Genomic DNA, 57,671 nt, shown 5'->3' with positions numbered 1-57,671 from the left:
GTGTCGGCGCGCACCGGTGCCGGCATCGCCGACCTGATGGCGGTGATCGAGCGGGAGCTGCCCCGCCCGGACCACGAGATCCGCATGCTGGTGCCGTACGACCGGGGCGACCTGGTCGCCCGCGCCCACGACGAGGGCGAGGTGCTGTCGCTGGAGCACACCGGCGAGGGGACGATCCTGCACGCGAGGATCCCCGCCGGTCTGTTCGCCGAGCTGGACCGGGTGGCCAAGCCCGTCGAGACGGTCTGATCGCGCCGAGTCGCTTTGCGACCCTGCCGCCGCCGGACGTTATGTGAGGCTGACCGGCGGGTTCACCATCCGCATGCGTGTGGGTGATGGCCCCGCCGGGGTTGCCTTGCTAACATCGTCTGAGCCTATGGTGACCGTATGGTACGGGTAACGAAATGACAGCAGGCAGTGCTTTATCGGTCGCGGGATGTCCGTGGGACATCCGTGGCGGCTGAGGCAGAGCGTGTTCTTCCCACAACCCTGTACATCAAGCCCCTTTGTGAAATACCGTAACTGAACTGAATCGCGCGGGTTGTGCATCCCGGCGGTAGGGTCGTCGCACGAACACCAAGTGCGCGATGAGGCAGGAGACCCCCCAATGATGTCCGGACACGGAGCGGACCCGGTGGGCGCGAAGCCCGCGCGGCGGGCCGTTTCGATGTCCGGCCGTGCCGGGCAGGTGGTCGGATGACCGTGCGGCTTCTCACCAACATCGGCCGCCTGTGGACAGGTCACGAGGTGTGCAGCAATGCCGCCATCCTGGTCCACAACGACCGGATCGCCTGGGTCGGCCGCGCCGCCGACCTCCCCCAGAGCGTCCCCGGTGTCGTCAACGACATCGTCGACGTGGACCATGTCGAGAACCTGGGCGGCGCTCTCGTCACGCCCGGCCTGATCGACGCGCACACCCATCCCGTGTACGCCGGAAACCGGTACGCCGAGATGGCGATGCGGTCCGGCGGCTCCACCGCCTCGGCCATCGCCGCGGCCGGCGGCGGCATCGGCTCGACGGTCACCGTCACCCGTGGCACCGACCCGTGGACGTTGTGCAACGGCGTGCGCGAGCGGCTGCACGAGTGGCTGGTGGGCGGCACGACGACGGTCGAGGCCAAGACCGGCTATCACCTCACCAGGGACGGCGAACTGGCCGACGTGCGGCTGCTGCGCGAGCTCGAGAAAGAGCCGATGATGCCGCGGGTGCACGTCACGTTCCTCGCCGCGCACGTGGTCCCGCCCGAGTTCTTCGGCCGCCAGCGCGACTACATCGAGGCGGTCTCCTCCTGGTGCGCCGACGCCGCTGCCGCCGGGGCCGACAGCGTCGACGTCTACTGCGACGACGGTCACTTCACCGCCGACGAGGCCCGCTGGGTGCTCGCCTCCGGCCGCAACGTCGGGCTCATGCCCCGCATCCACGCGGGCGCCTACAACCGGCGCGGCGCCGTACAGCTCGCCGCCGAGCTGGGCTGCGCCTCGGCCGACCTGCTGCACCACGCCTCCGATGAGGACATCTCCGTGATGGCACGCTACGGCGTGCCCGCGGTCGTCTGCCCGAGCACCGCGCTGCAGGTGGGACACCTCCCGCCGGTACGGCGGATGCTGGCCCAGGGCATCCCCATCGCGCTCGGCAGCGACCACAACCCCGGCCACTGCGGCATCACCTCGATGTCGCTGGTGATCAGCCTGGCCGTCGCGGCGTTCGGTATGAGCGTGAACGACGCGCTGCGTGCGGCCACGATGGGCGGCGCCCAGGTCCTCGGCACCACCGACCGGGGCGTTCTCGCGCCGGGACGGATGGCCGACATCGTCCAGTGGGACGCCGATCACGAGGGCGCCTTCGCCTGGTCGTTCGGTCTCAAGGCCCGCCGTGTCTGGCGCGGCGGCATCCCCGTCCAGTGATCACCGTCCGGTAAGCACGGTCAACGCTGCCGGAAGAAAAACATGGTGTGCCGACACGCACCTTCACGGGCGGCGTGATCGTTTGCCTGTTTTGCCTTTCAACGCGTCGTCGCAGGCGGCACATTCGTAGCGGAGGTCCGGCTGGCCTCGCCGGCCCTGCTCGTAGCGGATCAACATCCGCTGGCAGCGTCCGCAGTCGTCCCCGAGTTGGCCGCTGCCGGGAGCGACGCCAGGGCGCCGCCGCTGCGCACGCCGTACGGCGTCGGCAAACGCCCGGTGCTCGGTCCGTAGCACGACCCCGGGATTCGGGCCGAGCAGCGACTCGCTGGAGGACCAGACCACGTCACCGATCACCGCACATGATTCCAGGATCGGCAGGCAGGGGCGGATGTTGACTCCCTTGCCTCGAGCGTTCAGAGCTTCGATGGGCAGATGCCCGTCCGCCTCCGGCTCGACCCAGATCGTCACCGGCTCCGACTCGGGATCGTCGTTGCGGATCGACTGCAGGGCGGGTAGAAGTGCGGTCAGCCCGAGCAGCGGTGCGCCGGGCAGCCACATCTCGACGGCGGCTGCCCGGCTGATGTCCTCGCTCAGCCGCTCCACGATCGCGCCCTCGATACGCTTGGTGGCGCCGTTCGAGAAGGTGAGCGCGTCACCCCAGGTCAGCCGCAGTGCCCCGTCCAGCAGATGCGCGAAGAATGTCCACACGGGGCTGCGTGTGGAGCCAGACGGGCGGAGGCGATCGAGGGCACCGATCACCACCAGGTGGTCGCGCGCGCGACTGGCGGCCACGTTGAGCAGGCGCGCGCCCTCGCTCCCGGTGCCTCCCTCCGTGAACCAAGGGTGCAGTGGCGAGACGCCACGACCGGTGTCCACGGTGTCGTACACGACGATGTCGCGCTCGCCTCCCTGAAACCGGTGCACTGTGGAGGCCGCCCATGCCTCGAAATGGGCTTCGGGAAGGAGCGCCTCCAACAGCCGTGCCTGCGGGGCGAACGGGCTGATCAGGGCGAGGTCGCGGGTCTGGCTGGTCGCGCCGGCGACCAGTGCGGCTGCCAGTTGTGCATGTACGAGGTTGTAGCGCGAGAAGGCGCCCTGTCTGCGGGTGGTGCGGGCCCTCATCGCCGAGGTGTCGATCACCACGAGCTGGGTGCTCGCCCAGGGGGCCCGGCTTCTGATGGCTCTGCTCGCCACGCTCCGCGCCGTGACAAGCGGGCTCTCCGGATAGAAGGCCATGCTGACGGTCTGGCCGATGTCCTCCCGCATGCGGTACTGCTCCGTGAGGGCGGCCAGCCGAACCGGGGTACGCCCCAGGGACACCGCGCCCGCGATTCCAGCCTTCTCGAACGGGCTGCGCCGTAACCATTCCTGGGCCGCTGGGGTGTCGGAGACGGCGACCGGCGGGAGCTGCCGGAAGTCGCCGGCGATGACGGTGTGCCCGCGCCCGGCGCCGGCGACGAGCATCGCCAGGGCGGCGCTGGTCATGCTCGCCTCGTCCAGGATGACCACGTCGAAGGTGATCTCCTTGAGCGTCTCGAGGACGACCTGGTGGGCGGTGGCGGCCACCACAGTGGCCTCCTGGCAGATCTGCCGCCGGACAGCGCGCAGTTCCCTGTCCAGTTCCTGCACGAGGGCCTGAAGTTCGGCTATCTCGGTCTCCGCGCGAAGCCGCCTGGTCTCCTCCCTTTGCGTCAGCTGCCCCTGGTGTCGCTTCAGCGCTGCCAGGGTCTCGCGGAGTTCGCGCAGTCGTCGGCCGGCCTCAACCCGCCGCTGGGCGAGCGGGGCGCCGCGATCGGCCGCGATCTCGTCGATGAGAATTAGACCGTCCGCCCGGTCGGCCAGCGACGGGTCCGCCGGCTGACCGAGACGTACCAGAGCGCCCTTTCCAAGCTCCGGTGCGCGTTTCAACAGCGAATTGATCGCGACGTCCAGCGCCGCGTTCGTGGGGGCGGCGAGCAGCACTCGGCTTCCGCGTTCGCATAATTCGCCGACCAGAGTGGAGATCGTCGTCGTCTTCCCCGTTCCCGGTGGACCCCACAGCCAGGTGAGGGCGGGCGTGAGTGCGAGCTCGACGGCTTTACGCTGCCCGGCGTTGAGTCCGTTCAGCTCGTTGTCGGGCAGTTCGACGCGTGTGGCAGGCAGTGAGGCATGCTCCGGGGTGACGACGGCCAGGGCAGCGGCGGCATCGAAACCCGGCCCCCCGTCGGCCAACTCGTCCAGCCGCTTGCTCTGCGCCGCCAGCAGCCACGACAGGTCCAGGCGCAGCGTCGCCTCCCGTACGGCGGGGGCCTCCGGAGGCATCGAGAGGGTGACGATGTTGCCGAACACCGAGACCACCTCGACCGGGAGGGGCTCCTCTTTGATGATCAAGGTCGCCTGCGTGCCCTCGGCCACGCCCAACTCGCCCTGGGCTTCGAAACGCATCAGCTTCCGGCGGCTCGTCGCCTTGCCCACTTCGCCGCCGGCTGTCAGCGGAACATCGGTCTGTGTCCGGCGGTTGGTCACCGCCTTCAACTCGTCGCGGAAAGCTTGCGACGCGCCCGTCGCCACCTCGGACCAGCCGAAAGGTACGGGCCCGGCAGGCGACACCGGCAGGGCCGCGGGGAGCCCGAGCGAGGCCGCGAGCCGCCGGACCTCGGCGGCCGCGCGCTCCTCGAAGGACTGCTGCGCGCCGATCTTCGGTACAGACTGTTCTGTCGAAGGCCCTGGCGACGCAGCGTCGTCCTTAGTCGGCGAGGCCCAACCTCGAGGCACCCACAGGTCGTCTCGAAGATCCGCGAGTCCGTGCGTGGCGCAGGTCTCCCACAGCATCCCGGCGTCGATCCGCCGCAAGCCTGCCTGGTGCACCGCCTCCAAGAGGGCATCTCGCGGTACCGGTCCGGCGGACAACGCCTGCTGGACGATCTTCACTAGCGAGGGCTTCCGAGGTACCGCCATCAGGACTCCGATCAGTGGAGGAGCGAGCTGAGGACGCCGATCTGTGACGCACGCACGAGCGACGATGCGGCCGGGGGATACCTGCAAACTAGGCGGGGGTGATCTCGTTCGTGAATCAAAATCACAAACATATGGACAAGTGGCGGTGTCTACCGTAAGTTCCATCGCGTGCATCCGAGAGGGATCTTCGGGGTGGCGAACCTGGACGGTTCTCGCCGGTTGTCAGGAAGATGCCCTTACTGTGTCTTGGTGTAGCGGAGGCTGGCGAACGCTGGCAAGGGCGTCGGCGAGGAGCGGAATGTGACGATCACGACATCGCAGGAGCCGTCCATCGGGGAACTGGTCACCGTGCGCGGCCAGCGCTGGGTGGTGAGCGACGTCGACGGCTCGGGCACCAGCACGCTGGTCACGCTGCAGAGCGTGGAGGACGGCAGGTACGGCGACACGCTCGACGTCGTGTGGGAGATCGAACCGGGCCGCCGCGTGCTGCCGAGCGGTTCGCTGCCCGAGGTGACGCCTGACGGGTTCGACTCGCCCGAGCGGCTTGCCGCGTTCCTCGACGCCATCCGCTGGTCGGCCGTCACCAGCGCGGATGTGAAGACGCTGCAGGCGCCGTACCGCTCGGGTGTGGCCATCGAGGACTACCAGCTCGAACCGGTCTCGCGGGCCCTTGACGCGCCCAGGGTGAACCTCTTGCTCGCCGACGACGTCGGCCTCGGCAAGACCATCGAAGCCGGACTCGTCGCACAGGAGCTGCTTCTTCGTCACAGAGCACGAAAAATCATGATTGTCTGTCCGGCCGGGCTCACGCTCAAGTGGAAGGACGAGATGGCCGAGAAGTTCGGCCTCGACTTCACGATCATCGACACTGAGCGGTGTGCGCTGGTCCGCCGCACCCACGGCAGCGCGGCCAACCCGTTCACCGTCTACCCGCTGAGCATCGTGAGCCTGCCCTGGCTGCGCGGCCCGAAGGCCCAGCGGCTGCTCGACGAGGTCCTCGACCCCGCCGCCGTGGAGCGCCGCTTCGACCTGTTGATCCTCGACGAGGCGCACCACGTGGCCCCGTCCGCGCCCAAGCAGGTCTACGCCGTCGACTCCCAGCAGACCAAGCTGATCCGCCGCCTCGCCCCGCACTTCACCCACCGGCTGTTCCTGTCGGCGACGCCGCACAACGGCTACCAGGCGTCGTTCACGGCGCTGCTGGAGATCCTCGACGACCAGCGGTTCGCCCGGGGCGTCGACCCTGATGCGGCCGCGGTGAAGGAGACGGTGATCCGCCGACTCAAGCGGCACATTGTCAACGCCGACGGCACCAAGCGGTTCATCGACCGGGAGGCCCGAGCGATCCCGGTGGCCTACCCGGCCGACGAGCGCGAGGTGCACGAGCTGCTCAAGCGGTTCGCCCAGGCCCGCCGCGCCATGCTCAACGCCGGCACGAAGGGCCGCAAGGCCGCCGACCTGGTCACGCTGCTGCTGAAGAAGCGCCTGTTCTCCAGCCCCGCAGCGTTCGCGCACACCCTCGACGTGTACCTCGACACGGTACGGGAGCCCATGCCGGCCACCGCCATCCCCGTCATGGGCGATGACGATGACGACGGCGATGAGTGGCTGGACGACTTCTGGGACGACACCGCGACCCTCGATGACGATCCCCTCGCCGAGGCCGAGGACGACGCGATCTCCATGGCGACGCCGCTGCAGGGCATCACCGGCGTCGACGAGGTCATGCTGCTGAACCGGATGCGGGACTGGGCCCGCGACTACGAGTCGGCCCCCGAGGCCAAGGCCCGGCAGCTCATCGACTATCTGCGGGCGGTCTGCCGCCCCGACGGCACGCACTGGACCAACGAGCGGGTCGTGGTGTTCACCGAATACCGCGACACGCAGAAGTGGCTGGTAGAGCTGCTGCGGCAGGAGGATCTCGGCGGGGACCGCCTGGCCGTACTGCACGGCGGCATGTCGGCCATCGAACGCGAACAGCTCCGGGTGGCCTTCCAGAAGGACCCGGCCGAGCATCCGGTGCGGATCCTCGTCGCCACCGACGCCGCCAGCGAGGGCATCGACCTGCAGAACCACTGCCACCGGCTGGTCAACTACGACATCCCGTTCAACCCGAACAAGCTGGAGCAGCGGATCGGCCGCATCGACCGCTGGGGCCAGAAGCGCACCCCGGACATCCGCCACTTCATCGGCACCGGCTGGAACGGCGTCGTCGACTCCTACGAGGCCGACCTGGAGTTCCTGTCCCGGGTGGCGAACAAGGTCGCGCAGATGGAGGAGGACCTCGGCTCGGTCAACGCCGTGCTGGCCCGGGCCGTACAGCGCCGGATGCTCGGCGAGATCGACGACTACGACGTCGAGCAGGCCGGATCGGCAGCAGGCGCGGCCACAGCCGGGAGCGCCATCGGGCGTGCCGGAGGCGGCGCTGGCGCCGTACCGGCCGAGGCGAACGTCGGCGAGCAGGTACGCAAGCTGCGCGCCAACCTCGACGACACGGTCGCCGAGCTTCGCATCACCCCCGCCAACGTCAAGCGGGTGGTGGACACCGCGCTGGAGCTGGCCCGGCAGCAGCCGCTCAAGCCGCACCTCGACGACAAGCACCTCACCGAGGGCCTGTGGGACGTGCCGCCGCTCACCGGGTCGTGGGCGCGGGCCGCGGCCGGCCTGCTGGCCAAGCCCGCCACCAAGGACGAGCAGCCGCGCCAGCGGCCGGTGACGTTCGACCCCGAGGGCACGCTCGACCCCGAGGGCCGGGTGCGCGACGACGTCGTGCTCGCTCACCTGGGCCACCCGCTGGTCGCCATGTCCACCCGGCTGCTGCGCGCCGCCGTCTCCAACGCGGAGATCGGCCTGCACCGGGTCGCGGCCGTGGTCAGCGACGACCCGGCGCTGGAGACCACGCTGGTCGGCGCGTTCAGCCGATTCGTCCTGGTCGGCGGTGACGGCGTGCGGCTGCACGAGGAGGTGCTGTACGCGGGCGGCTGGGTGCCGGAGAACGGCCGCTTCCGCCGCCTGGAGAACCTCACCGTGCTCGGCGGCATCCTCGACCGCGCCCTCACGCAGGGGAAACCGGCGTCCGAGCCGGTACGGCACCGCCTCGCCGAGGTGTGGCCGAAGATCGGCGACTCGGTCCTGCAGTCCATCGACTGGCGTATCGACGGCAAGGACCAGAAGCGCGACCAACTGCGGCGCAAGCTCGCCCAGCGCATGGCGGCCGAGCAGGACCGGGTCGTCGCCGGCCTGGAGCGGTTCGAGGCCACCCTGCGGGCCAAGCTCGCCGAGGGAGACCAGGGCGACGCGCTGTTCGGCCGACACGAGGCGGTGTCCAAGGAGGAACGCGAGCAGTACCGCAGAGACCGCAGATCCTGGGAGGAACGCCTGGCCGGCCTCGGCCGGGAGCGCGACCGGGAACTCACCGCGATCGCGGCGCGCTACCGCGACCCCCGGCCGCACCGGTTCCCGGTGGCCGTTGTCTTCGTCGTGCCGAGGCGGGAGGCCACCCGATGAGGAGATTCAGTCGAGAATTCGATCACCATGGCTGGCTGAGCCTGGTCGAGGTGACCGGGCCGTTCCTCAGCCTCCCGGTGCTGCGGTCCACCTGGCCGGCCCTCGATGCGGTCGACAGGCAGCAGCTCGAACGGCTCCGCCTCGCCCACGCCGTCTGGCAGAAGGGCCGCGACCGCCGCGCCTGGATCGAGCACGTGCTGCGCGGGCTGCTGCGCTGGGGCGACGCCGTACACATCGCGCCGACCGACGGCAGCCTCGACCACCTCGCGATCGAGGTGCCCGAGCACGACACGACGATCACGCCGAGCTTCGCGCTGGCCGTGCCCGGTCACGGCCCCAAGCCCGACACCGTGCGGCTGCTCGGCATGGTCAGCAGCGGCCACCCGACGGCCCGTGTGAAGTCGTCGGCGTGGGCCGCCACGCCTGCCGACCGCATGGCCATGCTCTGCCGTCACCACGGCGTCGAGCTCGGCCTGGTCACCGACGGCCGCTGGTGGACGCTGGTCTGGGCCCCGAAGGGCGGGGTGACCACCACGGCGGTGTTCGACGCGATCCCCTGGCCGGAGGCGGCCGAGCGCGACGTGCTCCGCGCCTTCGTCTCGCTGCTCTGCGTCGACCGGTTCTTCGCGTTCCCCGAGCCGCAGCGGCTGCCCGCGCTGCTCAAGGCCAGCCTGGACAACCAGGAGGACATCACCGAGGCCCTCGGCGTCCAGGTGCGCCAGGCCGTGGAGCTGCTGGTCGCCGCGATCGGCCGGGCCGGCGTGCCGGGTGACGTCACGGCGCACGAGGTCTACCGCGGCGCGGTGTCGGTGATGATGCGCGTCGTCTTCCTGCTGTTCGCCGAGGAACGCGGCCTGCTGCCGTCGGACAACAAGGTGTACGCCACGGCCTACTCGGCGGGGCGCCTGTGCGCCGAGCTGGAGCAGCGGGCGATCGATGGCAGCGAGGAGGAGCTCGAGAACAGCCATGCCGCCTGGCACCGCCTGCTCGCGCTGTTCCGCGCCGTGCACAGCGGCGTACGGCACCCGCGGCTGACCATGCACGCCCACGACGGGTCGCTGTTCGACCCCGAAGCGCACCCCTGGATGCCGCTGACCATCGACGACCGGACCGTGCTGCACATGCTGCGGGCCGTGCAGTACGTCGAGGTCGGCACCGGGAAGAACCGCGAACGCCGCACGCTCAGCTTCCGCTCGCTCGACGTCGAGCAGATCGGGTACGTCTACGAGGGCCTGCTGTCCTTTGACGGCTTCCGCGCCGCCGACACGGTCGTCGGCCTGGTCGGCAAGCCGGGCCGGGAGGAGGAGGTCGATCTCGCCGACCTTGAGGCCCTCTCCCGGGAGGCCGCCGGCGACACGGAGGCGCTGGCCCGTCGGCTCGCGGAGAAGTACAAGGACTCCGGCATCGGCAGCGTGGCCGCGCTGCGCAAGCGGCTCGCGCCGTTGGATGAGACCGACAGCCTGGAGGCCACCCGGCGGCTGCTGGCCGTCACGCGCGGCGACGCCGAGCTGGCCGCGCGGCTGCTGCCGTACATCGGCCTGCTGCGCGACGACCTGCGCGGCCTGCCGGTCGTCATCCTGCCCGGCGCGCTGTACGTCACGGAGTCGGCGCTGCGCAAGAACACCGGGACGCACTACACGCCGAAGTTCCTGGCAGAGGATGTGGTCAAGAACGCGCTGGAGCCGCTGGTCTACGCCCCAGGGCCGTTGCAGACTGCGGACAGGTCGCAGTGGAGGCTGCGCTCGTCGGCCGAGATCCTGGGCCGGGACGGGCACCGCGGGCTGAAGATCGCCGACATCGCGATGGGCTCGGCGGCCTTCCTGGTCGCGGCGGCACGATATCTGGGGGACCGGCTGGTCGAGGCCTGGTCGAAGGAGGGCCGAGAGGAGGCGATCGCCTACCTGGAGGGTGCCGAGGAGCGTACGGCCGACGCCGACGCCGACCCGGTCGTAATCGAGGCACGGCGGCAGGTCATCGAGCACTGCCTCTATGGGGTGGACATCAACCCGATGGCCGTGGAGATGGCCAAGCTGTCGCTCTGGCTCGTGTCGATGGACCCGTCGCGGCCGTTCACGTTCGTCGACGACCGGCTCGCGGTGGGCGATGCCCTGCTGGGCATCACCTCGCTGGAGCAGCTCGAATACATGCACCTCGTGCCGTCGCGCGGCCGAAAGCTGTTCGAGGAGTCGGCGCTCGACTTCACGAAGGACGTTCAGCGACTCGTCCGCGGTACGGCCGAGAAGCGGCGGCGCCTTGTCGACATCTCGGTGGACGAGGACGGCATCGAAGCGCTGAACCAGAAACGCGGCATCCTCGCCGAAATCGACAGCGAGACCCGCCAGGCCCGGCTGTTCGCCGATCTGCTGGTAGGGGCGTCCCTGAAGTACGCGGTGGAGCAGGGAAAGGTCCGCGACCCCGAGGCCGCTCCGGAGGTAGGCAAGCTCCGCGGTTTCGACCGGGCTTCCCTGAGCGCCGCGCACCTCGCCAGCGGTGTAGTGAACGGCGAGCCCGGCATCCTCCCGAGGGCAGAGGAGTCCCGCACGGATTGGCTGGCCACCGACCAGGTCCCCGGCACCTTCAACCGCCACCCCATCCACTGGCCGTTGGTCTTCCCTGAAGTCTTCACGGAGAAGCCTGACCGTTCCAGCGAATCGAGCGACGCCCTGGCCCATTCGGACTCGGCCAACCCCGGCTTCGACGCCATAATCGGAAACCCCCCATTCCTGGGAGGCCCAAAGCTGCGACCAGCCCTTGGGCTCGCATACAGAGAGCTGCTCAGCTCACACATCGCGAACAACGTTCGTGCAACGAATACAGACCTAGTCGCTTATTTCGTGCTCCGGGCCCATATCCTGCTGAATGCGCGTGGTCAAACAGGATTGATTGCCACTAACACCCTGGCACAGGGCGATACCCGTCAAGTTGGGCTCGACCAACTCATTGTGAATGGGGTTACGCTTCGTCAAGCAGTAAAGGGGAAGCCGTGGCCATCGAAGAGTGCTGCTCTAGAGTACTGTGCTATCTGGACTAGCAAGAAAGCCTTAGATGAAACTATCGAGCGAATGCTTGATGGTATGGTTGTCTCCGGTATAACTGCATCGCTGGATTCAGCTTCCCATGGGGCGGGAAGCCCTGAAGGTCTTGCGGTAAACGTTGGAATCGCCTTCAACGGTTCTGATGTGTTCGGGATCGGGTTTACGATTTCGCCCCACGAGGCGAAAAGATTGATTGATCGGGATCCCAAGAATGAGGATGCTCTCTTCAGTTTTATAAATGGTCAGGATTTAAATTCACGACCGGACTGTTCGGCTAGTCGTTGGGTTATAAATTTCCATGATTGGCCAGAGGAGAGGGCAAGGACGTATCCGGAGCTGTACAATCATGTTCTGGTGCATGTGAAACCAGAGAGAGCGACGAAGAGCGAAGCTGTTCGTCAAGCTCCTTGGTGGCAGCACTGGAGGCGCCGCCCTGGACTGTACGCCGCATTAAATGGTCTTAGCCGCACAATTGCATTGACGCGCGTGAGTAGGACGCTCGTGCCTGTACTTGTGCCAAGCGACCAGGTCTTTAGTGATGCTTTGATTGTTTTCGCCACGGACGACACGGCGATGCTGGCGCTGCTGTCAAGTGCGCCGCATTACTGGTGGGCACGTGCTCGGGCGTCATCGATGAAGGCGGACCTTCGCTACACGCCTTCGGATGTGTTCGAGACGTTGCCGCTGCCGGAGTTGACGGATGAGATGCGCGAGCTGGGGGAGCGGCTCGACACCTACCGGCGGAGCGTAATGCTCGCCCGCCAGGCCGGGCTGACCTCGACGTACAACCTGGTCAACGACCCGTCGTGCCAGGACGACGACATTGTCGAGCTGCGCAGTATCCACCGGAAGATCGACGAGGCGGTCTGTCGAGCCTACGGCTGGGATGACCTGCTCGACCGGCTCGATCACGGCCATCACCTGGTCGCCGGCCGGGAGACTCGATACACGGTCGGCCCTTTCGCCCAGCGCGAGTTCGTGGATCGACTCCTTGAGCTCAACCACGCCCGCTACGCCGAAGAGGTAGCTCAAGGCCTCCACGACAAGAAGAAAAAGCCCACCAAGCCCAAGGTGGCCAAAGCGCCTCGCACCTCGAAAGAGCCTGAAGCCGCTCCGCCCGGCCTTTTCTGAACCGGTAGCGGCTGGTTTCAGGAGCGGTCATAGTTCGAGTGACGGCCGATACGTTTCGACGCGTTCGGCCCGCGAGGAGGCTGACCAGCGGCCAGTGCGGCGATAACCCGAGCACCGACAGCTCTCGCTAACGTCGCTGGTCGTTCGGTTGCTGCTCAAGCCCCGAGAAATCCCAGAGTTCAGGCGAACTGAAGGCTCCTTCGGGTGTTGGCCGGTGGGTTGGTGATCAGAGGGTGGGGGCGTCGACCAGCTCGATCTCGATGGCCAGGACGCCGAGGGCTTCTTTCTCGGGGCCGTAGATGCGGCGGATGTTGGCGAGTTGCTGGTCGCGGGGGCTGGTCGGGTTGACCTTCTCGGGGCCTTCGGCGTCCAGCATCTCTTCGAAGGTGCGGTAGCGGGTGACGCGTTTGACCCGGGTGAGGGCGTCGTCGCGGCCGCAGACGAACCGGATATGGTCGCCGGCGGTGAGGTTGCGCAGGTTGGGGTATTGGACGCGGACTTCGATGGTCTTGCGGCCGTCGGCGACCAGGTCGAAGTAGCGGCGGTAGAGGTTCATCTCGCGGGCGCGTACGCCCGTCTTTGTGGCATCCGTACAGATCAGGTGCACCTTCTTCATTTCAACGATCTTGCTCGACCAGGCTGAGGGAGTAAGGACAGAAAACTGCCAATGAAGCAGTGGAAAGCGGGTCGTCTAGCGGAGATGTCCCTTAGTTAAGGGGTGGTGGGGTTTACGCCTCATCATCCAGCCGCCGGAGTTGGGATCGAGTAAATCCGTATACTCTCGATAGCTCTTCTACGTCGACAACATAAGCGACCTCGTCGCTTTCGGCCGCTATTCCCACGATCTTGCCCTCCATTCCAATCGTCCAGGAAAGCTCGCTGGGTGTGCCTATGATTCTTACGTGATTGCCAAAGCTCAGCGGCACTTCTCCCGGGCCTTCTTTAGCTGACATGGGTAATTCTCCCCTTCAGGGACACGTTGAGATGAGTCACGTTACCCTAGCCCGGGTGAGATTCCCTGGGCGACCCGGCGGCGTCCGGTGGTGATGCCTGCGATGGTATCCGGAGTTAGAGGCTGCTCATCAATACATGAATACAGCTCTCCGGGTTGGAAGGTAAAGCGAAACCAGATCTCATGGAGCGTTCAGGCGAGGTCGCCGAATTACGCTCAAGGTTGTATCTCCGGCCGCAGAACTTCGCTCCGTAGAATCCGTGCTAGATCCTGGATGTCGGCATTGTGGCTTGTCTGGCGGCGGACTTCCTTTCGTATGGCTTCGAGTACCGTCTCAGACGTCACCACTTGTGCTAGGGCTTTGGGGGATGTGGCCGCACGGGCTTTCCAGAGATCATCTATAAGGCGTCGCTTGAATGCTTCCTTAGTCAGGTAGAAAAAGGTGCCAGACTTGGCTGCCAGGGAGTCGTCGCCAAGGAGGTCGACCTCGAAAGCAAGGTCGACCACAGCGGGGAGTCCACCGGTCAGGTGGTAGACCTGCCACACTTGAGCGTTGGTGAGGATCATCCATTCGACACCCTCGTTCACTGCGTACATCTGCACCTGTCGCAAATGCTTCTCGCCAAGTTTTTGGGTGCAGCGCTTTACCTCGATGAAGGCGGCGAGTTGTTTTTCAATTCGGATTCCGTAATCCGCGAACTCGCCCTTCACCTGGTATTCCGTGGTTAGCTCTTCGTATTTATCGTACCCCAGTCCATCGCATAAAAAGTCGGTGACGAGTAGACGTGTGTCCCCTTCGTTCGCATCTCTTGCGATAAGATCAGCGAGCGGCTTGGAGTAGCGGCGAATCGCTGTCCGAACACGGTCCCTTGCGTCGGTCTCCCATTTTGGCATTGTTCGGGCGGATGTAAACTTTTTCGCAGGTGTCGCCTCGGAGTTTTCGATCTTCACTGCTGCCTGTGAGTCGCTTGCCTGATCTGCGGAAGATCCGGTCCTCGTTACCTGCTCGCCCATGTCTCGCCTCATCTTCATGTGGGTGAGAGAGCAGGATAAGGGTAGGAATGGCGTTCGCGCAGGAGATCTCCTTACTGTTTTACCTACAAGATTAAGGGTCATCCGTATTATATATTTAAGGTTATGTATGGTGGTGCATCAGCTCCCGTACCTGCGGCACGTCCCGATACGGCGCGAGCCGGTCGAGGTGGCGGATCTTCGATCTGTCTAACGACGTGGCCAGCGACAGAACAACCCGCCTCATCTTGTCGAGGCGGCGCGGCCGCCTCCTCCGACGTAACGGGCCAGCACATCGGTGAGGATAGGTACTTGCGCGAAGCGGGCGTCGCAGTTCGGTGTAGGCGTGTGGTTCCATGATCTGCAATTCGTTTGCATCCACCCGATAGAGGTATGCGGGCTCGTCCTCGCTACCGTGCTGTTCAAGGCGGCACTGGCCTCGCCGAGCGCTCGTATAGTAGGCTCAGCTTCCTCGACCTGAACATGAGCCCAGGCCACGCGATCCCAGACGAGGGCACGTGCCCGCGCTGGCGCTGTGGCCCGGTCGCATCGAGTGCCGCGTGGGCAAGCGTCACACCAGTCGTGTGATCGCGTCGTGGGAGGCATCCGAGATCAGTTGTTCCATGAGTATGGCGGCCTTGGCTTCCGCGGTTGCATAGCTCACGCCGTACGAGACTGGATGGCGCCTGTGTCCTGAGGAAGACCACCTGGCCGAAGTGCTGCGGATTGGGCCCAGGACGGCGCGAACCAGGGTCAGGGGCTGTCAGTTCCCAGCGCCCATGACGTACGGCATGAATGAGGTCGGCTATCCCGGTGCCCCGGGAAGAAGTCCCCTGGACCTCTTGTCACCGACCACTGCAAGTACAGGGTCTGTAGGCGGCGGCGGTCAAGCGCTTTAGTGTAATAACCAGCGCGGTTTCCTCCTGCGGAGGATTTGACCTCAGCCGCTCTCAGTCTGGAATGGCAAAGGTGTACGACCACATGAACCGGCTGGCGGTGTGTACTCCTCGGGCGTACTCGATCACCTGGCCTCCGGCGGTTCGGGTGGTGCGGCGCACCTCGACGACGGGTTCGCCTGGCTGCAGTTCGAGAACCAGAGTCTCGTCGGCGGTGGGCATCCTGGCGTTGAGGTCTTCAGTGATCTCGTGCGGGGCAAGGCCTCTGTCGGTCAGCACGCGGAAGCCGCCGCCCGGGCCGGCGATTCCCGGTGAGGAATCGACCAGGGATGTGCCCTCGACGTCTTCAACGCGGTAGTAGCTGGTCATGGTGTGTGTGGGGACGCCGTCGCGGGTCATCACGCGTGCGCGCTCGTAGACCATGGTGCCGGGTGCGAGGCAGAGCGCGGCCGCGACGTGCTCATCGGCCTCGACAAGGCTCACCTCTTGCGTCTGGTGGCCCTGCTGACGGGTGCCCGCAGCGCCTCCGTGCTCGTTTTCGTACGCCTCGACTGTGGTGTCCTGCCAGCGGCTGCGCGCGTACCGGTCCGGGCCGAGACGTCGGATGGGGTACGGCTCGCGCACGTAGGCGCCGGAGCCGTGGCGAGTGTCCACCAAGCCCTCGGTCTTGAGCAGGATCAGTGCCTTGCTTGCCGTGCTGCGTGACACGCTGTAGCGGTCGGCGAGGTCTCGGACCGAGGGCAGTTTCGCCCCTGCGGGCAGGCGGCCAGCGGTGATGTCGTCTCTCAAGTCGGCCGCGATGCGGCGGGCCGGTGATTGCGGGTCTACATGCACGCGTATCACTGTATCGAAGTGTCGTAGGCCATTTTCTGGTCTGACGGCTGGAACTTCTGTAGAGTCGAGTGTCGTAGGACACTTGATGGACGCTGTCCAACGCATCCCCCTTCTGGACGGAACCCTGAGCGTGAGTAGGTCCAGAAATGACAGAAGTTGTAACGACGATCACCTCCAGCTCTACGGCGTTCGATGGGTGGAGGATCATGCGGAGCGACGCCGGGCGGTTGTGGGCGTCGCGGGTGCGGCCGTTCCCCGCGGCCGCCGAGCGGGCGGGGGCGTGCCGTACGGTCGACGCCGACGATCTGCGCGAGCTGGGCCTGGCCATCGCGCAGCAGGAGAGCATCGCCGAGCAGGCGGCCCAGGTGCTGGAGAACGGCACAGCGCAAGGGGACGCCACCGGGCGGGTCACTGAGCAGGTGAGGGCGGCCCGGTCGGCGGTGACGGCGTGAGCGGTCGGCGGCCGGACGGTCCGGGCAAGCTTCCGCCGTCGTGTCTTGGCCTGCATCTTCCTCCGGAGCAGCCGGATTGTGTGCGGTTGCGGTGGCTGCCGGACACGCGGCGGACGTCGTACGCGCGGGTCGTCCAGCACACGTGTGATCAGTGCCGGACTGTGTCGTACGAGCTGTGCAGCGCGGGCGGGTTGCGGTTCATCCGCCGGACCGACCGCACCCGCGCTGCCAGACCCGAGGTGCGGGAGACCGAACGGCTGATCACCTGCCGTGCCCAGGAGATGTGGCGAGACCTGCTGCTGGGTCTCGTCCGCTGAGAGCTGCACCGTTGAGCTGCCCCGCTGGTCGCAGTTGGCCGCGATCGGCGGGGCTCGGGGGCGGCCTCCTTCTGGCTGAGGGGCCTTCCCGGGAGGCCGCCCCCTCTTGGTAAAACCTGCCCGGCATTCCGCCCGGGCGGGAGTCGATCCGATGGAGAGTAACGCGATGAACGACCTGTACGACCGCGACCTGGCCGGGGCGCGGTTCCGGCGCCTGTGCGGCGGCAACCAGCAGGAGGAGGAGATGGAGAGCTGCGTGGAGGTCGCCCCGATCCCTGGGGCGGCCGACGCCTACGCGCTGCGTGACAGCAAGAACCCGACCGCGGGGACGCTGCGGTTCACCGGTGCGGAACTGCGCGCGGCCGGCATCGCCACCGCCGCGCTGTAGCACCCGCCGGTGATCGAGCGTGCGGTCCCTGCCCGGCGCAATCAGGCAGGGGCCGCACCCATCCAATGTAGGGAGAGCGCCGTTGCACCTGCACTGCTACTCCTGGACCGGCGTGGGCGACGACCGCCGCCGCGAGGCCGAGCGTCGTCCTCCGCTGCCCCCGGCCGACCCTGGACCGTTCCTGGCCTCGCTGCTGCCGCCGATGCGTACCTGTGACTGGCTGCTGAAACCGGCCCGCCGCATCGACGCCTCTCCGGCCGGCGTGGACGAGGCGATGGTGTGGCTGGCCGAGCGTTATCGGGCCGCCGAGTCGTCCTTCCTCCACCCCGAAGACGAGGCTCGGATCGGCCTGGACTTACGGCTGGGTCTCGTACGGGAATCCCTGCGCGCGGGCGTGGACGTGCAGTGGGGGATCTGGCTGCACGCCGGACGTTTCGTCTCCTGCGCCGTCGTCTGCTGCTCGCCGAACCGGGACGCCGACTACCGCTGCCCGGCCACCTGAGCTACCTGAGCCACCTGAGACCCCTGGGCCGCCCGCCTGCCGTACTTCCCCCGTGGCGGCAGGCGGGCCAAGGATGCGCAGAGCCCCCGACCGGCGCCTGTCCCACGAGTAACAGTTCGGCGATCTGGACATCATCCACCCTGGTCAGCAAGGGACGGCACAATGGCTGGCATGACGACAGATCTTGCAGACCTGCTGGGAGACCGGGAGAGCACCGTCCTGGAGTTCAAGCAGTCCGCCTCCAGCCGGGACAAGATCGGACAGGCGATCTGCGCCTTTGCCAACGATCTCTGTGGTCGGGGCGGCGGCGACCTTCTGATCGGCGTTGACGACAAGGGCGAGCCTGTGATCAACGTCAAAGCCGGCGACGAGGATCTACGAAAGCTGACCGAGTTCCGGGACAGCGGGCAGATCTTGGACCGGCCGTCGATGACCGTTGAGACGGGCACATTCAAGGGCAGGACCGTGATCCGGATTCATGTCGAGGCCTCGTCGACTCCGCCGGTACGGTACGACGGCATCGTCTGGGTGCGACCCGGGCCGACCACCCGCAAGGCGACCCGCGAAGATGAGCGGGTGCTGGCGGAGCGCCGCCGCGCATTCGACGGTCCCTTCGACGGACGTAGCGTTCCCGGCAGCATGCTGAGGGATCTCGACCTGCCCCTTTTCCGGTCGACCTATCTGCCGTCCGTGGTGTCGCTCGAGGTCATCGAGGAGAACGGACGGCCGGAGGAGCTCAAGCTGGCGAGCCTCCGCATCACCGACCTCGCGGGCACCCCTACGGTCCTCGGTCTTCTGGTCCTGGGCCTGGCCCCGAGCGCCTTCATTCCCGGGGCGTACGTACAGTTCGTACGGTATGACGGCACCGGCCACGACGCTCCGATCGCAGATGATCAGGAACTGCGCGTCAACATCGTCGATCTGGCCGCACGGCTTGATGCGTTGCTACGCGGCCACCTGCACACACACGTGGTCGAGGAGGAAGGCTTCCGGGAACGGCAGCAGCCCGACTATCCGTTCGCCGCCCTGCGTGAGGTCTGTATGAACGCTGTCATGCACCGAAACTACGAGACTTCCCATGCGCCGATTCGCATTGCATGGTTCGCGGATCGGATCGAGGTGACCAATCCGGGAGGGCCCTATGGCCAGGTGCGCCGGGACAACTTCGACCGGGTCTGCGACTACCGGAATCCCTCACTCGCCGCCGCGATGAAGTCGCTCGGTTACGTGAACAGGTTCGGGCGAGGGATCAGCCGAATTCAAGCGACACTGGCGGAGAACGGCAATCCTCCTGCGGACTTCCTCATCGACGACCTGTCGTGGTCCGTGACGTTGAGGAGGGCGACATGATTTCCGTGGCCCTTTTCAACAACAAGGGTGGGGTCGGCAAGACGACGCTCACCTTCCACCTGGCCCACATGTTTCAGCGGCTCGGCCGCCGGGTGCTCGCGGTCGATCTAGACCCTCAGGCCAATCTGACGTCGGCCTTCCTTGATGAGGACGATCTCGCGATCCTATGGGCGGAGCCGGAGAGCCCGGCGTGGGGAGCGACACAACTCAGCCTCCTCGGCCCGATGCCCAGAAAGATCACCGCTGAGTCCGGCACGGTCGCCGCCTCGGTCCGGCCGATCATGGAAGGCCTCGGCGATGTCAGGTTCTACCCTCCCACGGAGATCGTCGACGGGCTTTGGCTCGTCCCAGGAGATCTCGAGTTGAGCGCGTTCGAGGACAAACTCTCCGAGGCATGGCCCCGATGCCTGATGGGGGCACCGGACGCACTCCGTACCACCACAGCCTTCTACCGGATCATCCTGGACGCGGCGCGGCGCGTGGAGGCCGATGTCATCCTCATAGATGTCGGCCCGAATCTCGGTGCCATCAATCGGGCGGCGCTGCTGGCCGCGGATACGGTGCTCATGCCGCTCGCGGCTGACCTGTTCTCGCTCCGCGGCCTCAGAAACCTCGGGCCGACGCTGCGTGAATGGCGGCGTATCTGGCAGAGCGGGGTTGTCGCCAAGGTGCCCGCCGCGATTCCGGCCCCTCCCGGAACGATGATTCCTCTGGGCTATGTGATCATGCAGCCGATCATGCGCCTGGATCGACCCGTCAAGGCATACGAGCGCTGGCTGGAGCGCATCCCTAACGTTTTCGCCGACTCGGTGCTGGGCGAATCTCGAAAACCGGGGGACCGATCATACGAGATCGCGACGCTGCGCAACTATCAGAGCCTGATGCCGCTCGCGCACGATGCGCGTAAGCCGATGTTCGATCTGAAGGCCGCCGATGGCGCACTCGGCAGTACGCAGACTTTCGTCCAAAGATGTCGGGCCGACTTCCAGCACCTCGCGGAGAAGGTGCTGGAACGGCTGGATGGGGTGCGAGCCGAACAGGCCGTGCCGGATGATGGAAGTGCTTCGTGAGGGAATCTGCCGGTCAGGTCACGTGACAGTCGGCGCCCACTCAGTCTTCTTCGTCGCGTTCCTCATCGTCCCCGCGGCGGCGGAGTGCGGTCGGCGATTGAGGCAGCGGAGCAGGTGCTTGTGGTTCAGGAGACTAGATCCTTCTTTACGATCGTGCCGCAGTTGGAGCACCTCAACTGGTTGGTGGTGTATGGCTGAAGCGTGTTCTTGTCACACGTCGGGCACTTGTGACCCTTCGCCACAGTATTTCCTTTCGCTGGGTGCGCTCACCCCTGAAGCGAGCAGCCGACGCTTCAGGGTGGTCCAATTTTTTGATTGCGTCAATATTATGGCTCTGACCTGCGGTTTCATAACTAATGTGTTGACATCGCTGATCCCCGGCAGGTACTGGATGGATCATTGCTGCGCACGGACTGGAATGACTGGCCGAGGGGTACCACGCCGCAGAGCCGTCCTTCCTCCACCCTGTGGATGAGGCGCGGATCGGGCTGGACTTCCGGCGGGGTCTCGTACGGGAATCCCTGAACGGCGGGGTGGACGTGCAGTGGGGGATCTGGCTGCACGCCGGACGTTTCATCTCCTGCGCTGTCGTCTGCTGTTCGCCGAACCGGGACGCCGACTACCGCTGCCCGGCCACCTGACCGCCCGCCTGTCGCGCTGCCTCTTGCTGACGGCTCGGCTGGCGGGAATCCGGAACGTCGGCCCGAGGCCTGTGGTGCGCACATGGAGGCCGAGTCGTCGCACCTCGGTGGGCAGCGCTGGCGACCCCGATCTGTTGCGCATGGATCAGCAGCTTCAGTTCGTGTTATCGTGTACTCCATTCACGAGCATATGCGTCTGGACCCCCTCTCGGCGAGCTGTTCGTCGCCGAAACTCATGAGGATCGGCATGAGTGAGGACCGGCTTTCGGGTCCGGCACCGGAGGTCTGCCGGCGTGGATTACGCCGAGCCGCGTCCTGGTTTGGACTCGAAAGCCCCGTTGAGCAGAGCCGGATATATCACGACAAGCAAACGACTGATAGCTCTGTGAATTTGGTTATGGACAACCTCACGATGCGGCCACGCGTCGTACGCATGCTCCCCAGGAATGACTAACGTTGCGGCAAAGGCGAGGCGAGGAAGGACACCCCCCACGTGTTCGATCGGCAGGAAGAGCTGTTCAAGGCGGGAGCCGCGCAGGACGATCTGTTCGGCTCCGAGGCCGAGGCGGAGGAAGGGCAGGCCGCGCCTCCCGGGCTCTCGCCGAGTGATCCCGCCTCGGCGGCAAGGCCGTCGCATCCGCTCGATGCGCCGCAGGACTTCGAGCCGGCCACGTCCTTCGAGGTCCGGGACGAGTTCCAGGAGCTGGTCGAGCGCGACCTGCTCGGGCCGTACGACGGCGACTTCGAGGAGCTGCCGCCGCGCTCGATGGGGCCGCGTGAGCGCTACCTGGTCGGCATGCTCGGTCCCAAGCCGTCCCCGAAGCAGGTCAGGGAGGACGCCGATGAGCTGCCGGAGACCGAGATCGGCGCGGAGGGCGACGGGTTCGAGGGCGAGCTGCCCGACGTGCTCACCCCGCAGAACCTCGGCCGGCTCTGGGCGTCCTCGATGGGACTGTCGTTCGCGGTCCCGGCCGACGTCGACGCGCTTTCGGTCACCGCGTCCTGGGGGGAGTACGGCAAGGCCGAGACCGAGGTCGAGGACGCCAAGGGCAATTCCAGGACCACCCGGATCTGGTCGCGTCGACCGGTGAGTCACGACATCGAGGTCCGGCTCGACGCCGGGCCGACGCAGCGCATCCCCCTCACGATGGAGCGTGCGGACGCCCCCGGCGTCCTGCTCGCGGTGGCCGTACGGCCCCGGCCGGAGGGGCGGCGCGTCGTCGAGCTGACGCTGATCAACCAGCAGATCGAGCCGGAGACCGCCGCCGACACCGCCTGGCTGTTCCAGACGCAGCTCACCGTGACCGCCCTGCCCGACGAGTCGATGGGGGCCAAGCCCGTCTTCCTCCCGATCGACGATCCGCTGGACGGCGCCCATGGAGGCGGCGCCGATGACCGCGGCATGGGCGACCTGGAGGAGAAGCACCTGCGGCTGCTCTACCGCGACGAGCGCAGGTATGCGATCGGCCGCAACGTGGCCGTGCACGCCCGGGTGTCGCCCGGCGAGCGCCGCGCGGAGTTGCTCCGTACGACCTGGCTGCCGTTCTACGACGTGCCCGCGACTGTCGCGCCGGTGGGCGAGGGCACGGCTCTCGCCGAAGTCGAGCTGTCCATGGACGCCCTGGCGAAGGCCACCCCCGAGGTGCTGGCCGCCGGGCTGGCACCGCTGGCCGACGGGTATGCGGCGTGGCTCGACGAACAGGAGCGGAAGATCCCCGACCTGCCCGAGCCGCTGCGTGACGCCGCGGTCGTCGCCGTCCAGCGGGCCCGGCAGGCCGCCGCGCGGATTCGGGCCGGGATCGCACTGCTGTGCGGCGCGTCGCCGTACGGCGAGGCAGGGTTCGACGCCGAGCGACACGAGCAGGCGCTCGCGGCGTTCCGGTTCGCCAACCGGGCGATGGCACTGCAGCGCCGCCGCACCGCGGTGGCGAAGCTCCGCGACGAGCTCGGCCTCGGCTACGCGCAGGCCATGGCGCAGGTCAAAGCCGACGGAGCCAAGGCGGCGTCGTGGCGGCCCTTCCAGCTCGCGTTCATCCTGCTCAACCTGCCCTCGCTGACCGACCCGGCGCATCCGGAACGGGCCGCCGACCACACCGGCACCGTCGATCTGCTGTTCTTCCCGACCGGTGGCGGCAAGACCGAGGCGTATCTCGGCCTCACCGCGTACGCCTTCGCGATCCGCCGCCTGCAGAAGGTCGTCGGCTCGGAAGCCGACGCGCGCAGCGGGCTGGACGGCGTGGCGGTGCTGATGCGCTACACGCTGCGGCTGCTGACCGCCCAGCAGTTCCAGCGGGCGGCGGCGCTGGTCTGCGCGTGCGAAGTGCTGCGCCGCGAGGACCCCGGGACCTGGGGCGAGGAGCCGTTCCGCATCGGCCTGTGGGTGGGTGGCTCGGTCTCGCCGAACTGGTTCAAGGAGGCCAAGGACCAGATCGAGGAGGCCAAGGAGGCGCCCGACAGCCGCAAGGCCAACGTGCTGCAGACGCTGACCTGCCCCTGGTGTGGCGAGAAGCTGAACGCCGGCCGGAACGTCGACATCGACGAGGACCGCCGCCGCGTCCTGCTCTACTGTGGCCGCGGCATCGAGGGCCGTGGCAGCGAGGGGCGCGACATCGAGGGCGACGCCGACCAGTGCCCCTTCTCCCGTCTCGGCGAGGAACGCTTCCTGCGCCGGACGTGCGGAGAGGGCGAGGTGTACGCCCGGCGGGAGGGCCTGCCGATCCTCACCGTGGACGAGGAAATCTACCGACTCGTCCCGAGCCTGGTCATCGCGACCGTCGACAAGCTGGCGCAACTGCCCTGGCGCGGTTTTGCCGGGCATCTGTTCGGGCGGGTGAGCCGCCGCTGCCCCCGGCACGGCTACCGGCACGACGACATGGACGAGCAGATCGGCTGCGCGGGCCGGCACAACGCCAAGGGCAGACTGCCCAAGGTGGAGAGCCGGCCGGTGATCAGGCTCCGGCCGCCGGATTTGATCATCCAGGACGAGCTGCACCTCATCTCGGGTGCGCTCGGCACCACGGTCGGCCTGTTCGAGGCGGCCGTGAACGAGCTGTGCACCTGGACCATCGAGGGTGAGCCCACCGGACCGAAGATCATCGCTTCGACGGCGACGACCAAGCGGGCCGGCCAGCAGGTCCTCCGCATCTTCGGCCGCGATCTCGCGATCTTCCCGCCGCAGGTCCTCGACGTGGGCGACACGTTCTTCTCCCGCCAGGTCCGGGTCACGCCGCAGGACCCCGGGCGGCGCTACCTCGGGGTGTGCGCGCACGGCGTGCGCCTGAAGTCGGCCGAGATCCGGCTCGCCGAGATCCTGCTGCTGGCCGGGCAGACCCTGTTCGACCGGTACGGCGAGGCCGCCGACCCGTACATGACCCTCGTCGGCTACTTCAACGCCACCCGCGAGCTCGCCGGCATGCGGCGCTATCTCGACGACGACGTCACCACCAGGATCAGGACCCACGGCAGGCGCAAGAATCTGTCCGAGCGGCTGCTGAGCCGCACCGACCTGCTGAACATCGCCGAGCTCACCTCGCGGATCTCCTCGGGCGACATCAGCGAGGTGCTCAAGCGGCTCGAAATCGGGTTCGATCCGGAGCTGGACACCTCGCGCCGCACGACGGAGTGCCGGGCCGAGATCGCCGACGTCATGAGGGAGAAGGACGCGGCGAAGCGTCGGCGGGCGCACCGGCTCGCCGAACGCTACCGCATGCTGCGCAGCAGCCGTCAGCAGACCGCACGGCCGCCGGTCGACGTCGTGCTCGCCACGTCGATGCTCCAGGTCGGCGTCGACGTGTCGCGGTTCGGGCTGATGATGGTGGTCGGCCAGCCGAAGAACACCGCCGAGTACATCCAGGCGTCCTCCCGAGTCGGCCGTGACCAGGCCCGGCCGGGCCTGGTGATCACGCTGTACAACTGGTCCCGCCCGCGTGATCTGGCCCACTACGAGGACTTCGAGCACTACCACGCCACGTTCTACCGCCAGGTCGAGGCCCTGTCGGTCACGCCGTACACGGCTCGCGCCCTGGATCGAGGCACCACCGCGACGTTCGCCGCCGCCGTACGGAACGTCGAGGAGTCCTACTCGCGCAACCGCGACGCCGAGGAGGTGCCGCTCGCCGGCGAGATGGTCAAGCTGATCATTAAGAGGTTCCTCGACCGGGCGGAGGCCGCCGGCGGGCCGCGCGGCCGGCAGGCCCTGGACGAACGGCTCAAGGCCCTGATCGACCGGTGGAACGCGGAAAAGGACGGTCCGGCGCGGCTCGGTTACGAGCGGCGCAGGGGCACCGCCGAGGAGGTGGTGAAGGGCCTGCTGAAACGGGCCGGGAACGGCACGTGGGACGAACTCACCGTCGGCAACTCGATGCGGGAGACCGAGAACGAGGTGAACCTGCTGCTGCCGGGAGGCGGGAAGATCTTCCTCAGTCCTGTCGGTGAGCCGGAGTGGACCTTCCAGGCGGGCGCCGGCGACGATCCGGACGGCGACGATCCGGTGGGCGATGAGATGGGCTTGTCTGCGCTGAACGAAGCGCCCACCAAAAAAGGCGCGCTGGACGGAAGGGGCAAGTGATGGCCGATTTCTCCACCTACCGGTCCCGGGTCGGCGCCGTACGGCCCAGCCACCTGATGTTCACCTCCGGCGTCGGGTCGATCGTCGACCTGCCGAACTTCTCCGTGCTGGTGAAGGGCCTCGACGACTGGGATTATCGAGGCCTCGGCGGTGGCGGCATCGACGATGAGGCGAGGGATCCCACGCTCATCACCGAACCCCGGCTGCTCGCGGCCGTGCAGGCGCTGCTGAGCAAGACGGTCGCCGAGTTGCGGCCCGCCCCCTGGATGCCGGGTACCGACACCAACCCGAACGGCCAGGCCGCCAGGACCGGTGTGCCCGTCATGCCGTTCCCCGGATGGATGCGCTGCACCGCCTGCAATCTGCTGGCACGGATCGACTCGACGGCGTTCGGGTTCGAAAACGACAGACCGAACAAGCCGCACGAGGCCCGGTTCTTCCATGAGTGCGGAAAGGGCAACAAGAAGCGACTCGTGGTCGGCGCCCGCTTCGTCCTGGCCTGTACGGCCGGGCACCTGGACGATTTTCCGTACCTGGAGTTCGTCCATCACGGCGGGCAGTGTCCGGCCGCGGCGAAGCCGAACCTGTTCATGGAGGACCGGGGCGGCAACATCGGGGCCAACGTCCGGATCTTCTGTAAGCGCTGCGGAGCCGACCGCAACATCCGCGAGGCGATGGGTAAACGAGGCAGAGAGCGGCTGCCGTACTGCCGGGGGCGGAACCCGCACCTCGGCACGTTCACGGCCTGTGAGAACAAGCCGCACGTGCTCGTCGTCGGCGCGTCCAACCAGTGGTTCCCCCAGACCCTGTCGGCCCTGGCCGTACCGCAGGGCGGTGGCGGCGAACTCGACGCCCAGGTGGCGAAGTTCTGGGCCAACCTGGAGAACCTTCCCGGCCCGCAGATGCTTCCGTTCATGCGAACGGTTCCGCCGTTCTCGTTCGAGTTCGAGAAATGGACCGACGAGGAGGTCTGGGCGGCGATCGAACGGCACCGCGGCGAGGAGGAGGCCGCAGGCGGGGAGCAGCAGGGGCCCCAGGGTTACCCCGACCTGCTGACCCCGGAATGGGAGATCTTCTCCAGCCCGCATCTGCCCGAGCCGACCGACGACTTCACCGCCTACCGTGACGACGAGCCGGTGCCGCCCCTGCTCAAGGGCTACTTCTCGGATGTCGTGCAGGTGGAGCGGCTGCGGGAGGTGCGCGCGGTGATCGGCTTCACCCGGCTCGACGCGCCCGACCCGGAGGATCCGCAGCTCGTGCAGCGGGTGCCGCTCGCCAGGTCCCGGCCCACCTGGGTGCCGGCGAGCGAGGTGCGGGGTGAGGGCATCTTCCTCCGGCTGCCCGAGGAACTGCTCACCCGCTGGGAGGGGCAGGTGGCCGACTCGGAGGCCATGCGGCGGCACCGGGAGGCGTTCGGCCGCTTCCGGGAGTACCGCTACTCGGCCAGGACCGGTCAGCCGTTCGACGAAGAGCATCGCTACAGCGGCTGGCCCGGCCCGCGCTACTACGTCCTGCACACCCTGTCGCACCTGTTGATTCGTACGATCGCGCTCGAATGCGGCTATAACTCCGCCAGCCTGGCCGAGCGGATCTACGCCGGGGACGAGGACGACCCGCGCGGCGGCATCCTGATCTACACGGCAGTCCCCGATGCCGAGGGCACACTCGGCGGGCTGGTGTCGCTCGCCCGGCCCGAGGAACTGGTCCGGCTGACCCGCCGTGCCCTCGCCGAGGCGATGACCTGCTCCTCAGATCCGCTGTGTTCCGAGCGGCTGCCGCGCAAGCCCGAGGACTTCCTGCACGGCGCGGCCTGCCATGTGTGCCTGTTCGTCTCCGAGACCACGTGCGAGCGGGGTAACCGCTTCCTCGACCGGCGGTTCGTCGTGCCGATCGACGACCCCGCCCTGGCCGTCTATCCCGAGCTGCCGTGACCTGCCCCGGGTTGAGATGAGCGCGGTCCACCCGCGGTTCGAGGCGGCCGCGGCGCGGGCTGTCGAGCGGATCGGGCCCGCGCATCTGCGGACCCTGGCCGACCGGATCGCCGAGGGCGGGCCCGCCCTCGGCATCGTCCACGCGGTGCCGGTGCCGGACTTCCCGGAGGTCGCGCATCGGGTGCTGACCGAGCAGCGCTCGGTGCGCATGCCGAATCAGGAGGCCGCGTTCTACCTGCGCGGGGTGGCCGCGGGCTATGAGCGACACCGGGCCGGCACGACCGTGGAGTCGGTGTGGACCGGGCCGGCTACGCACGCCGTGCCCGTCCGCTCCACCGCGCAGGTGCTCGTCGACGTGGCCGGCGAGGCCGTGAACGAACTGGTCCTCATGACCTACTCGGCCATGCCGTACGAACCACTGCTCGGCGCGCTGGCGGGGGCCGTCGAGCGCGGCGTGTCGGTGATGGTGGTCGTCGAGACTCTGCACGGCGCCGGCTCGGCGTTGGGCGGAGCGGAGCCCGCGCATGCGTTCGCCACCGTCGACGGGATCGAGCTGTGGCACTGGCCGGTGGGCGAACGAGCCGAGCAGGGCGCGAAGATGCACGCGAAGCTCGCGGTGGCGGACCATCGGCTGCTGCTGGTGTCGAGTGCGAACCTGACTCAGTCGGGCGTCACCAGGAACATCGAGGCCGGCTTGCTGGTCCGCGGTGGTACGGCGCCGCGGCGGGCGGCCGAGCACGTGGCCCGGCTGCGTGCCCGCGGCGTACTGCGACGCCTGCGGTGAGGTGACGGGTGAAGGAGGGCGAGGGCGCCGTGGCGAGGAGCAGGATCATCGGCGGGCGGTACGAGCTGGACCCGAACTCCCGCAGACAGGGTGGGATGGGCGAGGTCTGGTTCGGCTACGACAAGCGGCTGGACCGGCCCGTCGCGGTCAAGTTCATCCGGGTGGACCGGCTGCCGGACGGCAGGCCCGATGAGGAGCTGACCCGGCGCTTCGTCCGCGAGTCGCGGATCACCGCGAGGCTGGAGCACCCGGGAGTTCCTGCGGTCTACGACTGCGGCACGGAGGGCGACGACCTGTACCTGGTCATGCAGCTCGTCAAGGGTCAGCCGGTGAGCGTCCTGCTCGATGAGCTCGAAGAGCTCCCGGTCGGCTGGGCTGCGGCGATCGTCGCCCAGGTGTGCTCGGTCCTTGCGGTCGCCCATGCCAACTCGCTGGTGCACCGGGATCTCAAGCCGGGAAACTTGATGATCTGTCCCGACGGGACCGTCAAGGTGCTGGATTTCGGGGTGGTCGCCACTCTGTCCCCATCGGCGACCAAGCTGACCGCGACCGGCGTCGTGATCGGCACGGCCGACTACATGGCGCCGGAGCAGGCGATGAGCGGCACCACGAGCCCGCAGAGCGACCTCTACTCCCTTGGTGTGATCATGCACGAGCTGCTCACCGGGCGGAACCAGTTCGCCGGGGAGACCCCGTTGGCCTCGATGCGCAGGCACACCGACATCGCGCCCCGGCCGCTGCGGGAGGTGCGGGCCGACGTGCCGGAAGGGCTCGAACGGCTGGTGCTGTGGCTGCTGGCGAAGAAACCCGACGAACGGCCGGCCGACGCCACCGTGGTCTACGAGCGGCTGTTGCCGTACTCCCGTGACCTGCCGCCCGTCCCGGATTTCGTGGAGTCCGGGCCTTTCCATCCCGTGCAGATGTACGCCACCGTCGTCGGCCGTGTCGGCAGGCCGAGTCCGAGGACCGAGAAGCCGGAGGAGACATCGGCGGCACGGCAGGTCGAGCGGGCGACGCCGCTGTTCGCGTCGCGGCAGTCCCGGCGACCCCGGCTTTCCGGACGGCCTCACGCTTCCGCGTCGTCCCGGCCGATCCGGCATGGTGACGTCTCTCTCACTCGCCAGGACGTCAGCGTGCTCAAGGCCGAATCCCGCTTCAAACAGGCGGCGGAGGTGCTGGCGGAGGAGGTGGAGGCGGCCGTGCGCGCGTACGGCCAGGACCACAGTGATGTGCTCGACCTCCGGATCGAGCTGGCCGACGTCCTGTTCCTCGGCGGTGACTACCGTGGCGCGGCGCCGCAGTTCCGGCGTCTGGCGGCCGATCTTGCCGGTTCGCGGGGCGAGGACGACGATCTCGTGCTGCGGTTCCGCGTCATGGAGGCCAACTGCCACGCCGCGCTGGGCGACACGGCCTGCGCGCTCGACCAGCTCGGCCGGCTGCTCGCGGACGAGGAGCGGTTCGGCGTCGACGAAGACCGCATCCTGGAGCTGCGCCATCGCATCGGCCTGCTGGAGCTCGGCTCGGGCGACCGCACGCGCGCGACCAGGACCCTGCGCGCCCTGCTTCCCGACCTGGAACGGCGGTACGGCCCCCGGCACCCCAACGTCATCAAGGTGCGCGAGATCCTCGATGGTCTCGGCGACCGGTCTCAGCTTCGCGGCGGTGACCACACGTAGGGGGTCGTGGTGCTCACAGCGTGGAAGCCCAGGCGGCGCAGGATGGGGGCGCTGTCGTCGGAGGCGTCCACCTGCAGGAACTTGACTCCGCGGGCGACGGCGAGCGCGGCGCGGGCGGCGACCAGTGCGCGGTAGACGCCCCGGCCTCGCCACTTCGGCAAGGTCGAGCCACCCCAGAGTCCGGCGAACTCGGTGCCGGGATGGAAGTCCACCCATGCCGCGGAGACGACCTCGCCGTCCGCCTCGGCGGCCATGACGACGATCTCGTCGGGGGTGGCGCCGATTCGTGCGATCAGTTCGTCGGCCAGCCGGCTCCAGTCCTCGTCCCAGACGGCCGATTCCATGGCCGCGATGCGGCGGATGTCGGCATCCGTGCTGACCTGGCGCAGGACGACGCCGTCCGGCGGCGTCGGCTCGGCGGCCAGCTCAGCGGCGAGACCGATGAGGAGGGTTTCCCGATCTTCCGGGACGAAGCCCGCGGCGCGCAGCCGGTCGGTGAGATCGAGCGGCAGGTCGTGGCCATAGGTCTTCCATTCAACCGCCTTTCCCCGCGCGGCGAAGAAGTCGCGCTGCCGGGCGATCAGCCGGTCGAGCTCGGTGCCTCGTACGCCGATGTCGCGCGGAGTGCCGATGAAGCCGCGGGATAGGTAGTCGACGCGCAGCACCGGCCCGTCGTACTCGTACGTCACCCCGTCCGGGGGATCTGCAGGGGCTCTCATCCGCATCTGCTCGTCGAAGGCCGCGAGCAGGCCGTCCATGTCGGTCACACCAAGAACGGTACGACCCCCGGCAACCGGTTTTCCGAGCCCGGTGGATGCCTGACATTCGGGGCCGAGTCCCGCCGTCCCCTTCCGGTCAGGCCAGGTGGGATGGCGGACTCGCGCGAGGGGTGGGGCCCGCTTCGCCTTCCGCGGCGGGAGGCGTCGAGCGCAGCAGTCGCAGGACCGCCGCGCAGACGAGGTAGATGATCAGTACGGCCGCCGGCATTCCGGACACGGTCGGGGCGGTGCTCGGCCACAGGCTGTTGGAGAGCAGGGCGCAGGCGACTCCTGCGAAACCCGCCATGGCCAGCCACAGCCGGAGAACCCGACGGGACGCCATGCGGGCCAGGCCGACCGGTGTCGGGAGCAGGAGCCTTCGGGGCCGTCGGAGGCCGCGCACCTCGATCGGGCCGAAGATCGCGACCAGCAGGGTGAGGACGACGCCGAACATGAGCAGCAGCGGGGTCCGCCAGGCCAGCCACGCGGCCGATCCGGCCTCCGGCGTCGGAAGCACGCCCGCCACGTGCAGCGCGGCGACGAGCAGGATCGCGGCGGAGATGTGCCAGAGGAAGATCGTCATGATCACCGAGTTGACGGCGACCACGGCCGTCCACCGGCGGGTGCGCCGCAACCATCGCTCGGCCCGATCCCGCAGCAGCAACGCCACCCCGAACTGGGTGGTGGCGACCGCCAGCAGAGCCAGGCTCGGTGGGGACATGTTGTGCAGCCGCTCGCCGGGCACGTCGATCATGCTGATCGGGTAGGGGCCGGCGAGGGTGAGCAGGAGCAGCGCGCCGATCCCGGCGAGCAGCAGCGGCACGGCGACACGGGGGCGGGCCGGCAGCAGCCCGTCCCGCCAGGCGAACCCCATCTGGTGAACGGCCAGCCAGCCGAACAGGAAGTTGCCGTTACCCCAGAGGCCATGGCCGAGGAGGCGGGCCACGTCACCGGCGGCGACGAGCCCCACCAGCACCAGCGGGACGGTGAGTCCGTACCGGCGGTGGAGGGCGTACATGGGCGGGGTCAGCGCGACCACGATCAGGTAGACCACGAGGAACCACAGCGGGATCGAGGCGAGCCAGACCACCGTGCGTACCCGGGCGGGGTCGGCGTCGAACAGGCCGGCCGCCAACGCTCCGCCTCCCATCACCAGCACCAGGGCCGTGGTCGGCGGGATCAGCCGTCCGCCCCGCTTGATCAGCCACTCGGTGGCGTTCCCTCCGCGACGTCGCTCCGCGGCCAGGGAGACGGCGTTCGCGTACCCGCCGACGAAGAAGAACACGGGCATCACCTGGACCACCCAGGTGAGCGGCTGCGCCCACGGCAGGTCCGGCAGCGCCGACCGGCCGAACAGCTCGCCGTGCTCGTCGTAGCCGACCACCGTCGCCAGCCAGTGCCCGAGGACCACCGCGACGATCGACACCGCTCGCAGCAGGTCGATGAACCGCTCCCGCGACGGCGGCGTCTGCTCCGCGAGCAACCTGACTCCTCGCGACGCGGCGCCCATGTCCTGTCTGTTCCCCCAACGGGCGCGCGAAAAGGCATCCTGTCCGCAGGGATGGGCCCCGGAAGGGCCACGTTGTCCACAGAACGGCGTTCTGCCTCCTTGGGCGGGCCGGCGGCGACCTAATGTCCTGCGCGTGCGAAGCAGAGAACGGCGGGACCGGCGGGCCGTCGAGAGCCGCGCGGCCGAGACACGGCTGCGCTGCCTGATTCACCGGGTGGCGGCCGAGCCGCCCGCCGCCCGCATCCGCTCGTCGCCCATGAAGCCGGTGGCGACGCTCACACCGCCACCGTCGTTCGGCTCGCCGGGTCCGGTCGAAAGGGCCGATCCGTACGGGGAGCCCGAGCCGTTCGGCGGGTCCGAGGCGTGGCGTGAGCCTGAGCCTGGGCCGTTCCGTGAGTTCGGGTCCGGAGAGCCTCGGCGGCTCGGCGGGTCCGAATCGCCGGTCACAGAGGAGCTGATCGACACGCCGTCCTCACGGAGAAACCGCATCGTCGAAATCTTGAGATCTCGTAGCGGAAGGTTCGGTGACGAGGTGCCGATGCTGGATCCGGGTGGGCCGGGACTGCGGATCCTGGTGCTTTTCGGGGTGCTCGCGGCGGCGATCGCCGGATTCGTGGTGTGGCGGACCCGGCCGGTGGCCGAACCCGTCACCGCGCCCGTGCCCATGAGCGCGGCCATGGCGAGCGCGGGGCCGGAGAGCGCGGCATCGGGCGGTGTGAGATCGGACAGCGTGCGATCGGGCAGTGTGAGAACGGCCGCTTCGCCGACGCCCACGGCGAGCGTGATCGTCTATGTGACCGGCAAGGTCCGCAGACCGGGCGTGCTCGCGCTGCCGACCGGTTCGAGGGTGGTCGACGCCGTCGAGGCCGCCGGGGGAGTGAAGAAGGGGGCTGACCCGGGCGGGGTCAACCTCGCACGCCGGCTGGTGGACGGCGAGCACATCATCGTGGGGGCGGACGCGCCGGCCGGGGGTGGGGCCCAGCCGTCCTCACAACCGGACGGCGGCGGCGTGGTGAACCTCAACACGGCCACCGTCGAGCAGCTCAACACGCTTCCGGGCGTGGGCGAGGTGCTGGCCCGGCGCATCATCGATTTCCGCGACGCCCATGGCGGGTTCGGCAGCGTCGAGCAACTACGTCAGGTCTCCGGGATCGGGGAGAAGAAGTTCGCGGAGCTGCGCGACAAGGTCACCGTATGACCGGGCTCGGGCAGGTACGGCCGACGCGCGTGGCCGGGGCCTCCGGCGATGTCCCCGATGACGATCGCCGGGCCGACGCCGGCGCGGACGGGACCGATGTTCAGGACGGCTCCGGCGGCGGCCCGGTCCGTAGGTTGTCGGTGGTGCTGGTCGCCCCCGCCGCGGCCGCCTGGCTGACCGCTCTCGTGCTCCTGGGCCACGCGGTGGCCGTAGGGGCGGGTGTGGCGATCGCCTCGGCTCTCGCGGCACCGGCGGCGTGGGCGATCTGCCGGAGATGGGCCCGCTCGGGTGTGGGACGGTTCGCCACCGGTACGGCACTCGCCAGGGTGACCGCAGGAGTGCTGGTCTGCGTGGCGGCCACGGCGGCGGTGGTCGCGTTCAAGGTGCATTCCGTACGAACCGGGCCGGTGCCCGACCTGGCGGCGCGCGGGGTCACCGTCATGGCGGAGGCCGTCATCGCCGACGACCCGCGGATCCGGCAGCGTCGTGGGGGCGTGACCCGGAGAGTCAGCGTGGTCGTCGAGGCGCGGCTGGTCCTGGTCGACGCCCCGCAGGCGCGGTTCCGGGTGGACGTGCCGGTCGTCCTGTTCGGTTCCGGCGCGGGATGGACCGACCTGCTGCCGAGTCAGCGGATCCGGGTGCGGGGACGCCTGGCGCCGGCCGATGCCGGTGAGCTGACCTCCGCGGTGATGCTCGTACGCGGCCCGCCGCAACCGCCTGAATCGCCAGAGGCGGGGCCGTCCGTCCTTCAGCGGGTCGCGGGGGCGCTGCGCGCGGGATTGCGGGAGGCGAGCGACGTGCTGCCACCCGACCAGCGTGGTCTGCTGCCCGGACTGGTCGTGGGCGATGTGTCCCGGATGGACGACCAGGTCGAACGCGACCTCAAGGCGGCCGGGCTGAGCCACCTTACGGCGGTCTCGGGTTCCAATTTGGCGATCATCGCCGGTGCCGCGCTTCTGGTCGCCAGAGGGGCCGGACTTCCACTCCCTGTGCGGGCGGCTGTCGCGATCGCCGTGATGATCGGTTTCGCGGTGGTGGCGCGGCCGTCACCGAGCGTGCTCAGGGCCCTCGTCATGGGGTCGGTCGCCGCCGTCGCCCTCGGCACGGGCCGTTCCCGGGACGGCGTGGCCGCCCTGTCCGCGACCGTTCTCGGGCTGATCCTGTTCAATCCCGGGCTTGCCAGAGAGTACGGCTTCGCCCTGTCGGCGTTCGCGACCGGCGGCATCCTGGTGTTCGCACCACGCTGGCGTGACCGGCTGGCCCGCCGGATGCCCATGCTCCTCGCCGAGGCGCTGGCCGTGCCGACGGCGGCCCAGGCAGCGGTGACGCCGGTGCTGGTGCTGATGTCCGGCACCCTCGATCTGGTCGCGATCCCGGCCAACCTGCTGGCGGAACCGGCCGTGGCGCCGGCCACCGTGCTGGGCTTCGCCGCCGCGGTCGTGGCTCCGATCGGCATGCCGCTGGCGCAGCTCCTGGTCCGCCCGGCCGGACTCGCGGTCGGCTGGATCATCGCCGTCGCGGAGCGGGCGGCGGCCCTGCCGTTCGCGTCGGCCGCGTGGCCGGGTGGCCTGCCCGGGGTCGCCCTGCTGGCGGTCGCGGGGGTTCTGGGATGGTTGGTGCTGCGGCGGCGGACGGGCAGGCGCCTCGCCGTCGCGCTGGTGATCGGCGCCTTGGTCACCGTCCTCGTGGTCCGGCGGATCGCCGCGCCGTGGCCCCCGCCGGGATGGCTGCTGGTGGCCTGCGATGTCGGGCAGGGCGACGCCCTTGCCATGTCGGCCGGGCCCGGCGAGGCGGTCGTGGTCGACACCGGCCCGGAGCCGGCCCTGGCGGATCGCTGCCTGCGCGACCTCGGGGTACGGAAGGTCCCCCTGATGGTGCTCACCCATCCGCACCTCGATCATGTCGGCGGCCTCACCGGCGTCCTGCGCGGCCGGGCCGTCGGGGCCGCCGTGGTCAGCCCCGGACGGGTCCCCGAGGGCGAGGCCGCCCGCGTTTCCCGGGACCTCCGGGTGAGGAGGATCCCCGAGTGGGTGATGTCCACCGGCACCCGGTGGCGGTTCGCCGGCCCGGCGGGCACGCTCGAGCTCACCGTGCTCGCTCCCCTCGACGGAGAGGCGCGGCAGGGAGCGGGGGAGGGGGCCATCGCGAACAACGCCAGCGTCGTACTCCTGGCGCGCTGGTCCGGAGCGGAGGGAGACGTCATCGGGTCGGCGCTGCTCGCCGGCGACCTGGAGACCGAGGCCCAGGACGCCCTGCTACGGCAGGGTGTGCCACGGGTGGACATCCTGAAGATCCCACACCACGGATCGTCCAGACAGGACCCGGCCTTCCTCGCCGGCACCGGGGCTCGGGCCGCCCTGATCAGCGTGGGCACGGCGAACGACTACGGTCACCCCGCGCCGCTGACCATGCGCCGCCTGGCCTGGCTGGGCATGCGGACCTACCGCACCGACGTCTCCGGTGACCTCGCTGTCGTCGAGAGCGGCGGCCGCCTCGCCGTCGTCCCCCGCCGCCGATGAGGACTGCCTTCCGTCCTCGCTCACCTGGCACGGCGAGCATGAAAAGGCTTCCCCACCGTCACCCCGACCCCTGCGCCTGATCACGATCAGCACCGAGCTCCGCGCCTTGAGCAGCGCTCCGATGAACTCGGCGCCCGGGAACAGCGCCGGGAACTCCGCCACGAGGGCGCCTCGACCGGCCGGTGCACGGAGCCGGTGATGATCAGGAGAAACGGGATGCAGGACAGGCGACGGTCAGGCGCACCCTTCGGTGGAGACCGGGACGGTCGCGTGCCGCCCCCTCTTCGCGGCCGCCGAAAGCTGCCGGGCGGTCAATGCGTACCCCTTGTCCTCCTGATCCACGTCAGCGGCGAAGACCATGCCGAGAACCCCTCCGTCCCGGGAGATAAGGGGAGCCCCCGACATGCTCCGCCGGACATGTGGCCCCTGGAAGGGGTAACTGTCGAACTCAGTGGGCTGATCACCGTATATTCCGCGAAACTCGGTGAGCCGGTGCCCGCCCACGGAGGCGGGCTGGGCCGACGGGGTCGCGCCGCCTTCCTCGTAGCCGATCACCAGTGCCGACGCCTCCCGCTTCGCCCGCAGAGGCAGGGGAGGCGAAGGGAGTCCCTTTGCCCATAGCACCGCGATGTCCGTCCGCGAGTCGAAGAGCACCACTTCGGCGTCGAAACCGCGCCCATCGGCGAGCGAAACCTTCACCGGCCGATCCGCTCCGGCCAGGGTGTGCGCCGTCAGCATCACCCGCTCCCGGGCGTACACGAACCCGGTTCCCGCGACGTCCCGGTCACAGCCGCGAGCTGTCCCGGTGACGCGAACGATGCTGCGAACGGCCTCTCCGGTGTACGGCCGGGCACCCTCCCCGGAAGATGTGGGGCGCTGTCCGGAATCCGCCACGCTCTTCTGCGAAACAGGCTGTTGCCGGGGCGCGGCGCATCCCGTGGTGAGAGCGACGCACATCACGGCGCACAGTGCCCGCCAGAACTCCGGCACCTGAGCGTGATCTCCATCGAGACCAGCCACGACCTTCCTCCCGGGCCACAACCCATATCCGCTTGGATGATCATAGACCGACGGCTGTGACCCCCGCTGGGTGACGACGGGGCGACGCGATCCAGAGCAGGCGTACGGCATTCTTGGCTTCGATCACGTGGGATGTGCCATGAGCCGGACGGCGTGACATGCTGCGTGCATGGCCAAACCAGCACCCGTGACCCTGGTCGTCGGCGACGAGGAGTTCCTGTCGGACCGGGCCGTCGCGTCCGTCGTCACGGCGGTGCGCGCCGCGGACCCGGAGGCGGAGGTCCACGATCTCGTCGGCGGCAAGGTGGAGCCGGGGGAGCTGACCACGCTCACGTCCCCCTCGCTCTTCGGCGACGGGTCGATCGTCGTGATCAGGGCTGCGCAGGACCTGCAGAAGGACGTCATCGCCGAGATCGTCAAATATGCCGCGCATCCCGCCGATGACACCGTGCTCGTGCTGGCCCATCCCGGTGGAGTGAAGGGAAAGGCGCTGGTCGAAGGGGTGAAGAAGGCCGGCGCCGAGGTGATTACGGTGGCCAAGCCGGCCAAGGCGGGGGAGCGGCTCGACTTCATCAGGGCGGAGGTCCGCCGTGCCGGCCGGACGATTTCACCGCCCGCCGCCCAGGCACTGCTCGACGCGGTGGGCAGCGACCTGCGCGAGCTGGCCGCCGCCTGCGACCAGCTGGCCTTCGACACCCCGGGCAAGAGCATCGACGAGGCCGCCGTGGCCCGCTATTACCGGGGACGGGCCGAGGTCAGCGGCTTCACCATCGCCGACCTGGCGATCGAGGGACGGCTCGGCGAGGCGCTGGAGCAGCTTCGCTGGGCCCTCGCCACGGGCGTCGCGCCCGTACTGATCGTCAGTGCGCTGGCCGGGGGGCTGCGCTCACTGGCCAAGGTGCGCGACGCCCCGCGTAACCTGCGCGGCGGTCAGCTCGCCTCCCATGTCGGCATGCCGCCATGGAAGATCGACCGGGTCAGGCGTCAGCTCGGCGGCTGGGGCCCGGAGGGCATCTCGGCCGCCATGCAGGCGGTCGCCTCCGCCGACGAGCAGGTCAAGGGTGGCGGCGCCGACCCGGCGTACGCACTGGAGCGGGCCGTCCACCTCATCGTGGCCGGCCGTACCGGCCGCTGAGCCGCCGTACGGCACCCGCAACAGGCATCACACATCAGATATCGGGCGTCAGGCGTCAGGTATCAGATATCAGGCGGGGGCGGAGAGCGTGCCGTCGCGGAGTTCGAGTACGCGGTCGGCCAGGGCCATCAGGCTGAGGTCGTGGGTGGCGACGACGGCGGTGACCCCCTGGTCGTGCACCAGGGCGCGCAGCAGCTCCATGATCTGGCGGGCCGTCTCGGAGTCCAGCTGCCCGGTGGGCTCGTCCGCGATGAGCAGACGCGGCCGGTTGGCCAGCGCGCGGGCGATCGCCACCCGCTGCTGCTGCCCTCCGGACAGCTCGTAGGGCCGCTGCTCGGCGTGATCCCGCAGCCCCACCAGCGCGAGCAGGGTGCGCACCCGGTCCTCTCGTTCGCGTGCGGGCAGCCGCGCGAGCCGGAGCGGCACCCCCACGTTCTCGGCCGCCGACAGCACCGGGACCAGCCCGAACGACTGGAAGACGAACCCGATGACGTCCCGGCGCAACCCGGCGAGCTCCTGCTCCGGCAGATCGGTGACCGGCCGCCCGTCGACGGCGACCCGCCCGGCGTCCGGCCGGTCGAGCCCGCCGACCAGGTTGAGCAGGGTCGTCTTGCCCGACCCCGATCTCCCGCGTACGGCCACGAGCTCGCCGGGGAAGGCCTGGAAGGAGGCCTCGCGCAGCGCGGTGACCTTCCGCCGGCCCTTCCGATAGGTCTTGCTCAGGCCCTCCACCACCACGAGCGGCCCGTCCGTCCCGAGGCCGTTCCCACGGCCGTCCCCGAGGTCACTCATCCGGCTCGCCTTCCTCGTCAGAGGGCCACACGCCGATGTGGTCGCGCTCCAGCTCCAGCCTGACCCGGCGCTCCATGCTCAGCGCGTGCATGAACTCACGCGGCAGCTGCAGGCGGCCCGCCCGGTCGAGCACCGCGTACTCCTGGGCGGTCACCCCGCCGTCTCCGGACGTCCGGCGCAGCGTCTCGCTCGACGTGCGCCCGTCGCGGATGCCGATGGTCCGGTCCACCTGCTCGGACACCAGGGCGTCGTGCGTCACCACGACGACGGTGACCCCGAGCTCCCGGTTGACCTCGCGCAGGGCGGCGAAGACCTGCTCGGAGCTCTCGCTGTCGAGCTCGCCGGTCGGCTCGTCGGCCAGGAGCACCTCGGGAGAGTTGGCCAGGGCCACGGCGACGGCGATCCGCTGCTGCTGGCCGCCGGACAGCTCGTCCGGCCGCAGACCGGCGCAGTCGGCCAGCCCGAGCAGCTCCAGCAGTTCGTCGGCCCGCGCCCTGCCCGCCCGGCGGCGGCCGGCCAGCCGCATCGGCAGCAGTACGTTCTCCCGGGCCGTGAGGTAGGGCAGGAGGTTGCGGGCGGTCTGCTGCCAGATGAAGCCCACGACGAAGCGGCGGAACCGGAGCCGGTCGCGTGGGCTCATCGACAGCAGGTACATCCCCGCCACCCTCGCCAGTCCCGCCGTGGGCACGTCCAGCCCCGACAGCACGTTGAGCAGGGTCGACTTCCCCGACCCGGACGCGCCGACGATCGCGACCAGCTCGCCCTTGTCGATCAGCAGGTCGAGGCCCTGCAGGGCGACCACCTCGACGGTCGAGCCCCGCCCGCCCCTGGCTCCCCTGGGCGCGTCGCCGGTCTTGTAGATGCGCACCAGGTTGTCGCACACGATGTGGGCGTGTTCGCCGAAGGCCGCCTGCGGGCGGCCGGCCCGCGCCTCCAGCTCAGACAGATTTCGCACGACTGCCTCCCAGATAGGCGCAGGCCAGGGCGATGAGTACGACACCGGCGGCCGGCGGCAGCGCGGAGGCCGGGGAGATCTGGAGGGGGCCGCCGCCCGGGCCGGTGAAGGCGGACAGATCGACGCCGGGTCCGAGCAGCGCGGGCAGGCCGAGGCCGAGCACGACACCGGCGCAGGTCGTGAGAAGCAGCAGCGGAGCGACCTCCAGCACCGTGACCGTTCTGGCCTGCCCGGTGGTGAGGCCGAGCGTGCCGAGCAGCCGGAGCGCCCGGGATCGCTCCCGCCCCTGGGACACGAACGCGATGCCCGCCGCGATCAGCGCGTACCCCGCGAGCGCGAGCGACGCCACGCGCAGCGCGGTGACGAGAGCGGAGTTGAGCGATGCGCCGTGGATCCGGTCCGACTCCTCCTCGACCGTGGTGATCACTGTTCCGGTCGCGGCGGCCGCCCGCACCGCCGCCTTGACCGCCGCGGCGTCCCCGTTCACGAACAACGTGTTGATCTGTTGCCGGTGCGGCGCCGGGATGACGATGAGGTCGCCGCCGTCGGTGGTCACCCCGGGCAGGGCGGAGACGGCGCCTCGATTGACCACGGTCAGCCGCTCCGGCCAGCCGATCTCGAACCTCGGCATGGCGGCGAGACCGGGCGAGACGAGCGCGTCCCTTCCTTCGGCGGCGCCCGTGTCCTCGGCAGTGCCCGTGTCCCCGGAAACGCCTGTGTCTCCGGGATCCGCCGGAAGCGGCGCGGCGAGGCCGGGCGGGAGGGCCACCGGGCCGTCCTCCAGCAGCCGGCCATAGGCGTCCAGGTCGATCGCGACCACGGTGGCCCGGCGACCGCCGAAGCCGACCTCCGCCGTGGTCTCTCCGATGGCAGCGGGCACCACCCCGTGCACCCCCGGGGCACGGCGGATCCGGTCCACCAGGTCCGGCGGGATGCCGTCAACGCGTTTCACCTGGATCTCGGCGCCCACGGTCTGCCAGGCCGCCAGCCGCTGCGCGCTCTCCAGGCCGTCGGCCGTGGCCGCGCCGTACGCGCCGATCGCGAGTGCGGGGAGCAGCGTGAGCACCGGCAGGGCGGCGCCGGACGCGGCCCGTGCCGCCATGGTCAGGCCGAGGTACGGCGCGGCGCCGCGGCGTCGCGCGGCCAGCAGCAGGAGCGGCCGGAGCAGCAGCGGATAGACGCGGAGCGCGACCAGCGCGGCGGCCAGCGCGAGCAGCGGGGGCGCCAGCACCAGGAAGGGGTCGCCGGTGCCGAGCCCTCGGGTCCGCAGCAGTTGGACGCCGATCACCCCGAGCGTGATCACCAGGATCTCCAGGGTGATCCGGCGGGGGTCGGTCCGTGCGGCCACGATGTCGTCCCGGCGCTCCTCCAGCGGCCGGCGGTGCGCGCGAGCCACCCACGTCACGGCGAAGGCGACCGCCGCCAGGGCGAGCATCGGCGGGCCGAGGTGCACGACCGGCGTCGCCGGGCCCGGCACCAGACCGCCGGCCGCATAACCGGCCAGTGCCGCCGGGCAGGCGGCGATCGCGGCCACCACGCCGCCCGCCGCAGCGAGGTGCGGCAGCGAGGCCCCCCGGGCCCGCATCAGCGACAGATCCGACCGCATCCGGTCGGCGAGGAGCCGTACGGCGAGCGCGATCGCGCCGAGGCAGACCATCGCGAGCCCGCCCAGGAGCACCGCGACCAGCGCCCGGGCGGCCGCGAGCCTGTCCAGGTACCGGGGGAGGATGCGGTCGAGGCTGGTGAAGGGCCCGACGCCCTCGTCGAGCAGGCGGCGGTTGAAGCCGGGGATGCCGGACAGCACGTCTTCGGCATTGCGCGCGGTGACCTTCGCCGGGTCCACCATGATGGTCCAGCGGTAGAAGAGGCGCTGTTCCGCCGCGGCGAGGCCGTCGCCGTCGGTGATGCCGGTGAGGATCAGGTCGTCCTCCGGTGACCCGACCGTGCGCTTCCGCTCGACGCCGGTCAGCTGGGCGTGGTGCGCCCAGAACCCGGACGTCGCCGAGCCGAGCGGTTCGAAGAGGCCGGTGACCTTCGCCGTGAGCTCGCCGAGCCGGATCTCGTCCCCCGTCTCGACGTCGAACTCGGCGGCGGCGCTCGCGGCGAGCGCGATCTCGAAGCTCTTGCCCTGGCGCGGTCCGGGGGGGACCCCTTCGACGTACCGGATTCGCTCGTCGACCTCGAAGACCCACATCAGGGCGAGATATCGGTGCATCTTGCCCGTGATCGGCAATGTGGTGCCGAAACTCATGAGCCGTGTGGGGTCGGCCACGTTCCGCATCGCGGGGGGCAGCATGCCACGCCACCGCGTGTCGCCCTCGATGACCTGTGCCACGCTGTCGCCGTACTTTCCGTCCCAGGTGACGCCGAGCGCGGTCGACGTCGGCGGAGACTGCGCCAGCGTGTCGTGCGCGCCGCCGTCGAACGACGCCTCCAGGGTCCGGGGGAGGGCGGAGGCGAGCAGGGAGGCGCTGAGGACCAGCCCGGCGAGCAGCGCCGAGATCCGTCGGTGCGCCGCCGCCAACCGGATCATCGGTCCGCTCCCGAGTTCAGCATGCCGCCGGGCCCCCGCCGGTGCAGCGACCACCCGAGCCCGGCGACCACCGCGAGGAGAGGCACCGCGACCGCGACGACGAGAACGGCCACCGAGGGCCAGGGGATGTCCAGCAGCACGGGTGGCGTGACGGCCGAGGTCTGACCGGTGAGGACGATGGCGGGCACGACGGCCGCGGCGACCACGATGGCGAGCAGCACCCCGCCCGTCAGCGACGAGGCGATGACGAACGACTGCTCGGCCATGAGCAGGCCGAGCGTCTGCCCGAAGGTCACGCCGAGCGCCTTGAACAGGGCGAACTCCGTCGCACGCGCACGGGCGGAGGCCACCGCGCTGATGAGGAAGCCGAGCCCGGCGAAGACGAGGGCGGCGACGAAACCGAGGGTGAGCGCCCCGCGCAGTCCGTCGGCGAGCGGGTCGTCGCCGAGCCGGCGCGTCAGCGTGCCCAGGTCGGTCACGGTCACCACCGGGTCGCGCGCCAGTGCGGCGGCGGCCGCCGAGGTGTCGTGCCCGGCGACGGACAGCCACCACTCCGTGGCCTCCTGCCGGACGCCGGCGGCGCGCAGCGCCGAGAGGTCGGCGAGCACGGCCGGGGCGGCCGCCGAGGTGCCGGGCAGCGCCTCGACCCTGCCTACCACCCGGACCGGCACCACGGCCGTGCCGATCGCCAGCCGCCGCGGTGACGGCAGTCCGGCGGTGAGCACGACGGGCACCTCGGCTCCGGTCCGCCGCAGGCGATCGGCGAGGACGGCGAGGGGTACGTCCGACAGGTCGGGACGCAGCAGCATGATCTCGTCCAGCCGGGCCGTGTCGGCCGCGAGCAGGGTGACCTCGGCTCCGTCCAGGTTCGCCGTACTGCGGTTGACCGGGGTGGCCGCCGTCGCGCCGTCCACGGGGGGCGGCTCGCGGCCCGTGTCGCCGGGCGGCACGGTCACGCGCAAATCGGCCCCGGCAAGGTGTCTGGCCTGGTCCTCCTGGGAGGTCCGCCAGGTGGCGGCCGTGATGAGGGAGAGCACGGCGATCGCCACCGCCGTGGTCAGCAGCAGCGCCGGGCCGCCGTAGCGTGTGGGGCGCCGGCTCACCTGGGCCGCTCCGACGAAGGGCGCGAACCGGAGACCGCGCGCGGTGACCCGCTCGAGGAACCGCGACGCCGGCGGCAGCAGGCGCAGGCCGAGCAGACCGCCGCAGAGCAGCGCGGCAGCGGGCCCGACCACGATCAGCGGGTCGACGCCCAGGTCACCGCCGACGGTCCGGGTGGCCGGGCCCCCGTAGCGCCGCAACTGCCAGATGGCGAGCACGGCCACGATGAGGAGGCCGAGGTCGGCGCCCGCTCGCTGGAGGTTGCCGTACCGCGTGCCGCGCCCCCGCGCGCCCTGCTCCTCGACGTACGTGCGCCGGGCCGATCCGACGGCGGGCAGCGCCACGAGCAGCGCGCAGGCCAGCGCCGCGATCGCCGCGACGGCGAACGTCCCCGGGGCGGGCGGCAGCCGTACGGCACGGGCCGGCGCGCCGATCAGGTGGAGGAGCGGCGGTGCCAGGAACGGCGCCGCGACGGCGCAGGGCAGCGCGACCAGCAGCGCCTCCTGCCCGGCCAGTGCGGCCAGGCGCACCGAGCCGCCGCCCCTCGCCCGCAGCAGCGCGACCTCCATCCGGCGGCGATCGGCCAGCAGCCGTGCGGTGAGCGTCAGTGTGTAGGCGGCGAGCACCAGCAGTTGCAGGACCGGCACCAGCATCGTCGAGCGGGCGACCATGGCGGCCTGGTCGAGCTGGGTGAGCATGTCGGGCAACCGGCTGGAGACCGTGCAGGCGGGACATTCCCTCCCGAGCACCGGGCCGATGGCGGACACCGAGGCGGCGAGCGGCCGGAGGCCGTGCAGCGGGAGACCGCTCAGTTGGGGAACGGTCCGCCAGGTCGCCGAGACGCCGGTGGTGAAGCGGTCGAGGAAAGTGCCGGCCGACACGACGAGCGGGCCGTAGGTGGTGTAGTCACCGATCTCGACGCCCGCCCGCAGCAGCCGGTCGTCGGCCCAGGGGTCGTCGGCGGAGCCGCCGGGCCGGAACACGCCGGTCACCCGGGCCCGGACCGGCCGCCCGTCGAGCCGGCCGACGACGGTCAGCTCGGCGCCCGTCGTCACGTGCATCAGCCGCGCGGCGGCCTCGGACACCGCGACCTCGACGGCGCCCTGCCCCGTGGCCGCCCCCGTGGTGTCGGAGGGCCACCTCCCGGTGAGGAGCGAGGCGTGGGAGCCGAGATCCTGATAGGTGGCGAACCTGGTCAGCTCGGGGTGTTCGGCACGCTCCTGACCCGGCATCGCGTAGGAGTCGGAGCGGGCGCTCGATGCGACCCGTACGGGAACGCCGCCGTATCCGCCGGCGACCCGCTCACGGATCAGCCGGTCGACTTGGGAGAAATCTCCGGCCCTGACCGAGGTGGTGACCGTGGTCGCCCTGAGGTCGAGCGCGGCCGTCTCCATGGCCTGCCGGACACCCGCTTCGGTCACCGACCCCGCGTAGGAGGCGAGGGCGACGAGCGTGGTGGTCGCGAGCAGGATCGCACCGAAGGCGGCGAGCAGCAGCAGGGGCTCGCCCGACGCCCGCCGGAAGGCCAACGGCGCGCGTCCCCCCATGACCATCCTCGAACTCTTGGAGCCACTGATTTTCGCCAACACTAGGGCAAATCAGTGGATCATCGCGAGCCTTTTCGGTCGCGCTGAAATCTCTCCGAGAGGTCGCGATCTTCTGCCGAGTACGGAATCTTCCGCCGGACACCAGAACGCCGCACCCCGATGCACGGGATGCGGCGGCGTGGTGTCGCGGAGGACGTTACTTGGCTGCCTGCAGGGCGGCGGCACGCTGGGCGATCGCCGACTTGCGGTTGGCGGCCTGGTTCTTGTGAATGACGCCCTTGCTGACGGCCTTGTCGAGCTGACGGGAGGCGGCCCGCAGAAGGACGGTGGCCTCTTCCACGTTGCCCTGGTCTGCGGCCTCGCGGAACCTGCGGACCGCGGTCTTCAGGGAAGACTTGACGGCCTTGTTGCGCAGCCGACGCTTCTCGTTCTGCCGGTTGCGCTTGATCTGGGACTTGATGTTCGCCACGAAGAAAGCCTCGGTGTGAAGTCTTGGTCGGATGGGCGCGCGGGCTTGAGAGAGGGCGCGCCACACGCAGTTCAACAGGATACCCATAGCCGGGCCCGACGCTCAAATCACACCGCCGGGCCTTGCGGGCGGATCCATGCTATCGCGGCGCCGGCCTGCGGACGGGGTGAACATCCCGGTCGGCGCGGGCCGTCAGCGAGGGTCGACCCAGGCCGTCCGATATTCCCTCCAGTCCTCCTCGGTGGCGGCGAAGTCGACGTACAGCGCCAGGCCGATCCTGGTCCTCGGGCCGTGCCCGGTCAGCGCGAGCCGGGTGCCGTCGGCGGCGGCCGCCACGCTCTCGGCGGCGTCGCCCCAGGAGATCCCGTGGTCGTGATAGGCCGGAGCCCCGATGAGCAGGGTCTTGTCCTCGGGCACCAGGTCCATCGCGATCTCGGCCTGCCGTACGACGAATCCGCCGTAGAGGGACTGCAGCGGCGTGCCCGAGTCGTAGGTCATGATCGCCACCTGGTCGGTCAGTTCGGCGACCTGGCGGAAGTAGTCCGGCGACCAGTACTTGTCGTGCCCGATCGCCAGCCGGGCCGGGTGGCGCAGCCCGGGGAACGGCTCGATCTGCTGGGTGGCGGTCGTCAGCGGTTTCGTCCCGATCGCCTGCCGCGTCTCCCGCAGCGTGCTCAGAAACGCCCCGCTCTCGTCGGGCACCGGCTCGAAGTCGTAGTGGATGCCGTCGAAGCCCAGGTCGATCAGTGCCCGCGCGCCCGCGACGATCCGCTTCCGCGCCTGAGGGTCGGCGAGATCCAGTCGCGGGTCGTCGTCCGCGCCCACTTTCTGACCGAGCCAGGCCGAGACCCGAACCCCCGGCAGCCGCTCATGCCACCATTTCAGGAAATTTCGCGCATGGGGGTACTTCTCAGGTCGCAGGGTGCCGTCGTAGGACAACGGCCCGCTGTGCACGTACACGTCCCTGATCCCGGTCCCGCGCAGCCGTACGGCCAGGGCGTCCACATCGGCCGCCGTGCGGCGGCCGTCCACCCACGCGTGCCCCATCCACAGCGCGTCGTGCCCGGTCGTCTTCGCCCAGGAAGCGGGGGCGCCGGCGAACTTCCAGCGCAGCACGCCCGTCGCCGCGAGGCCGAGCAGTACGAGCACGGCCGCCACGAGGGCGGCCCACCGTAAGAGGCGCGAGACCAGCCGGAGAACCCGTCTGGTGGTCATGGCAAGCATCCGGACATGCCACCATGGAGGGTGGTGGGTCCGCCAGCCCGCCTGATGGAAAGGCCGGACGCCCGCGAGGCGGGACGGCCCGACCTGATACCCGATCTTGTCAAGCCCTTGTTGAAACGGACCTCGGTGCGCACTCAGCCTGGCCAGACCGACCCCGCGTTGATCCGGAACTTCTGCATCATCGCGCACATCGACCATGGCAAGTCCACACTCGCCGACCGCATGCTGCAACTCACCGGCGTGGTGGACGAGAGGTCGATGCGCGCGCAGTACCTGGACCGGATGGACATCGAGCGGGAACGCGGCATCACGATCAAGTCCCAGGCCGTCCGGCTCCCCTGGAACGGCCACGTCCTCAACATGATCGACACTCCGGGCCACGTGGACTTCACCTACGAGGTGTCCCGCTCCCTGGAGGCGTGCGAGGGCGCGATCCTGCTCGTCGACGCCGCACAGGGCATCGAGGCGCAGACGCTGGCCAACCTCTACCTGGCCATGAACGCCGACCTGCACATCATCCCGGTGCTCAACAAGATCGACCTGCCCGCCGCGCAGCCGGACAAGTACGCCGAGGAGATCGCCGGCCTCATCGGCTGCGATCCCGGAGACGTGCTGCGGGTGTCCGGCAAGACCGGGGTGGGGGTCAAGGAGCTGCTCGACCACGTGGTGGAGCACGTCCCCGCGCCCGTGGGGGACGCGGGGGCGGCCGCCCGCGCCCTGATCTTCGACTCGGTCTACGACACCTATCGCGGCGTCGTGACGTACGTCAGGGTCGTCGACGGGCACCTGTCCAAGCGCGAGCGGGTCCTGATGATGTCGACCGGCGCCCAGCACGAGCTGCTGGAGATCGGCGTCATCGCGCCCGAGCCCCGGCCGTCCGACCAGGGCCTCGGCGTCGGCGAGGTGGGATATCTGATCACCGGGGTGAAGGACGTCCGCCAGTCCCGGGTGGGTGACACGGTCACCAGCGCGGTCAAGTCGGCCGCCGAGCCGCTGGGCGGCTACGAGCATCCCAAGCCGATGGTCTTCTCCGGGCTCTATCCGGTCGACGGCGACGACTACGCCGAGCTGCGCGACGCGCTCGACAAGCTGCGGCTGAACGACGCCGCGCTCGTCTACGAGCCGGAGACCTCTGCCGCGCTCGGCTTCGGCTTCCGCTGCGGCTTCCTCGGCCTGCTGCACATGGAGATCGTGCGGGAGCGGCTGGAGCGCGAGTTCAATCTGTCGCTGATCTCGACCTCGCCGAACGTCGTCTACCGCGTGGTGATGGAGGACGGCCGGGAGCTCATCGTCACCAACCCCTCCGAGTTCCCCGAGGGGAAGATCGCCCAGATCTTCGAGCCGATGGTGAAGGCCACGCTGCTCGCGCCGGCCGAGTTCATCGGCGGCATCATGGAGCTCTGCCAGGGGCGCCGGGGGCAGCTGCTCGGCATGGACTACCTCTCCGAGGACCGGGTCGAGATCCGCTACACCCTGCCCCTCGGCGAGATCATCTTCGACTTCTTCGACCAGCTCAAGTCGAAGACCCGCGGCTACGCCTCGCTCGACTACGAGCCGCAGGGCGAGCAGGAGGCCGACCTGGTGAAGGTGGACATCCTGCTGCAGGGGGAGGCCGTCGACGCGTTCAGCGCGATCGTCCACCGGGAGAAGGCGTACGGCTACGGCGTCGAGATGGCCAAGAAGCTCAAGGAGCTCATCCCGCGGCAGCAGTTCGAGGTGCCCATCCAGGCGGCCATCGGCGCCCGTGTGATCGCCAGGGAGAACATCCGGGCCATCCGCAAGGACGTGCTGGCCAAGTGCTACGGCGGTGACATCAGCCGTAAGCGCAAGCTGCTGGAGAAGCAGAAGGAAGGCAAGAAGCGGATGAAGATGGTGGGCCGCGTCGAGGTGCCGCAGGAGGCGTTCGTCGCCGCCCTGTCCACCGACTCCGGGCCCGCCGACAAGGGCAAGAAATAGGACGGCGGGCCGGGGGCGAACGTGTCACCGGGGCCCGCCCAATTCGATGATGGGGCTCAACGGCGGCGGTCGGCGCTGAGCTCGGCCACGGCCCCGATCTTCGATCTTCGCCTCAGAGGCGGGGCTGAGGCGGTGCCGTCGGCTCGCCCTCGTAGACGGGGTCGGAGGGATCGTCGATGATCAAATCGACCAGGGTCGAGGTGGCCGTCGCCTGAAAGGACGCGCCCAGGAGCCTGATCATGGACATCCGGAATGCGTCGACGTCTCCACGGTCGACGGCCTGGACGCACTCCGGACCCGCGCTCCTGACGTCCACCCCGAACCGGTGCCAGGATCTCTGTGCCGCCGGGTCGGGGACCTGGAAGTAGACGGGTTCCCAGGCCGCCACGTTCATCATGGCCTGGCACACCGGTCGCATTTCGGCCATGAGATCGGCCGTGCCCTTCGGGGGATTGCCGCGCTCGGCTGAGTCGAGCAGTGCCGTCATCGAGTTGCCGACGCGGGCGGCGTGATCGAGGAGATATCGGCCACCGAGCCGGTACCAGGCGTGGACCTGCTTGCGGCGCATGTCCTGCGAGGCCGGCAGGACCGGCAGGCCCGCCGTCCGCTGAAAGGCGGCCTGCGCGCTGACCGTCACCAGCTTCGCCTTCGTCGAGAACTGCGCCTCGGCATCGGCTGCCATCAGTACGGTCGCGGTCGCGAGAGCCGCACAAGGTAAGCCGGCCGCCGACAGCACTGTGGCGGCGTAGCGTCTTCCGGTCCTGGTGGGCGTGGGGGCCGCGACCGGCCGGGGCACCGGGATGCGGTCCTTCGCGTGGATCGCCGACCAGGCCAGGCGGAACAGGGCCGCCAGAGCCGTGGCCGCCACCGCGCTGACCGGTGCCATGAGCAGTGCGCCGCGCGCGACGAGGCTGAAGGTGCCGCCGCCCTGCAACCGCCGCCAGGCGGGACGCCAGGCGCAGCCGTCGCCCAGCACGCTCAGCGGCTGGATGCATCCGTCGACGGAGATGAGAGCGGTTGCGGCGCCCAGGCCGAGCATCGCGCCGACCCCCGCGGCGATGAGCGCGGTCGGCAGCCGGAAGCGGGCCGAGGCCGCCGCGATGAGGGCGGCGACGAGTGTGCCGGCGGCGATCGCCCACAGTGACCAGATCGCGTAGCTGAAGGCGTACATGCCGCCGCGTTGTCCCGGCTCGGCGTGCAGAGTGTGCATCCATGCCTGGACTGCGGCGACACCGGCGGTCGTGATCGCCGCTCCCATCAGTGCGGGCATGATGGCCTGCCGCAGCGTGGGCGCCTGCCATACCGCCGCCGCGCGCTCCCGGGCGGCGGCGTCCCGTGAGCGCTGCCGGCCGGGTCCGCGTCCGGCCGTACCCGCGGCCCACAGGACAAAGGGCGTGACCCAGGCCGCGACGGCGGCGGCAGGGGTCAGCGGCTGGTACGCCGCGTATCGCAGTACGGCGATCGTCGGGGCCATGACGGCGGTCGTGTCCGGGCGCGCGGCGCCCACGCCGGGGAACCAGTTCACGATGCTCCATCGCAGGCCCGCCGGGTCGTACCAGAATCCGCCGGCGTACACCGCCCCGTGGTAGTTCCACCAGGAGAACCACGCCGAGAGGATCAGCCAGCCAGAGATCAGGCACAGCGCCAGCGGCCATCGCAGCGACCGGCCCGGCCAGGACGCGGCCGCGAGGCGAGCGCACTGAGAGGTCCAGCACGTCACGGCGACCGCGACGGCCACGACCAGCGCCAGCACCCACGACCTGCCGGGCAGCCACATGCCCCCGGTGGTCTGGCCGTTGACCAGCGATCCGGCGATCAGCCCCAGGCCCAGCCACAGTCCGGCCCGCATACCGGTGGGAGCCGGCCGACCCAGCACGGCGGCGCGGACCACCGCCCGCCACAGCACCGCAGTGGCGGCCGCCGCGACCACGGCGGCCGGAACGGCGGCGAGGCCCTGCCCGAGCCAGTCGCTCAGGTCGGCGACGCGAGGTGCGACGTGCCCCAACAGGTGGAAGTTCATCAGTGTGGCGCCGGCGCCGATCAGGAACATCAGCAGTGAACTCACCGCGAAGAGCGGCGCCGGATCGTCGAGGGCGGCACGGCGGATCTCCCGCCTCGGGTGGGTGCGCAGCTGATCCAGCAGGACGCCCGCCAACCGGGACGGGCGCCGGTGCTCGGCCGTCGTGGGCGGCGCGGCCCAGACGTGCTCCAGCGGCGCGCCCCACCGGCCGGCCGTCAGGTCGGCGTACAGCTCCCTGCTGCGCAGCACATCCGCGCGGGCGAGGTGCATCACGATGGCGATGACCACGGGAACGGCCAGATAATGCGTGATCACGACGGCGACCGTTGATCCGATGCCGGTCGCGATGCCGAGCACCCACAGTCCCGACCACCACAGCAGATAGGGGGTGAGGATCAGCACGATGAACGTCCGCCACAGGGCGACGGTGGCGTAGGTGATCGTGAGATCCCGGTTGGCGACGTGGCCGAGTTCGTGCAGGACGACGGCGTCGAACGTCCGCGGGTCGGCGGTGCGGCAGGCGACCAGTCCGCCGTGCAGAAGCAGCCGGGGGCGGCGGTTGGTGCCGAACACCGCGGCGCTCCTGGTGGTCGCGGCCGGCGCGAAGAACAGTTCGGGCACCCGCGCGACACGGCCCGCGGCCAGTTCCTCGATGGGCGCGGCGATCTCGGAACCGCCCGGGACAAGATCCAAACGGATGCAGCGGCCGCGACGCTGCTTCCACAGCGGCAGCAGGATCGTGGCCGCCGCCGCGGTGGCGACGACCACCGCGGGCCCGGCCAGGATCTGCCACAACGGTGGGGGCGGTGCGTACCGGGCCGCGCATGGGAGAAACGCCAGCGCCTGCCCCGTCAAGCGCGTTGCCGCCGCCAGCGTATAAGCGGAGTGATCGACGCCGGCCGCCAACACGCACTCTGCGTAGCCGCCGAGGCGGAGGGCGGACAGTACCGACATCGGCATGTAACCGCTGGCGGTTACGAGCAGGAGCAGCAGCAGAGCGAAACGGGCGTTCGTGCCGGCGCCGAGTATCCGTTCGTCGATTCTGGCCGGGCCGGAATCGACGGTCGTCAACGCGTCTCTCTCACATCGGCATCGCCGTGGAACTCGCCCGGCTCGGCCAGCGCCAGGGAAGCGACGACGCCGTCGGCGATCCGCTTGGCCCGGCCCTGCGACAGCCCGGCCTCAACGGCCGCCACAAGGACCATCTGCCTGACCATCGCCTGCTGCTCGCGGGTGAGGGCGGGGATGACCTCGGGCTCCGCTTTCCGGCGCAGGATGCGCCGCCACAGCGACACCGAGCCGCGCGCCGCCCCCTCCACGGCCGCGTCGGCCAGCTTCTGGCGGGCGCTTTCCAGTGTCAACCACAGCAGCGGGGTCACCAGCGCGACGACGTCGGCGACGCCGAAGCCGAGCGGATCACGCCCCTGCCTGCGTCGGCGCAGCCGGGTCAGCACCTCGGCGTCGCTGTAGCGCAGCAGCCCCTCGACCACGACCGTCTCCTCCGGCGCGCAGTCGGCCACGACCCTGCGTACGACATCACGGACCAGAACCTGAGCGGGCTGTTCGGGCTGGATGGTCGGCCTCCCATCCCGGTGGAAGTTCGCTGACGTCGGAGCGGAATCAGCCTCCTGATCGCGATGCTACAGTCGCCGGCCGCCGTGCATACCGTGATCTCGAAGCGACGCTGAAAAGGGCCGGGGCCGGAGCACATCGGCTCCGGCCCCGGCCGCCCCCCGATATCCGGCCCGGCTCAGCGCAGCACGGAGTAGAGCGCCGAGGTGAGGGACGCCCTGGCGTCGTCCTGGTCGATCGACCACATCATCGAGCCGCCCAGGCCCTTGAGCCTGATGTAGGCGGCCTTCTGGAGCAGGACGGCCGGGTCGTCATAGGACCAGAACTCGTTGCCGTCGTACAGCCACACCGTGCCGGTCAGCAGATCGCGGTAGCGCTTGCCGGGCTTCTTGGCCAGGATCTTGTAGTCCTCCGTGCCGGCCGCCCAGGTGCCGGGGGCGGGCCCGGTGGCCGGCGCGTACAGGCCGTTGCCCTTGGACTTCACCCCGGTCCAGCCCTGGCCGTACGCCGGGACGCCGACCACGATCTTCCGCTTGGGCGCGCCACGGGACACCAGGTCGCGCACGGTCTGGTCGACGCTGTAGCGCACCGGGTTGGGGTCGCGCCTGTCGGTCAGCAGGTTGGCCTGGTGGCCGGTCTGGTTCTCCCAGGTGCCGTGCAGGTCGTAGCCCTGCACGGTCGCGAAGTCGAGCTGGTCGAAGACCTTGCGAACCTCGAAACCTGCGTCGATCTTGGTCGCCGCGGCCGGGAGGAACGCGGTCAGCTCGCTGTCGCGGTCGAACGCCTTCATCTGGCGGCGCAGCTCGGCCGTGAACAGCGTGAAGTTCTGCTTGTCCTCGGGCCGGATGACGTTGCCCTCGTTGCCCTCGGAGCCGGGCCACTCCCAGTCGAGGTCGATGCCGTCGAACACGCCCGCGCCGGCGCCGGGCGGCAGGCCGGGCAGGTTGCCCTTCAGCCAGAGGTCGACACACGAGGCGGCCAGCTGGGTCCGCGCCTCGGGAGTGAGCACCGCGTCGGAGAAGTGCTTCGAGCCGGTCCAGCCGCCCAGCGAGATGAGGACCTTCAGCCCGGGGTGCTTGGCCTTGAGCTTCTTGAGCTGGTTGAGGTTGCCCTTCAGGGCCTGATCCTCGGCGTCGGCCACGCCGTCGACGCTCTGCTCGGCGGGGATGCCGCGCTGCCAGTCCGCCCAGGGGTCGGCTGAGTAGCAGGTGCCCTCCGGGCTCACGAATCCGAAGGCGTAGTTGATGTGGGTCAGCTTGCCTGCGGCCCCGCTGGTCTCCATGTCCTTGACCTGGTAGTTGCGCCCGTAGACGCCCCACTGGATGAAGTAGGCCACGCGCTTGTACCGGTCATGGCCGGTACGTCCCTGTGTCTCCGCCTGGGCCGCCGACGGTACGGCCGTCGCCGCCAGACCGGTGGCGACCGCCACGATAAGGGTCTTCTTGAGAAGCCGGCGCACGTTTCTCCTCAGCTTGCTCGGGGGGTGAATCTATAAGGAAAGTTTCTTATAAATTGAGCAGGATCGTAGACCGCGTGCGTGTGGGGCGTCAATGGCATGTGCGCGGGCGCGGCAGACTGGTAACCGTGCCTTCCGTGCTTCCCGACGGCGACCCCGTCCCCGCCTCCGGCGCGCTGCCGTCCGGGGCGCTGGCCGGGCTGGGCTCCCGCCCGTTCGGCTTCTACGTGCACGTGCCGTTCTGCGTCACCCGCTGCGGCTACTGCGACTTCAACACCTACACGGCCGAGGAACTGGGCCCCGGCGCTTCGCGGCGGGACTACGCGGACACCGTCGTCGAGGAGGTGCGGCTGGCCCGCCGGGTGCTCGGCGACGCGGTGCCCCCCGTCGAGACCGTGTTCTTCGGCGGCGGCACGCCGACGCTGCTGCCCGCTGCCGATCTGGTACGGATCCTCCACGCGATCGGCGCGGAGTTCGGCCTGGCCCCGGGGGCCGAGGTGACCACCGAGGCCAACCCCGAGTCCGTCGACCCGGCGCACCTGGAGACCCTGCGCGGCGGCGGCTTCACCCGGGTGAGCTTCGGCATGCAGAGCGCCGCCGAGCACGTGCTGCGGGTGCTCGACCGCCGGCACACCCCGGGGCGGGCGGCACAGGCCGTACGAGAGGCGCGCGAGGCCGGTTTCGAACACGTCAACCTCGATCTGATCTACGGCACGCCGGGGGAGAGCGACGACGACTGGCGGGCGTCTCTCGACGCGGCGCTGGCGGCCGGCCCCGACCACGTGTCGGCGTACTCGCTGATCGTCGAGGACGGCACCCGGCTGGCCGCCCGCATCCGCCGCGGCGAGCTGCCCATGCCCGATGACGACGTGGCGGCCGACCGCTACCTCATCGCCGAGGAGAAACTGTCCGCCGCCGGGCTGAGCTGGTACGAGATCTCCAACTGGGCCGCGGGGGACGAGGCGCGCTGCCGTCACAACCTGCTCTACTGGAGCGGCGGAGACTGGTGGGGCGCCGGGCCGGGCGCGCACAGCCACGTCGGTGGGACCCGGTGGTGGAACGTCAAACACCCGGCCGCCTACGCCGCCCGCCTCGCCGCGGGCGCGTCGCCCGCCCATGCGCGTGAGGTCCTCGCCCCGGGCGATCGTGCCGTAGAGCGGCTGATGCTGGAGCTGCGTCTGGCGGGCGGCTTCCCGCTGCCCGACCTCGCCCCCGGCGCCCGTACGGCGTGCGCCCGCGCGCTGGCGGACGGGCTGCTGGAGGTCGAGCCGTTCAAGCGCGGCCGGGCCGTGCTCACACTGCGCGGCCGTCTCCTCGCCGACGCACTGACCCGCGACCTCGCCCTCGCCTACGACTGAGGCGGGGGCCGGAAGCCCCGGAGGTCCGGAGGTCCGGGGCCCCGGGCCGCGCCCGATCCCTCGCGCCTGCCGACCGGGCGGCTACTCCCCGTCGCTCCGGTCCCTCAGCGCCCGCCGCCCGATGAGCGCCTCGACGCCGTCGAGCAGCAGATCGAGCCCGAAGCGGAAGTCGTCGTCGCCCACCCAGCCCACGGCGCCCTCCATGACGCCTGAGCGCATCGCCGCCGACAGGGACGGGTAGGTCTCGGGGTCGAGCAGCCCGGTGAGCACCTCGCCGTAGTCGGCGGCCCCGCTGATGCCGGCCTCCTCCATCCGCGGGTCCCCGCCGGTCACGCTCTGGACGAGCGCCGCGTCGGTGAGCGCGTACCCCACCAGTGCGGTCGCCACGTTGATCTTCTCGCCGTCGTCGAGGCCGGTGCCGGCGAGGGCGGCGAGGGCGCGGTCGAGCCACAGCAGCCGGCGCGGACCCATCGGCGGGATGAGCGTGTCGATCGACAGCAGCCAGGGGCGGTCGAGCAGGAGGTCGCGCTGGGTCCGCGTCCAGAGGGCCAGGTAGTCGCGCCACGGCATGCCGTCGGGCTCGGGCGGCAGCGGGGCGGCGCTGTCGGCCATGACCGTGAGCAGGTCTTCCTTGCTGTCGATGTACCGGTAGAGCGCCGTCGTCGCCACCCCCACCCGTGCGGCCACGTTCGCCATGGACACCCCGGCCAGGCCCTCGGCGTCGGCGATCTCGATGGCGGCCGCAATGATCGTGGCCAGGTCGAGCCGCGGTCGTGGCCCCCGGCGCGACACCGGCTCGTGCCCCCACATGCGCCCCAGCACGGACGGCAGCGGCCGTTCCTGCGCCATCGCATCTCCTCCCCTTGACTCGCTCCTAGGATTGTGCATTACCTTGAAACTATGAATTACATACACAGTACGGCATTCACAGATGCCATCCGAGTTCGGGGCCTGACCAAGTCGTTCGGCGCGACCCGGGTGCTCGCCGGGGTCGATCTGACCGTGCCAACGGGCTCGCTGCTCGCCCTGCTGGGTCCGAACGGCTCGGGCAAGACGACCACCGTGCGCATCCTGACCACGCTGCTCGCGCCCGACGGCGGCACCGCCACGGTGGGCGGGAACGACGTGACCCGCGAGGGCGTCGCGGTGCGGCGGATGATCGGGCTGACGTCCCAGCAGGCCACCGTGGACGATCTGCTGACCGGCCGGGAGAACCTGGAGCTGTTCGCCGGCCTCTACCACCTGGGCCGCCGCCGGGCCCGGCAGCGGGCCGCTGAGCTGCTGGAGCGCTTCGACCTGGCCGGGGCCGCGAACCGGCGGGTGGGGACGTACTCGGGCGGCATGCGGCGGCGGCTCGACCTGGCCGCGAGCATGGTGTCCGAGCCGCGCATCCTGTTCCTGGACGAGCCCACGACCGGACTCGACCCGCGCAGCCGGGCCGAGCTGTGGTCGGTGATCCGCGAGCTGCTGGCCTCCGGCACGACCATCCTGCTCACCACGCAGTATCTGGAGGAGGCCGACCGGCTCGCCGACCGGGTGGTGGTGATCGACGGTGGCCGGGTGGTCGCCGACGACTCCCCGGCCGCGCTCAAACGTCAGGTCGGTGCCGAGCGCCTGGTGCTCCACCTGTCCCGGGCCGAGGACGCCCCCCGCGCCCGGGCCGCCCTCGGTGTGCCGGCCCAGGAGACCGCGCTCGCCCATGGCGTCACGTCACCCCACGAGATCACGCTGGCTCTGCGGGGACCCGAGCATCTGCGGTGTGCGCTCAACGCGCTGCGGCGGGCCGGGATCGGCGTCGAGCACGTCGAGCTGCGCACGCCCACGCTCGACGACGTCTTCTTCGAGCTGACGGCGGCCGCGGCATGACCGGCGTGCTCACCGCGGCCGGCGACCTGCGCCGGCTCGTCGTCCGCGACCTGCGCCGTGAGGTGCGCATGCTCGACGGCCTGATCGTCAACACCGCCCTGCCGGTGATCATCATGGTGCTGTTCGTGTACGTCTTCGGCGGCGCCATCACCACCGGCTCCAGCGGCCTGGCGTACCTCGACTTCGTGGTCCCCGCCGTCCTGCTCATGTCCGGCGGGTACGGCGCCGCGCTGACGGCCGTGAACATCGCCGACGACATGACCGACGGCATGATCGACCGGTTCCGCACGCTGCCGATCGGCGGCTGGGTGGTGCCAGCGGGTCACGTCGTCGCCTCGGTGCTCCGTAACGTGGCGGCCTGCGGATTCGCCTTGCTCGCGGCCGTCGTGCTGGGCTTCCGCCCGGACGCGGGGCTCGCCGAGTGGGCGCTGACGCTGGCGTTGCTGATCGGGTACGTGCTGGCCATGTCGGCCCTGGCGGTGCTGTGGGGGCTGCTGGTGAGGTCGACCCAGGCGGCGGGGGCGTTCGGCTTCGTGGTGCTGTTCCTGCCGTACCTGTCGGACGGGGTCGTACCGGCCGAGACCATGCCCGGGGTGCTGCGGGACTTCGCGTCCAACCAGCCGATCACGCCGATCGTGGCGACGTTGCGTGCGCTGCTCCTGGACCGGCCGATGGGGTCGTCCGGTGTGGCGGCGACGCTGTGGCTGGTGGGCGTGGTGGTGGTGAGCACACCGGCGGCGGCCTGGCTGTTCCGCCGGCGGACCTCCGCCTGACCCCGCCTGACCCCGCCTGACCC

39 protein-coding genes (1 of these 39 running past the window's edge) are annotated in these 57,671 nt (G+C 69.8%); 22 read left to right on the top strand and 17 right to left on the bottom strand.

Going from position 1 to position 57,671, the window contains the following annotated elements:
* Window positions 1–249 carry the 3' portion of a GTPase HflX gene (gene hflX / locus AP234_RS21770; RefSeq protein ID WP_055481551.1) on the top strand. 1,164 nt of this gene lie to the left of the window's left edge, so the window shows 249 of its 1,413 coding nt (coding positions 1,165–1,413); the start codon falls outside the window, past its left edge; the stop codon is at window positions 247–249.
* A 447-nt stretch (window positions 250–696) separates the two neighbouring features.
* The gene (hutI, locus tag AP234_RS21765; RefSeq protein ID WP_055481550.1) at window positions 697–1,905 is read left to right on the top strand and encodes an imidazolonepropionase; all 1,209 of its coding nucleotides are present in this window, start codon (window positions 697–699) and stop codon (window positions 1,903–1,905) included.
* A 63-nt stretch (window positions 1,906–1,968) separates the two neighbouring features.
* On the opposite strand, the gene AP234_RS21760 is transcribed toward hutI, so the two are convergent.
* Entirely contained in the window at window positions 1,969–4,752 is a 2,784-nt protein-coding gene (locus tag AP234_RS21760) for an AAA domain-containing protein (RefSeq protein WP_160330483.1), read from the bottom strand.
* 390 nt (window positions 4,753–5,142) lie between these two features.
* On the opposite strand from AP234_RS21760, the gene drmD reads away from it, so the two are divergent.
* The gene (drmD, locus tag AP234_RS21755; protein ID WP_055481548.1) at window positions 5,143–8,349 is read left to right on the top strand and encodes a DISARM system SNF2-like helicase DrmD; all 3,207 of its coding nucleotides are present in this window, start codon (window positions 5,143–5,145) and stop codon (window positions 8,347–8,349) included.
* Window positions 8,346–12,515: an Eco57I restriction-modification methylase domain-containing protein gene (locus AP234_RS21750; RefSeq protein ID WP_063843034.1), complete on the top strand. Its 4,170-nt coding sequence runs from the start codon at window positions 8,346–8,348 to the stop codon at window positions 12,513–12,515. The genes drmD and AP234_RS21750 overlap by 4 nt, the downstream gene beginning before the upstream one ends.
* Window positions 12,516–12,741: 226 nt before the next feature.
* Here AP234_RS21750 and AP234_RS21745 read toward each other — a convergent pair whose 3' ends face one another.
* The 3 genes from AP234_RS21745 to AP234_RS21735 all read right to left on the bottom strand — a co-directional run bounded on the left by AP234_RS21745 (window position 12,742) and on the right by AP234_RS21735 (window position 16,217).
* Window positions 12,742–13,131 (bottom strand): ASCH domain-containing protein, encoded by a 390-nt coding sequence (locus AP234_RS21745; protein WP_055481547.1) that lies wholly within the window; start codon window positions 13,129–13,131, stop codon window positions 12,742–12,744.
* A 552-nt stretch (window positions 13,132–13,683) separates the two neighbouring features.
* Window positions 13,684–14,481, bottom strand: a complete 798-nt coding sequence (locus tag AP234_RS36490) for a type I restriction enzyme HsdR N-terminal domain-containing protein (protein ID WP_160330482.1) — start codon at window positions 14,479–14,481, stop codon at window positions 13,684–13,686.
* Window positions 14,482–15,428: 947 nt separating this feature from the next.
* Window positions 15,429–16,217: a GntR family transcriptional regulator gene (locus tag AP234_RS21735; protein WP_235558310.1), complete on the bottom strand. Its 789-nt coding sequence runs from the start codon at window positions 16,215–16,217 to the stop codon at window positions 15,429–15,431.
* Window positions 16,218–16,414: 197 nt separating this feature from the next.
* Here AP234_RS21735 and AP234_RS38815 point away from each other — a divergent pair, with 197 nt between their 5' ends.
* The 11 genes from AP234_RS38815 to AP234_RS21685 all read left to right on the top strand — a co-directional run bounded on the left by AP234_RS38815 (window position 16,415) and on the right by AP234_RS21685 (window position 29,886).
* Window positions 16,415–16,660 (top strand): hypothetical protein, encoded by a 246-nt coding sequence (locus tag AP234_RS38815; RefSeq protein WP_235558309.1) that lies wholly within the window; start codon window positions 16,415–16,417, stop codon window positions 16,658–16,660.
* 86 nt (window positions 16,661–16,746) lie between these two features.
* Window positions 16,747–16,977, top strand: a complete 231-nt coding sequence (locus tag AP234_RS21725) for a hypothetical protein (protein WP_200926646.1) — start codon at window positions 16,747–16,749, stop codon at window positions 16,975–16,977.
* Between the two features lie 151 nt (window positions 16,978–17,128).
* The gene (locus AP234_RS38810; protein WP_235558308.1) at window positions 17,129–17,365 is read left to right on the top strand and encodes a DUF397 domain-containing protein; all 237 of its coding nucleotides are present in this window, start codon (window positions 17,129–17,131) and stop codon (window positions 17,363–17,365) included.
* 82 nt (window positions 17,366–17,447) lie between these two features.
* Window positions 17,448–17,867, top strand: a complete 420-nt coding sequence (locus tag AP234_RS21715; protein ID WP_055481542.1) for a hypothetical protein — start codon at window positions 17,448–17,450, stop codon at window positions 17,865–17,867.
* 171 nt (window positions 17,868–18,038) lie between these two features.
* A complete protein-coding gene (locus tag AP234_RS21710; protein ID WP_083502317.1) occupies window positions 18,039–19,217 on the top strand; it encodes an RNA-binding domain-containing protein in 1,179 nt (392 codons plus the stop codon).
* Window positions 19,214–20,287: a ParA family protein gene (locus tag AP234_RS21705; protein ID WP_055481541.1), complete on the top strand. Its 1,074-nt coding sequence runs from the start codon at window positions 19,214–19,216 to the stop codon at window positions 20,285–20,287. The genes AP234_RS21710 and AP234_RS21705 overlap by 4 nt, the downstream gene beginning before the upstream one ends.
* 467 nt (window positions 20,288–20,754) lie before the next feature.
* Window positions 20,755–20,928 (top strand): hypothetical protein, encoded by a 174-nt coding sequence (locus tag AP234_RS37370; RefSeq protein WP_160330481.1) that lies wholly within the window; start codon window positions 20,755–20,757, stop codon window positions 20,926–20,928.
* A gap of 493 nt (window positions 20,929–21,421) precedes the next feature.
* The gene (gene drmA / locus AP234_RS21700; protein WP_200926645.1) at window positions 21,422–25,495 is read left to right on the top strand and encodes a DISARM system helicase DrmA; all 4,074 of its coding nucleotides are present in this window, start codon (window positions 21,422–21,424) and stop codon (window positions 25,493–25,495) included.
* Complete coding sequence (drmB, locus tag AP234_RS21695) at window positions 25,495–27,426, top strand: DrmB family protein (protein ID WP_055481540.1); 1,932 nt, start codon at window positions 25,495–25,497, stop codon at window positions 27,424–27,426. The genes drmA and drmB overlap by 1 nt, the downstream gene beginning before the upstream one ends.
* A 16-nt stretch (window positions 27,427–27,442) precedes the next feature.
* Window positions 27,443–28,210, top strand: a complete 768-nt coding sequence (gene drmC, locus AP234_RS21690) for a DISARM system phospholipase D-like protein DrmC (protein WP_055481539.1) — start codon at window positions 27,443–27,445, stop codon at window positions 28,208–28,210.
* 8 nt (window positions 28,211–28,218) lie between these two features.
* A complete protein-coding gene (locus AP234_RS21685) occupies window positions 28,219–29,886 on the top strand; it encodes a protein kinase domain-containing protein (RefSeq protein WP_055481538.1) in 1,668 nt (555 codons plus the stop codon).
* On the opposite strand, the gene AP234_RS21680 is transcribed toward AP234_RS21685, so the two are convergent.
* Both AP234_RS21680 and AP234_RS21675 read right to left on the bottom strand, forming a co-directional pair.
* Complete coding sequence (locus AP234_RS21680; RefSeq protein ID WP_200926652.1) at window positions 29,859–30,644, bottom strand: GNAT family N-acetyltransferase; 786 nt, start codon at window positions 30,642–30,644, stop codon at window positions 29,859–29,861. The genes AP234_RS21685 and AP234_RS21680 overlap by 28 nt on opposite strands.
* A gap of 97 nt (window positions 30,645–30,741) precedes the next feature.
* Window positions 30,742–32,127 carry an acyltransferase family protein gene (locus tag AP234_RS21675; protein ID WP_235558307.1) on the bottom strand — a complete coding sequence of 462 codons (1,386 nt, stop codon included), beginning with the start codon at window positions 32,125–32,127 and terminating at the stop codon, window positions 30,742–30,744.
* A gap of 160 nt (window positions 32,128–32,287) precedes the next feature.
* Here AP234_RS21675 and AP234_RS34345 point away from each other — a divergent pair, with 160 nt between their 5' ends.
* Together AP234_RS34345 and AP234_RS21665 are read left to right on the top strand one after the other, a co-directional pair.
* Window positions 32,288–33,352 carry a helix-hairpin-helix domain-containing protein gene (locus AP234_RS34345; RefSeq protein ID WP_055481536.1) on the top strand — a complete coding sequence of 355 codons (1,065 nt, stop codon included), beginning with the start codon at window positions 32,288–32,290 and terminating at the stop codon, window positions 33,350–33,352.
* Window positions 33,349–35,871 (top strand): ComEC/Rec2 family competence protein, encoded by a 2,523-nt coding sequence (locus AP234_RS21665; protein WP_083502315.1) that lies wholly within the window; start codon window positions 33,349–33,351, stop codon window positions 35,869–35,871. The genes AP234_RS34345 and AP234_RS21665 overlap by 4 nt, the downstream gene beginning before the upstream one ends.
* Window positions 35,872–36,105: 234 nt before the next feature.
* Here the strand turns inward: AP234_RS21665 and AP234_RS21660 are convergent, their stop codons facing one another.
* Window positions 36,106–36,891 (bottom strand): trypsin-like peptidase domain-containing protein, encoded by a 786-nt coding sequence (locus AP234_RS21660; RefSeq protein ID WP_160330480.1) that lies wholly within the window; start codon window positions 36,889–36,891, stop codon window positions 36,106–36,108.
* 169 nt (window positions 36,892–37,060) lie between these two features.
* Between AP234_RS21660 and holA the strand changes: the two genes are divergently transcribed.
* Complete coding sequence (holA, locus tag AP234_RS21655) at window positions 37,061–38,026, top strand: DNA polymerase III subunit delta (protein WP_055481534.1); 966 nt, start codon at window positions 37,061–37,063, stop codon at window positions 38,024–38,026.
* Window positions 38,027–38,095: 69 nt separating this feature from the next.
* On the opposite strand, the gene AP234_RS21650 is transcribed toward holA, so the two are convergent.
* The 6 genes from AP234_RS21650 to AP234_RS21625 all read right to left on the bottom strand — a co-directional run bounded on the left by AP234_RS21650 (window position 38,096) and on the right by AP234_RS21625 (window position 46,638).
* Complete coding sequence (locus tag AP234_RS21650; protein ID WP_055481533.1) at window positions 38,096–38,818, bottom strand: ABC transporter ATP-binding protein; 723 nt, start codon at window positions 38,816–38,818, stop codon at window positions 38,096–38,098.
* Window positions 38,811–39,773, bottom strand: a complete 963-nt coding sequence (locus AP234_RS21645; protein ID WP_152990557.1) for an ABC transporter ATP-binding protein — start codon at window positions 39,771–39,773, stop codon at window positions 38,811–38,813. Before AP234_RS21645 ends, AP234_RS21650 begins: the two co-directional genes overlap by 8 nt.
* Window positions 39,757–42,306: an FtsX-like permease family protein gene (locus AP234_RS21640; protein WP_055481532.1), complete on the bottom strand. Its 2,550-nt coding sequence runs from the start codon at window positions 42,304–42,306 to the stop codon at window positions 39,757–39,759. The genes AP234_RS21645 and AP234_RS21640 overlap by 17 nt, the downstream gene beginning before the upstream one ends.
* The gene (locus AP234_RS21635) at window positions 42,303–44,954 is read right to left on the bottom strand and encodes an FtsX-like permease family protein (RefSeq protein WP_055481531.1); all 2,652 of its coding nucleotides are present in this window, start codon (window positions 44,952–44,954) and stop codon (window positions 42,303–42,305) included. Before AP234_RS21635 ends, AP234_RS21640 begins: the two co-directional genes overlap by 4 nt.
* A 196-nt stretch (window positions 44,955–45,150) precedes the next feature.
* The gene (gene rpsT, locus AP234_RS21630; protein WP_055481530.1) at window positions 45,151–45,423 is read right to left on the bottom strand and encodes a 30S ribosomal protein S20; all 273 of its coding nucleotides are present in this window, start codon (window positions 45,421–45,423) and stop codon (window positions 45,151–45,153) included.
* A gap of 192 nt (window positions 45,424–45,615) precedes the next feature.
* Window positions 45,616–46,638 carry a glycosyl hydrolase family 18 protein gene (locus tag AP234_RS21625; RefSeq protein WP_083502313.1) on the bottom strand — a complete coding sequence of 341 codons (1,023 nt, stop codon included), beginning with the start codon at window positions 46,636–46,638 and terminating at the stop codon, window positions 45,616–45,618.
* Between the two features lie 135 nt (window positions 46,639–46,773).
* Between AP234_RS21625 and lepA the strand changes: the two genes are divergently transcribed.
* Window positions 46,774–48,603: a translation elongation factor 4 gene (gene lepA / locus AP234_RS21620; RefSeq protein ID WP_055481697.1), complete on the top strand. Its 1,830-nt coding sequence runs from the start codon at window positions 46,774–46,776 to the stop codon at window positions 48,601–48,603.
* Between the two features lie 112 nt (window positions 48,604–48,715).
* Here the strand turns inward: lepA and AP234_RS21615 are convergent, their stop codons facing one another.
* From AP234_RS21615 to AP234_RS21605, 3 genes are all read right to left on the bottom strand, one after another.
* Window positions 48,716–51,694, bottom strand: coding sequence for a M48 family metalloprotease (locus tag AP234_RS21615; protein WP_055481528.1), 2,979 nt, complete (start codon window positions 51,692–51,694; stop codon window positions 48,716–48,718).
* On the bottom strand, window positions 51,691–52,143 hold the full coding sequence (locus tag AP234_RS21610) for a hypothetical protein (protein ID WP_083502311.1): 453 nt from the start codon (window positions 52,141–52,143) through the stop codon (window positions 51,691–51,693). Before AP234_RS21610 ends, AP234_RS21615 begins: the two co-directional genes overlap by 4 nt.
* Window positions 52,144–52,373: 230 nt before the next feature.
* Window positions 52,374–53,654, bottom strand: coding sequence for a glycoside hydrolase family 18 protein (locus AP234_RS21605; protein ID WP_055481526.1), 1,281 nt, complete (start codon window positions 53,652–53,654; stop codon window positions 52,374–52,376).
* Window positions 53,655–53,779: 125 nt separating this feature from the next.
* On the opposite strand from AP234_RS21605, the gene hemW reads away from it, so the two are divergent.
* Complete coding sequence (gene hemW / locus AP234_RS21600) at window positions 53,780–55,009, top strand: radical SAM family heme chaperone HemW (RefSeq protein ID WP_055481525.1); 1,230 nt, start codon at window positions 53,780–53,782, stop codon at window positions 55,007–55,009.
* An 81-nt stretch (window positions 55,010–55,090) separates the two neighbouring features.
* Here the strand turns inward: hemW and AP234_RS21595 are convergent, their stop codons facing one another.
* Entirely contained in the window at window positions 55,091–55,858 is a 768-nt protein-coding gene (locus tag AP234_RS21595) for a TetR/AcrR family transcriptional regulator (protein ID WP_055481524.1), read from the bottom strand.
* Between the two features lie 51 nt (window positions 55,859–55,909).
* Between AP234_RS21595 and AP234_RS21590 the strand changes: the two genes are divergently transcribed.
* Together AP234_RS21590 and AP234_RS21585 are read left to right on the top strand one after the other, a co-directional pair.
* Entirely contained in the window at window positions 55,910–56,875 is a 966-nt protein-coding gene (locus AP234_RS21590; protein ID WP_055481523.1) for an ATP-binding cassette domain-containing protein, read from the top strand.
* Window positions 56,872–57,648, top strand: coding sequence for an ABC transporter permease (locus tag AP234_RS21585; RefSeq protein WP_055481522.1), 777 nt, complete (start codon window positions 56,872–56,874; stop codon window positions 57,646–57,648). Before AP234_RS21590 ends, AP234_RS21585 begins: the two co-directional genes overlap by 4 nt.
* The last annotated feature ends 23 nt before the right edge of the window (window positions 57,649–57,671 follow it).

This window comes from Sphaerimonospora mesophila, from assembly GCF_001417795.1.
Classification (GTDB): Bacteria; Actinomycetota; Actinomycetes; order Streptosporangiales; family Streptosporangiaceae; genus Sphaerimonospora; species Sphaerimonospora mesophila.
Note: the sequence above shows the minus strand (reverse complement) of the source record. Positions and strands in the feature narration are given on the sequence as shown.

Bases quoted from the DNA above. Each gene is read 5' to 3' on its own strand.
- AP234_RS21650 (WP_055481533.1), bottom strand. From the start codon at position 38,818: ATGAGTGACCTCGGGGACGGCCGTGGGAACGGCCTCGGGACGGACGGG.
- AP234_RS21710 (WP_083502317.1), top strand. From the start codon at position 18,039: ATGACGACAGATCTTGCAGACCTGCTGGGAGACCGGGAGAGCACCGTC.
- holA (WP_055481534.1), top strand. From the start codon at position 37,061: ATGGCCAAACCAGCACCCGTGACCCTGGTCGTCGGCGACGAGGAGTTC.
- drmC (WP_055481539.1), top strand. From the start codon at position 27,443: ATGAGCGCGGTCCACCCGCGGTTCGAGGCGGCCGCGGCGCGGGCTGTC.
- AP234_RS38810 (WP_235558308.1), top strand. From the start codon at position 17,129: ATGGAGAGTAACGCGATGAACGACCTGTACGACCGCGACCTGGCCGGG.
- AP234_RS38815 (WP_235558309.1), top strand. From the start codon at position 16,415: ATGCGGAGCGACGCCGGGCGGTTGTGGGCGTCGCGGGTGCGGCCGTTC.
- AP234_RS21635 (WP_055481531.1), bottom strand. From the start codon at position 44,954: ATGGGGGGACGCGCGCCGTTGGCCTTCCGGCGGGCGTCGGGCGAGCCC.
- AP234_RS21665 (WP_083502315.1), top strand. From the start codon at position 33,349: ATGACCGGGCTCGGGCAGGTACGGCCGACGCGCGTGGCCGGGGCCTCC.
- AP234_RS21680 (WP_200926652.1), bottom strand. From the start codon at position 30,644: ATGGACGGCCTGCTCGCGGCCTTCGACGAGCAGATGCGGATGAGAGCC.
- AP234_RS21745 (WP_055481547.1), bottom strand. From the start codon at position 13,131: ATGAAGAAGGTGCACCTGATCTGTACGGATGCCACAAAGACGGGCGTA.
- AP234_RS21640 (WP_055481532.1), bottom strand. From the start codon at position 42,306: ATGATCCGGTTGGCGGCGGCGCACCGACGGATCTCGGCGCTGCTCGCC.
- AP234_RS21625 (WP_083502313.1), bottom strand. From the start codon at position 46,638: ATGACCACCAGACGGGTTCTCCGGCTGGTCTCGCGCCTCTTACGGTGG.
- AP234_RS36490 (WP_160330482.1), bottom strand. From the start codon at position 14,481: ATGGGCGAGCAGGTAACGAGGACCGGATCTTCCGCAGATCAGGCAAGC.
- AP234_RS21705 (WP_055481541.1), top strand. From the start codon at position 19,214: ATGATTTCCGTGGCCCTTTTCAACAACAAGGGTGGGGTCGGCAAGACG.
- drmB (WP_055481540.1), top strand. From the start codon at position 25,495: ATGGCCGATTTCTCCACCTACCGGTCCCGGGTCGGCGCCGTACGGCCC.
- AP234_RS21590 (WP_055481523.1), top strand. From the start codon at position 55,910: ATGAATTACATACACAGTACGGCATTCACAGATGCCATCCGAGTTCGG.
- hutI (WP_055481550.1), top strand. From the start codon at position 697: ATGACCGTGCGGCTTCTCACCAACATCGGCCGCCTGTGGACAGGTCAC.
- AP234_RS21750 (WP_063843034.1), top strand. From the start codon at position 8,346: ATGAGGAGATTCAGTCGAGAATTCGATCACCATGGCTGGCTGAGCCTG.
- AP234_RS21585 (WP_055481522.1), top strand. From the start codon at position 56,872: ATGACCGGCGTGCTCACCGCGGCCGGCGACCTGCGCCGGCTCGTCGTC.
- AP234_RS21595 (WP_055481524.1), bottom strand. From the start codon at position 55,858: ATGGCGCAGGAACGGCCGCTGCCGTCCGTGCTGGGGCGCATGTGGGGG.